General features: G+C 26.4%; 58 protein-coding genes (1 of these 58 running past the window's edge). 7 read left to right on the top strand and 51 right to left on the bottom strand.

The features are described 5' to 3' along the window. From dnaE to NY022_RS08205, 15 genes are all read right to left on the bottom strand, one after another. Positions 1-2,828 carry the 5' portion of a DNA polymerase III subunit alpha gene (gene dnaE / locus NY022_RS08275; RefSeq protein ID WP_267525200.1) on the bottom strand. The gene continues 934 nt to the left of window position 1, outside the view, so only the first 2,828 of its 3,762 coding nucleotides appear in the window; the start codon lies at positions 2,826-2,828; its stop codon lies beyond the left edge, outside the window. 108 nt (positions 2,829-2,936) lie between these two features. Beyond that, positions 2,937-4,451: a DUF262 domain-containing protein gene (locus NY022_RS08270; RefSeq protein ID WP_267525196.1), complete on the bottom strand. Its 1,515-nt coding sequence runs from the start codon at positions 4,449-4,451 to the stop codon at positions 2,937-2,939. Continuing rightward, positions 4,444-5,406, bottom strand: coding sequence for a hypothetical protein (locus NY022_RS08265; protein WP_267525194.1), 963 nt, complete (start codon positions 5,404-5,406; stop codon positions 4,444-4,446). The genes NY022_RS08270 and NY022_RS08265 overlap by 8 nt, the downstream gene beginning before the upstream one ends. Beyond that, a complete protein-coding gene (locus NY022_RS08260; protein WP_267525192.1) occupies positions 5,309-5,680 on the bottom strand; it encodes a DUF262 domain-containing protein in 372 nt (123 codons plus the stop codon). The genes NY022_RS08265 and NY022_RS08260 overlap by 98 nt, the downstream gene beginning before the upstream one ends. Before the next feature lie 87 nt (positions 5,681-5,767). Continuing rightward, positions 5,768-6,745 carry a BspA family leucine-rich repeat surface protein gene (locus NY022_RS08255; protein WP_267525190.1) on the bottom strand — a complete coding sequence of 326 codons (978 nt, stop codon included), beginning with the start codon at positions 6,743-6,745 and terminating at the stop codon, positions 5,768-5,770. Between the two features lie 48 nt (positions 6,746-6,793). Beyond that, a complete protein-coding gene (locus tag NY022_RS08250) occupies positions 6,794-7,978 on the bottom strand; it encodes a BspA family leucine-rich repeat surface protein (protein ID WP_267525188.1) in 1,185 nt (394 codons plus the stop codon). Then, the gene (locus tag NY022_RS08245; protein ID WP_267525186.1) at positions 7,975-9,753 is read right to left on the bottom strand and encodes a hypothetical protein; all 1,779 of its coding nucleotides are present in this window, start codon (positions 9,751-9,753) and stop codon (positions 7,975-7,977) included. Before NY022_RS08245 ends, NY022_RS08250 begins: the two co-directional genes overlap by 4 nt. Next, positions 9,750-11,099 (bottom strand): AAA family ATPase, encoded by a 1,350-nt coding sequence (locus NY022_RS08240; protein ID WP_267525184.1) that lies wholly within the window; start codon positions 11,097-11,099, stop codon positions 9,750-9,752. The genes NY022_RS08245 and NY022_RS08240 overlap by 4 nt, the downstream gene beginning before the upstream one ends. Before the next feature lie 212 nt (positions 11,100-11,311). Next, the gene (locus tag NY022_RS08235) at positions 11,312-13,348 is read right to left on the bottom strand and encodes a DUF262 domain-containing protein (RefSeq protein WP_267525182.1); all 2,037 of its coding nucleotides are present in this window, start codon (positions 13,346-13,348) and stop codon (positions 11,312-11,314) included. Further along, entirely contained in the window at positions 13,335-14,666 is a 1,332-nt protein-coding gene (locus NY022_RS08230; protein WP_267525180.1) for a DUF262 domain-containing protein, read from the bottom strand. The genes NY022_RS08235 and NY022_RS08230 overlap by 14 nt, the downstream gene beginning before the upstream one ends. Positions 14,667-14,668: 2 nt before the next feature. Beyond that, on the bottom strand, positions 14,669-15,067 hold the full coding sequence (locus tag NY022_RS08225; protein ID WP_267525179.1) for a hypothetical protein: 399 nt from the start codon (positions 15,065-15,067) through the stop codon (positions 14,669-14,671). Next, positions 15,064-16,065: a hypothetical protein gene (locus tag NY022_RS08220; RefSeq protein WP_267525177.1), complete on the bottom strand. Its 1,002-nt coding sequence runs from the start codon at positions 16,063-16,065 to the stop codon at positions 15,064-15,066. The genes NY022_RS08225 and NY022_RS08220 overlap by 4 nt, the downstream gene beginning before the upstream one ends. Positions 16,066-16,118: 53 nt before the next feature. Next, positions 16,119-16,820, bottom strand: a complete 702-nt coding sequence (locus NY022_RS08215) for a BspA family leucine-rich repeat surface protein (RefSeq protein ID WP_267525174.1) — start codon at positions 16,818-16,820, stop codon at positions 16,119-16,121. A 112-nt stretch (positions 16,821-16,932) separates the two neighbouring features. Continuing rightward, positions 16,933-17,784: a signal peptidase I gene (gene lepB / locus NY022_RS08210; protein WP_267525172.1), complete on the bottom strand. Its 852-nt coding sequence runs from the start codon at positions 17,782-17,784 to the stop codon at positions 16,933-16,935. Then, positions 17,771-18,613, bottom strand: a complete 843-nt coding sequence (locus tag NY022_RS08205) for a bifunctional 5,10-methylenetetrahydrofolate dehydrogenase/5,10-methenyltetrahydrofolate cyclohydrolase (protein WP_267525170.1) — start codon at positions 18,611-18,613, stop codon at positions 17,771-17,773. The genes lepB and NY022_RS08205 overlap by 14 nt, the downstream gene beginning before the upstream one ends. Before the next feature lie 63 nt (positions 18,614-18,676). On the opposite strand from NY022_RS08205, the gene NY022_RS08200 reads away from it, so the two are divergent. From NY022_RS08200 to NY022_RS08190, 3 genes are read left to right on the top strand one after another with little or no spacing between them, the layout of a single operon-like run. Beyond that, positions 18,677-19,030 carry a hypothetical protein gene (locus tag NY022_RS08200; protein ID WP_214120453.1) on the top strand — a complete coding sequence of 118 codons (354 nt, stop codon included), beginning with the start codon at positions 18,677-18,679 and terminating at the stop codon, positions 19,028-19,030. Beyond that, the gene (hemL, locus tag NY022_RS08195) at positions 19,020-20,297 is read left to right on the top strand and encodes a glutamate-1-semialdehyde 2,1-aminomutase (RefSeq protein WP_214117917.1); all 1,278 of its coding nucleotides are present in this window, start codon (positions 19,020-19,022) and stop codon (positions 20,295-20,297) included. The genes NY022_RS08200 and hemL overlap by 11 nt, the downstream gene beginning before the upstream one ends. After that, positions 20,290-20,559 (top strand): AtpZ/AtpI family protein, encoded by a 270-nt coding sequence (locus NY022_RS08190; protein ID WP_267525167.1) that lies wholly within the window; start codon positions 20,290-20,292, stop codon positions 20,557-20,559. The genes hemL and NY022_RS08190 overlap by 8 nt, the downstream gene beginning before the upstream one ends. A 2-nt stretch (positions 20,560-20,561) precedes the next feature. On the opposite strand, the gene NY022_RS08185 is transcribed toward NY022_RS08190, so the two are convergent. The 11 genes from NY022_RS08185 to NY022_RS08135 form a co-directional block, all read right to left on the bottom strand. Then, positions 20,562-21,029, bottom strand: a complete 468-nt coding sequence (locus NY022_RS08185; protein ID WP_267525165.1) for a TrmH family RNA methyltransferase — start codon at positions 21,027-21,029, stop codon at positions 20,562-20,564. Next, the gene (locus tag NY022_RS08180) at positions 21,022-22,038 is read right to left on the bottom strand and encodes a CCA tRNA nucleotidyltransferase (RefSeq protein WP_267525163.1); all 1,017 of its coding nucleotides are present in this window, start codon (positions 22,036-22,038) and stop codon (positions 21,022-21,024) included. The genes NY022_RS08185 and NY022_RS08180 overlap by 8 nt, the downstream gene beginning before the upstream one ends. Positions 22,039-22,082: 44 nt before the next feature. Then, complete coding sequence (locus NY022_RS08175) at positions 22,083-22,397, bottom strand: CiaD-like domain-containing protein (protein ID WP_267525162.1); 315 nt, start codon at positions 22,395-22,397, stop codon at positions 22,083-22,085. Continuing rightward, positions 22,394-22,636, bottom strand: coding sequence for a hypothetical protein (locus NY022_RS08170; protein ID WP_267525160.1), 243 nt, complete (start codon positions 22,634-22,636; stop codon positions 22,394-22,396). Before NY022_RS08170 ends, NY022_RS08175 begins: the two co-directional genes overlap by 4 nt. Beyond that, entirely contained in the window at positions 22,636-23,673 is a 1,038-nt protein-coding gene (gene leuB, locus NY022_RS08165; protein WP_214117844.1) for a 3-isopropylmalate dehydrogenase, read from the bottom strand. The genes NY022_RS08170 and leuB overlap by 1 nt, the downstream gene beginning before the upstream one ends. Then, positions 23,670-24,146 carry a 3-isopropylmalate dehydratase small subunit gene (locus NY022_RS08160; protein ID WP_214117845.1) on the bottom strand — a complete coding sequence of 159 codons (477 nt, stop codon included), beginning with the start codon at positions 24,144-24,146 and terminating at the stop codon, positions 23,670-23,672. The genes leuB and NY022_RS08160 overlap by 4 nt, the downstream gene beginning before the upstream one ends. Positions 24,147-24,183: 37 nt before the next feature. Beyond that, positions 24,184-24,513 (bottom strand): AzlD domain-containing protein, encoded by a 330-nt coding sequence (locus NY022_RS08155; RefSeq protein ID WP_267525156.1) that lies wholly within the window; start codon positions 24,511-24,513, stop codon positions 24,184-24,186. Then, positions 24,498-25,154, bottom strand: a complete 657-nt coding sequence (locus tag NY022_RS08150) for an AzlC family ABC transporter permease (RefSeq protein WP_267525154.1) — start codon at positions 25,152-25,154, stop codon at positions 24,498-24,500. Before NY022_RS08150 ends, NY022_RS08155 begins: the two co-directional genes overlap by 16 nt. Beyond that, positions 25,147-25,305 carry a hypothetical protein gene (locus NY022_RS08145; RefSeq protein WP_267525152.1) on the bottom strand — a complete coding sequence of 53 codons (159 nt, stop codon included), beginning with the start codon at positions 25,303-25,305 and terminating at the stop codon, positions 25,147-25,149. Before NY022_RS08145 ends, NY022_RS08150 begins: the two co-directional genes overlap by 8 nt. Positions 25,306-25,483: 178 nt before the next feature. Further along, positions 25,484-26,527: an AI-2E family transporter gene (locus NY022_RS08140; RefSeq protein ID WP_267525198.1), complete on the bottom strand. Its 1,044-nt coding sequence runs from the start codon at positions 26,525-26,527 to the stop codon at positions 25,484-25,486. After that, positions 26,524-26,943 (bottom strand): hypothetical protein, encoded by a 420-nt coding sequence (locus tag NY022_RS08135; protein WP_267525150.1) that lies wholly within the window; start codon positions 26,941-26,943, stop codon positions 26,524-26,526. Before NY022_RS08135 ends, NY022_RS08140 begins: the two co-directional genes overlap by 4 nt. Positions 26,944-27,009: 66 nt before the next feature. Here NY022_RS08135 and ruvB point away from each other — a divergent pair, with 66 nt between their 5' ends. After that, positions 27,010-28,011, top strand: coding sequence for a Holliday junction branch migration DNA helicase RuvB (gene ruvB / locus NY022_RS08130; protein ID WP_267525148.1), 1,002 nt, complete (start codon positions 27,010-27,012; stop codon positions 28,009-28,011). A 743-nt stretch (positions 28,012-28,754) separates the two neighbouring features. Here the strand turns inward: ruvB and NY022_RS08125 are convergent. From NY022_RS08125 to NY022_RS08110, 4 genes are all read right to left on the bottom strand, one after another. After that, entirely contained in the window at positions 28,755-29,342 is a 588-nt protein-coding gene (locus NY022_RS08125; protein ID WP_267525146.1) for a zeta toxin family protein, read from the bottom strand. Positions 29,343-29,539: 197 nt separating this feature from the next. Then, entirely contained in the window at positions 29,540-29,995 is a 456-nt protein-coding gene (locus NY022_RS08120; RefSeq protein ID WP_267525144.1) for a DUF3972 domain-containing protein, read from the bottom strand. Positions 29,996-30,003: 8 nt separating this feature from the next. Beyond that, positions 30,004-31,251 (bottom strand): peptidase U32 family protein, encoded by a 1,248-nt coding sequence (locus NY022_RS08115; protein WP_267525142.1) that lies wholly within the window; start codon positions 31,249-31,251, stop codon positions 30,004-30,006. A 3-nt stretch (positions 31,252-31,254) separates the two neighbouring features. Then, entirely contained in the window at positions 31,255-31,668 is a 414-nt protein-coding gene (locus NY022_RS08110; protein ID WP_267525140.1) for a hypothetical protein, read from the bottom strand. 88 nt (positions 31,669-31,756) lie between these two features. Between NY022_RS08110 and glnA the strand changes: the two genes are divergently transcribed. Further along, positions 31,757-33,187 (top strand): type I glutamate--ammonia ligase, encoded by a 1,431-nt coding sequence (gene glnA / locus NY022_RS08105; RefSeq protein ID WP_267525138.1) that lies wholly within the window; start codon positions 31,757-31,759, stop codon positions 33,185-33,187. Positions 33,188-33,402: 215 nt separating this feature from the next. Here glnA and NY022_RS08100 read toward each other — a convergent pair whose 3' ends face one another. The 6 genes from NY022_RS08100 to NY022_RS08075 all read right to left on the bottom strand — a co-directional run bounded on the left by NY022_RS08100 (position 33,403) and on the right by NY022_RS08075 (position 39,593). Then, a complete protein-coding gene (locus NY022_RS08100; protein ID WP_267525136.1) occupies positions 33,403-34,575 on the bottom strand; it encodes a type II toxin-antitoxin system HipA family toxin in 1,173 nt (390 codons plus the stop codon). Between the two features lie 303 nt (positions 34,576-34,878). Then, a complete protein-coding gene (locus tag NY022_RS08095) occupies positions 34,879-35,649 on the bottom strand; it encodes a TIGR02757 family protein (protein ID WP_267525134.1) in 771 nt (256 codons plus the stop codon). Continuing rightward, positions 35,646-36,623, bottom strand: a complete 978-nt coding sequence (locus NY022_RS08090) for a glycoside hydrolase family 3 N-terminal domain-containing protein (RefSeq protein ID WP_267525132.1) — start codon at positions 36,621-36,623, stop codon at positions 35,646-35,648. The genes NY022_RS08095 and NY022_RS08090 overlap by 4 nt, the downstream gene beginning before the upstream one ends. Beyond that, the gene (locus NY022_RS08085) at positions 36,620-37,498 is read right to left on the bottom strand and encodes an NAD(P)H-dependent glycerol-3-phosphate dehydrogenase (protein ID WP_267525130.1); all 879 of its coding nucleotides are present in this window, start codon (positions 37,496-37,498) and stop codon (positions 36,620-36,622) included. Before NY022_RS08085 ends, NY022_RS08090 begins: the two co-directional genes overlap by 4 nt. Continuing rightward, entirely contained in the window at positions 37,495-38,913 is a 1,419-nt protein-coding gene (gene gatB / locus NY022_RS08080; protein ID WP_267525128.1) for an Asp-tRNA(Asn)/Glu-tRNA(Gln) amidotransferase subunit GatB, read from the bottom strand. Before gatB ends, NY022_RS08085 begins: the two co-directional genes overlap by 4 nt. Beyond that, positions 38,913-39,593, bottom strand: a complete 681-nt coding sequence (locus tag NY022_RS08075) for a F0F1 ATP synthase subunit A (RefSeq protein ID WP_267525126.1) — start codon at positions 39,591-39,593, stop codon at positions 38,913-38,915. Before NY022_RS08075 ends, gatB begins: the two co-directional genes overlap by 1 nt. A 186-nt stretch (positions 39,594-39,779) precedes the next feature. Between NY022_RS08075 and NY022_RS08070 the strand changes: the two genes are divergently transcribed. Continuing rightward, entirely contained in the window at positions 39,780-40,832 is a 1,053-nt protein-coding gene (locus NY022_RS08070) for a tetratricopeptide repeat protein (protein ID WP_267525124.1), read from the top strand. Between the two features lie 31 nt (positions 40,833-40,863). Here the strand turns inward: NY022_RS08070 and NY022_RS08065 are convergent, their stop codons facing one another. The 14 genes from NY022_RS08065 to aroQ form a co-directional block, all read right to left on the bottom strand. Further along, a complete protein-coding gene (locus tag NY022_RS08065; RefSeq protein ID WP_420707989.1) occupies positions 40,864-42,948 on the bottom strand; it encodes an RNA degradosome polyphosphate kinase in 2,085 nt (694 codons plus the stop codon). 6 nt (positions 42,949-42,954) lie between these two features. Beyond that, the gene (gene mnmA / locus NY022_RS08060; RefSeq protein ID WP_267525121.1) at positions 42,955-43,959 is read right to left on the bottom strand and encodes a tRNA 2-thiouridine(34) synthase MnmA; all 1,005 of its coding nucleotides are present in this window, start codon (positions 43,957-43,959) and stop codon (positions 42,955-42,957) included. Next, complete coding sequence (gene mqnF, locus NY022_RS08055; protein ID WP_267525120.1) at positions 43,956-45,137, bottom strand: aminofutalosine deaminase family hydrolase; 1,182 nt, start codon at positions 45,135-45,137, stop codon at positions 43,956-43,958. Before mqnF ends, mnmA begins: the two co-directional genes overlap by 4 nt. Before the next feature lie 84 nt (positions 45,138-45,221). Continuing rightward, positions 45,222-46,463: an OmpA family protein gene (locus tag NY022_RS08050; protein ID WP_267525118.1), complete on the bottom strand. Its 1,242-nt coding sequence runs from the start codon at positions 46,461-46,463 to the stop codon at positions 45,222-45,224. Between the two features lie 74 nt (positions 46,464-46,537). Further along, positions 46,538-47,884 (bottom strand): branched-chain amino acid transport system II carrier protein, encoded by a 1,347-nt coding sequence (brnQ, locus tag NY022_RS08045; RefSeq protein WP_267525116.1) that lies wholly within the window; start codon positions 47,882-47,884, stop codon positions 46,538-46,540. A 21-nt stretch (positions 47,885-47,905) separates the two neighbouring features. Further along, on the bottom strand, positions 47,906-50,125 hold the full coding sequence (locus NY022_RS08040; protein WP_267525113.1) for a DNA translocase FtsK: 2,220 nt from the start codon (positions 50,123-50,125) through the stop codon (positions 47,906-47,908). A gap of 117 nt (positions 50,126-50,242) precedes the next feature. Then, entirely contained in the window at positions 50,243-50,776 is a 534-nt protein-coding gene (locus NY022_RS08035; RefSeq protein WP_267525111.1) for a TIGR00730 family Rossman fold protein, read from the bottom strand. Beyond that, positions 50,773-51,552 (bottom strand): FliM/FliN family flagellar motor switch protein, encoded by a 780-nt coding sequence (locus tag NY022_RS08030; protein WP_267525109.1) that lies wholly within the window; start codon positions 51,550-51,552, stop codon positions 50,773-50,775. The genes NY022_RS08035 and NY022_RS08030 overlap by 4 nt, the downstream gene beginning before the upstream one ends. Next, a complete protein-coding gene (locus NY022_RS08025; RefSeq protein ID WP_267525107.1) occupies positions 51,542-52,489 on the bottom strand; it encodes a hypothetical protein in 948 nt (315 codons plus the stop codon). The genes NY022_RS08030 and NY022_RS08025 overlap by 11 nt, the downstream gene beginning before the upstream one ends. 33 nt (positions 52,490-52,522) lie before the next feature. Then, positions 52,523-52,840, bottom strand: a complete 318-nt coding sequence (locus NY022_RS08020; RefSeq protein ID WP_267525106.1) for a hypothetical protein — start codon at positions 52,838-52,840, stop codon at positions 52,523-52,525. Beyond that, positions 52,837-53,703, bottom strand: a complete 867-nt coding sequence (locus tag NY022_RS08015) for a P-loop NTPase (RefSeq protein ID WP_267525104.1) — start codon at positions 53,701-53,703, stop codon at positions 52,837-52,839. Before NY022_RS08015 ends, NY022_RS08020 begins: the two co-directional genes overlap by 4 nt. 2 nt (positions 53,704-53,705) lie before the next feature. After that, positions 53,706-54,806, bottom strand: coding sequence for a DEAD/DEAH box helicase family protein (locus NY022_RS08010; protein ID WP_267525102.1), 1,101 nt, complete (start codon positions 54,804-54,806; stop codon positions 53,706-53,708). An 8-nt stretch (positions 54,807-54,814) separates the two neighbouring features. After that, positions 54,815-55,294 carry a 2-amino-4-hydroxy-6-hydroxymethyldihydropteridine diphosphokinase gene (gene folK, locus NY022_RS08005; protein WP_267525100.1) on the bottom strand — a complete coding sequence of 160 codons (480 nt, stop codon included), beginning with the start codon at positions 55,292-55,294 and terminating at the stop codon, positions 54,815-54,817. Next, complete coding sequence (aroQ, locus tag NY022_RS08000; RefSeq protein ID WP_267525099.1) at positions 55,294-55,785, bottom strand: type II 3-dehydroquinate dehydratase; 492 nt, start codon at positions 55,783-55,785, stop codon at positions 55,294-55,296. The genes folK and aroQ overlap by 1 nt, the downstream gene beginning before the upstream one ends. A gap of 235 nt (positions 55,786-56,020) precedes the next feature. Between aroQ and NY022_RS07995 the strand changes: the two genes are divergently transcribed. After that, the gene (locus NY022_RS07995; protein WP_267525097.1) at positions 56,021-56,458 is read left to right on the top strand and encodes a PH domain-containing protein; all 438 of its coding nucleotides are present in this window, start codon (positions 56,021-56,023) and stop codon (positions 56,456-56,458) included. 530 nt (positions 56,459-56,988) lie between these two features. Here the strand turns inward: NY022_RS07995 and NY022_RS07990 are convergent. Next, positions 56,989-57,369, bottom strand: a complete 381-nt coding sequence (locus tag NY022_RS07990; protein ID WP_267525095.1) for a hypothetical protein — start codon at positions 57,367-57,369, stop codon at positions 56,989-56,991. Between the last annotated feature and the right edge of the window lie 302 nt (positions 57,370-57,671).

Below are 57,671 nucleotides of genomic sequence, written 5' to 3'. Positions count from 1 at the left end.
CCAATACATTCAAAACAACCCGTTTTAGCTAAAGATTCTAAACCTTTTTTATTCATATAAGCAGCATCAGCTCTTGCAATAAAATCTTTCATATCACTAAATGGCTTATTACCCCTAACTTTTGCAAGTCCTTCAGCACTAGGAATTCCAAAGCTTTTAATAGAACCAAGCCCATAGACAATAGCTGCTTTTCCGTTTTTATCAATAACGTTAAATTCCCTTGTGCCGTCATTTATATTAGGTGGTAAAAGTTCAATTCCTAATCTATCCAACTCATCTTTATATTTTTCAATTTTTGTAGTGTTACCTTCCTCACTAGTTAGTAAAGCTGCCATAAATTCTGTTTCATAATATTTTTTAAGATAAGCCGTCTGAAAGGCTACTAGAGCATAGGCTGCTGAGTGAGATTTGTTAAAGCCATATTCAGCAAATTTTAAGATAAGCTCCCATAAATCATCAGCCTTTTTCTCATCAAAACCTTGTTTTCTAGCACCATCTAAATATTGTCCTTTTAATTTCACCATTTCTTCAAGCTTTTTCTTACCCATAGCACGGCGAACTAAATCAGCTCCACCTAAGCTAAACCCACCAATGGTTTGAACTACTTGCATAACTTGTTCTTGATATACAATAACCCCATAAGTTGGCTCTAAAATAGGCTTTAATTCAGGGAAAGCATATACAGCTGGTTTTCTTCCGTGCTTAATATCTATAAAATCATCAACCATTCCACTATCAAGTGGGCCTGGACGAAATAGAGCCAAAACAGCGATTAAGTCTTCAAAGCAAGTTGGCTTAAGCCTTGAATTTAAATCCTGCATTCCAGAGCTTTCTATTTGAAAAATCCCAAGAGTGTTTCCAGTTTGAATTAAATCATAAACACCTTTATCATTTACATCAATTTTATTCCAATCTATATCAACATTATGACGTTTTTTTATAAGTTTTATAGCATTATCAATAACAGTTAAAGTCTTTAAACCTAAGAAGTCAAATTTAATTAAATCCACATCTTCAAGATAATCTTTAGTATATTGAGTTACAAGTGCATCTGATTTTGTTTGCTTAAATAGTGGAGTTTTTTTCCATAATTCTTCATTTGAGATAACTACTCCAGCTGCGTGCATTCCTGCGTTTCTATTAAGTCCTTCAAGTGCTAATGAATATTCCCAAATCCTACTTCCAATATTGCTTTGACCTCTTATATCATTTGGGTGACAAACAATATTTTTATATTCAGCTCTATTATTTAAATCTTCAATAAAAGCTTTTATATCTGGATTTTTTTCATATGCTTCTTTTAGAGTAATTTTTAACTCATCAGGCACTAATTTTGCTAAGGTATCAGCATCTTTTATTCTTAAACTACAAACTCTTGCAACATCACGAATAACACCTTTTGCGAGTAATTTACCAAAGGTAATTACCTGCGCTACATTATAACGACCATATTTTTCAACAACATAATTTATAACTTCACCACGCCTATTTTGACAAAAATCCACATCAATATCAGGCATAGATACACGCTCAGGATTTAAAAAACGCTCAAAAAGTAGATTGTAAGGAAGTGGGTCAAGGTCTGTTATTTCTAAACAAAATGATACCAATGAACCAGCGGCTGAACCTCTACCTGGTCCAACAGGAATATCCATATCTTTAGCAGCCTTAATAAAATCATGAACGATTAGCATATAACCACTAAAATGCATGTTTTTAATAATATCCATTTCAGTTATAAGTCTTTGTTTGTAAATTTCATGTTTGTCTTTATCTATATGAATTAGTCTTTTATCAAGTCCATTCCAACATAATTTTTCAAATAAAATATCATCATTATCAAAACTAAATTGTTTATTACTAGGTAATTCTAAGCCAATTTTTTTGGCATATTCAAGTGCAAATTTAAAATTTGGTGGAGTAGGGTTTCCTAAGTTTAATTCTAAATTACACTTATCAACTATTTCTTGAGTATTACTTATAACTTCAGGCACATCAAGGAATAATTCATGCATTTGCTCAGGGCTTTTTACATAAATTTCACTCATAGTATGGCGTAATTTACTATCTTGTTTTGCTTCCTCGCTAGTAGGATCAACACCAATAATAGCACCTGTATTAATTGCCATTAAGATATTTAAAGCTTGTGCCTTATCCTTATATAAATAATGTGTATCGTTAGTAGCTATTACTTTTATATTTAATTCTCGTCCCAATCTTAAAATATCTGTATCTATGTTAAATTGTGCATTTATACCCATTCTCATAATTTCAAGATAAAAGTCATCTTTAAAAACTTCTTTATACCATAATGCTGCTTCTTTTGCACCTTCGTAGCCTTTAGCACCAAAATCAGCATTAGTTTTTCCATTTTTACGTTCTTCATAAGCATTTAAATGCCAATTTACTTCTCCACCTAAACAAGCCGAACTACAAACTAAGCCCTCACTATGCTCTTTTAACAATTTTTTATTTATTCTAGGATAATAATAAAAACCTTTCAAATAAGCCATAGAACTAAGATACATTAAATTTTCATATCCTTTTTGATTTTTAGCAAATAAACATATATGCCACCTTTGTCTAGTGCTAGTATCAGCTATGTCATCTTCAGCATGTAAATATCCTTCCATACCTATAATCGGCTTTATGCCTTCTTTTTTCATAGTTTTATAAAAATCAATAGCTCCAAACATATTGCCATGATCTGTAATAGCACAAGATTTAAAATTTAATTCTTTTAATCTTTTAGCTAATTCTTTTATCTTATTTGCGCCATCTAAAAGCGAATATTCTGTATGTAAATGTAAATGTGTAAAATCCATAATTTATCCTTTAGGGCTATTTTAGTCGTTTTATCTAAAGACTTTTTAAACACAAAATCTATTTTAAATTCTTTGAATTTTTATAGAATTTAAAATAATTTTGTATTTAGCTTAAAAGGAATTATTTAAAATATCTAGCATTTTTTTATGATAGGCATTAATTTCTTCTAAATCCCAGCTATTTTTAGAATAGACTTCTAATAATTTTAGACTAATTATTATTTTTTCATTTATGAAATTTTGAAAAATATTTTTCTTTTTATTAAAATCTTTATCGCTAAATTGTGAGTTTTCACTATCGCTTATTACGGCTAAATTGCCTAAGTCATCAATTTTGCTTTTGCTTTGTGGGTAAATATGCTCAATTGAATTAATATCTCTAAAGCGATAATTTGCAATGTAATTTTTATAGTTGTTTTTAAAATCAACATCTTGCATTAGATAGTATTCATAGCGTTGTAACCAATAAACAATATTTGGATGATTATAATTTAAATCATCAAGATTGTCGTTTTTTGCTAGATTATCATCTAGGTTTTTTAGCTCTTTAAATAAATCTTCATCACTTTTACAAGTTAGTAAAGTTTCTAAATATTCACTAGGATTTCTAGCTACTCTTAAATAATTTAAAAACAATTCAAGCTTAGCATCCTTTAAATCTCCTAAAAGCTTATAATCTTCGTGAGTTTTTCTAACACTTCTTCTATCAAAAATAATTCTATATTCTTTTAAAGCATTTATTATTTTTATAGCATTTTCTTTAGAATGTTCTAATTTATTCCAAGTATTTTCTAAGAATTTGTTTTTGTTAATTTCTATATTATTTGGAAATAAAATCTTAAAAACATATAAAACAAAAGTAGGGTAATCAATAAGGCTTTCGTATATTTTTATATTATTTTCATGATTTTTGGTATTTAAAATATCATCTATACTAAGAGCTTTGTATTCTGTATTAAAATCAGCTATTTTATCCATTTGCATACATTCATTTAAAATATTTGAATAATAAAAATATTTATCATCATCTTTTAAGAGATTTAGTAAATATGATTTTAAAATATCGCTTTCATCAAGGGCTTGAGAGTTGCTATTCATATTTATAAAATAATTGCCACAATTAATACCATTTAAAATCACAAGATTTATTCTGATATTTTTAAAAAGGTTTTCGTTTAATTTTGACTTATCATTGTCTTTAAAATACTCTTCAAAAGTATTAAAAGCATTGTCTATATTCTCGCCTAAATTATTAAAATCATAATCCCAAATAGCATCTGTTATATCTTCTCTTAAAGGCATTTTAAATCTACATTCATTTTCTAAATACGCAAAATTAAAAGCATTTGCAAATTCCCCTTCAGCTTTTTGCATTTTGTTATTTTCATAGCACATATAAGCACATAAGAAAAATATAGTGCTAAGCCTTTGTTGCCCATCAATTATTATTAATTCATTATTTCTTAAGCTAGTTGTAATTGTACCTATGAAATATTCTTCGTTTGCATTTAAAATATCATCTAAAAGTATTCTTATTTGCTCTTTATCCCATTCATATAACCTTTGATAAATCGGTATTACAAGGCTTTGATTTATTTCGCTTATTTTAATGATTTTGCTATTCATAAGAAGCTCCTAAAATACCATAATTTTTAAATTCTTGCTCTAAAAATTTAAGCCTTTGAAATGAACTAATTTGATATTCCTCTAATCTTATTAAATTATCTAATCTTTTTATAAAATCATTTTCACAATTTGAGTTTATTACCATTTTAGTAATTCTTCTAAGGTCTGCAACAAGCGAAATATAATCAGTCCTTCCACCTGTAATAACCTTATAATACATTATCCTTACAATCATCCTTGCCACCCTATCAAAATCCCCATCAAGAAATTTATCAAGATATACGATAAGTGCAAATTGTGTATATATATAAGAATAATCATAATATTTGCTTTTTGGATAATTGCTTTTAACAAGTTTATTTAAAAAGCTACTTTTAGCTATCACATCTTTATTTTCATAATGTTTTTTAACCCAAGAAAAAAAGCTAATTCCATTAGCAAAACTTGCATTTATATTGTTTAGATTTAAACCTGTGCTAAAAGGTGTAATTTTGCAATATTCATCAATAATATCAATAGCCCAAGAATAATAATAAAAATCAAATTTATGCTCATCATCAAATTTTCTAATCATTGCTAAATTTTCTAAGAAAAATTGAAAATAGTTTTTAACCACTTCGTTACTTTCATATATTTTATTGCTTTTACCATTTTCAATAAATTCATTATATTTTTTCACATAGTAATTAATTAAATCATTATTGGTATTTAATACCCAATATGCTTTGATTAAATCATAATTTTCTAGCTTTTTACCTTTGGTATTAATATTATCAAAAAACACAAAAGCTCTTTTTATATCATTCGTGCTAATATAAATAAAATTAATCTTTTCTAGCTTTCCGTAAAAATTTGTTTTATTTTTTAGATATTCTTTTAAAAAATCGTAATTTTTCTTTATATTTATATGCGATATTTGATGATGATATTTGGCGTTTTTTAAAAAAACTCTCATTATCTTTACCTAAAGCTATCAAAATAAGCTTTATAGTGGTTAGCCTTTGCTGTCCATCTATTACCTCGTAAATTGTTTCATTATCTTCTGTTACTTTGTTAGTTTTGTATAAAACGATAGAACCTAGCAATGTTATATTTTTGTTACTTTCAATATCTTTTAAAAGCGTTTTTATATGATTTTCATTCCAAACATAAGGGCGTTGATAGTCTGGTATAATTAAGTTTTTACCTAAAAGTCCTGTAAAATCAATAATTTTTGAATTTATACTCATTTTCTCTCCTTAGCTTAAAAAGTATTTTGTAAATATTTTAAATAAAACTTAGGCAAAGTTTTTAAACTTGGGCAATTATCAAACATATTACTTAATTGAAAAAAAATTTTCTATCTTACTAGTATTGAACTCAAGCTTTTGATTAAAACTTTTACAATAATAAAACATATTTTCCATATTTTCTACATTTTTTGTATCAAATTCAAGCCCTTGATTAAAATCTTCGCACCAAGCAAACATCCTACTCATACTAACAACATTGCTAGTATCCCACTCGCCTACCCCTTCATAATCAGCCCTACCACCAAATAAATCGCTCATATCGGTAATTAACCCTGTATCTATCTCATTAAGCTTGATAGCTGGATTTGCGATTAAAGTTTGTAGTTCTTTTTTATTTTTTGGAAAGTATTTAAAAGTTTTTTTTAATGGGTCTAAAAAAGCACTCACATCTATTTTATCGCTATAAAAATTACTTTTATAAAACATTGATTTAAAAGCTTTATTTTTAAGCTTGCTTAATCCATCATAATTTTGTCTAGTTGAATACGCAAAAAGATTTCTAAAATCATAAATATTTGCAGTATCAATCATAGCTAAAGGCAAACTTTCATCACATACAAGTAGCATTAATTCGGCTTTATTTTTAGGACTTACTATGGCGTTTTTAATATTTAATTTTAAATTACTAAACAAAAACTCACTCTTATTAGCACATCCATCTATCATAGAATAGCATTCAAAAACTTTTAAAATATCAAAGTTAATTAAGCTAATGTTTTTTAAATCAAGATTATTACAAGCATAAAACATCTTATTTGCATATCTTAAAGAACTTACATCAATTTCAAGCTTTTCGTTTAGATTTACGCAGTTTTCAAACATAGAGCTCATATCATTTACATTGCTAGTATCCCAATGGTTTATAAAGCTAAAATCACTCCTAAGGCTATCCTTAAAAAGCTCACTCATATCGTTTATTAAACTCGTATCAATATCTTGCAAATTAGCATTCAAATCATCACAAAGTGCTTTTAGCTCAGCTTTTGTTTTTACTTTTATCATTCTAATTCCTGTTTTAAATTCCTCTTTTTTTTAGTTTTATTAAATACATTAATTTTCTGAAACAATTTGTAAAATTCTTGCAGAAGTATTTTCAAAAGTAAAATAAACCCCATTAACACACCTAGATAAATCTATAATACTATTACAATTAAATTCATAAACTTGAGTACAACTACTACAGTTATCAAACATACTAGAAAAATATTTCACTTTTTTAGTATCAAAATCAAGTTTTTGATTAAACTTACTACATCCACAAAACATAGTTTTCATACTCTCTACATTAGAAGTATTAAAATAAAGTTTTTGATTAAAACTTTCGCAACCATAAAACATACCCACCATATTAGTAACATTTCTCGTATCAAGACTAAGACTTTCATTAAAATAAATACAACCATAAAACATACCTGCCATATTTGTAACATTGCTTGTATTCCATTTATTAATTCCTGAAAAATTCCTACGATTAATTCTGTAAAACAAATAACTCATATCAGTTATTAGGCTCGTATCAATATCTCCTAGATAAATATTTTCATCTTTTATAAGTTCTATTAATTCATCTTTTGTTGTAGGTCTATATTTAAAATTTACAATAATGGCTTTTATATTTAAAGTTTTTAAAAGTTCATCACTTGCCTTAGAATTAGCAAAAGTATAAGAATTTACATTACTCCAGCTCTCAACCCCTTTAAAATCAGTCCTATCGCTGTGTTTAAAAACAAAATCAGTATTAGTTAATCTGCTTATATCAATAAGATTTAGCGGTATGGTGTTATCGTTTAGGATAAACTCTAATTCAGAAGTATTATTAGGAAGCAAAAGACCATTTAGAAAATTAAGCTTAAGATATCTTGTAATAAATTCAGCTCTATTTATGCAACCAACTAGCATTCCAGCTAATGAATTAAGATTTGAAACATCAAAATTCTTAAAACTTATATTTCTTAAATCCAAATTAGTGCAGTTATAAAACATCTTATCCGCATATTTTAAAAATCTCACATCAATTTCAAGCTTTTCGTTTAGATTTATGCAGTTTTCAAACATAGAGCTCATATTAACAACATTGCTAGTATCCCAAGTATTTATAAAGCTAAAATCACTCCTAGAACTATCTTTAAAAAGCTCGCTCATATCAGTAATTAAACTCGTATCAATATCATGCAAATTAGTATTCAAATCATCACAAAGTGCTTTTAATTCAATTGCTGTTTTTACTTTTTTCATCTTATTTTCCTTTTTAGCTTTTCTTCTCTATCTTTACGCTCTAAAACATTTATAGTATGATTATAATTATCATATAAAAAATACTTATGAAAGCCCACTACATCAAACCTATTCCCACCAAAAAACGATATAAAAAGTGCATAGCTTTTCACAGCATTTAACTCATCTTGAATATCTCTTAAAAATACATCTCCTATACAAAAATCACTTATAGCTAATAGGTTTGCTTTATTGTTGTATTCTCTTGCCTTTTTTAAACTTGCCTTTAAAACCCAATCTATATCATAACCCCCACTAGCTTTGTATTTTGATAGGGCATAAAGCAATTCATCATAGCCGTGCTTTTTAGATGTTTTTATATTCTCTCCACTTCCAGCTAGAATTAAAATACACTCTTTTTTGTGTTGTTTGCATTCATTTATTAGATAATACCCTACCGTTTTAGCCACCATTTCAGGAGCTCCACTCATACTGCCACTATTATCAATAGCTATTATTAGTGGGCTGATTTTGCCTTTATCACTTGATTTATTTAGCCAAGTGCTAAGGGATTTTTCACAAAACTTAGCAAAAAATAGATTTTCGGCTAAGCTATCATTTAGCAAGGCAAACTCACTTGGCAAGGCGTTTTTAAGTATATCAGAGCTTGTAATTCCATCTAATTCATAACCTAAATTATGCTTATCGTTTTTACTTACTCCTATGCCAAAACCTTCGCAAATCATCTTGCAAAGCCTTTTTATTTCACTTTTTTTGATATTGTCATTTCTATATGAATGTGAGGCTTTTACTATGTCTTTTTCGCCACCTACGCCTCTATCGCTAAAAAAATCCTGCATTCGTTTTTTAAAATTTTTTAAATCTCGTTTTTTAGGATTTATTTGTGGTGTTTGAGTGCTTGAACTTTGCTGATTTTTAGTATTTTCTTGATTACTATTATTATCTACATCGCTTTCATCATTTAAAAACTCTAAAACTTTTAAAATCTCATTTAGTTCTTGCTCTAACTCATCTAATTCATCATCACTTAAAATCTCTTCTTGATTTTGCTCTTCGTTTTGTTCTTTAGAAATTTCTTGATTTTTGCTTTTATTTTTTCTTGGATTTTTATTTTTACTTTTATTATTTAATTCTTCGCTATTTTTAGTGCTTTGATTTTCTTCATTTTGCTCTTGTAAATCATCTTTTACTTCTTCAAGGTTTTCTTCTTTATTTTCTTGATTTAGACAATCATATTCTTTAGATAAATTATTTTCTTCATTTTTAAAATTTTCTAAATTTTCATTTTCTTGATTTTGTTTGTCTTTTTGATTTTTGTTTTTAGTTTTTATTGGTTTTTTCTTTTTATTTTGGTTGCTTGTAGCTTCATTATATTCTTCTTTGTTTTCGGCGTATTGATTTTCTTCTTCATTTTGCTCTTGTAAATCATCTTTTGTTTGTTTAAGGTTATCTATTTGCTCATATTCATTTAAAAAAGCATTATTTTCTTTAATATTATCTTGCAAGTGCTTTTTATAATTTTGATAAGCATTTTTAGCAAAATGTACTAATTCTAATAGATTTTGCCTTTTTAATTCACTATCAAAAAGGCATTCTATATCGCTTAAAATCTGCTTAATATTTTCAGTATCGCCGTATTTTATAAAACCAAAATCCTTGCTAAATTTTGCAAAAACATCCAAACAAGCATTAAAATATTCATCATTTATATTTTTAGCCAATATATTTTCACTACTAAAAATAGCGGTTCTATAATTTCTAATATCTTCTATCATAGATTATCTCTCATAGTTTTTGCAATGCTTAAAAGCTCTTCTTTATTATCCATACCAAGCTTTATGCTAAACCCTAAGAAAATATTTTCATAAGTTCCGCTGTTTAATTCTACACTTTCAAGCTTGTCGCATACAGCATTAAAGCCCATTTTTATAAATCTTATATCGTTTGATTTAAGTGGGATTTTTTCTATAATTTTATTATCTTTAGCCAAAAAAACACTATTCATATCTAATTTAAAATTAATATCACCTAACTCATTTACGCTAAAAGCATTACTAGGATTAAAGATTAAATCAAGCTTTTTATTAAGCACATCTGAATGCACTGCTAGATAAAAAGTGCTTAAACCACTATCATTTGGGATACTTTTAATATCAGGAAATTTACTAACTAGCATTGAGTTTATGTATTTATAAAATTCACTATTTAGCTCTATGTTCTTATTTGCGTTTTTCAAAAACTCACTTTTAGTGTATTTATCAATAATATCACTGACTGATTTTATATCATCTAAATTAGTCCAAAAACAATGCTTCAAAAGCTCTAAATCCTCGCAAATCATCTCATCTCTACCGCTTAAATAAACGCTAGTTTTTATTATCTTAATAGCCTTTAAAAGCCTTCTTTCGCTTACATCTATTTCAATCTTTGCTAATTCTTTTTTAATATCAATTATCGCGTCTATTACTTCTTTACCAAGCCTTACTTTAAGAGAATATTCTTTTATCATTTTTAATTCATCTAGGCTAAAAGCATTTGTAATATCTACATTTGCACCTTGTTCATTACCATTTAAAAGCTTTGTTAAATCTCTTTTTTGAGTAAGTCTTGGCACTACAAGTCTCATTAAAAACCTGTCATATAATGCTTCTAATCCTTCTCCTTCATCAGGGAATTCATTACTTGCAGCAATAAGTCCAAGCAAAGGCACATCTATTATATCTTTGCCATTTTTATAGATTTTTTCGTTAATTATCGTTAAAAGCGTGTTGAGTATTGCAGGTGAGCTTTTCCAAATCTCATCTAAAAACACCACATTAGAAGTTGGCAAAAAACCTTCAATTTGGCGTTTTAGCTCATCGTTTTTAAGTGAAGTAAGCGATAATGGTCCAAAGACTTCTTCAGGAGTGCTAAATCTATTCATAAGATATTCAAAATAATTTGCGTCTTTAAAAATATTGCTAATTCTTCTAGCTACCAAGCTTTTTGCAGTTCCAGGAGGTCCATAGTAAAACACACTCTCACCTGCTAAAAAGCACAAAATACTAAGATTTATAATCTCATCTTTACCAACAAGCCCAAGGCTTAAATCCTTTTTCATTTTTAAAATGCGTTCTTTCATTTTTTATCCTTTTTTATAAGATGTAAAAGGATTGTAGCAAATGGGTAGTCCTGATTATGTCCATATGTGATTTTTTAAAAATTTTTTTTAGAATTTGAATTAGGAATTTCATTTTAATTTTATATTTGGTTTAAGAACTTCACTCTCGTAAAATTATTTAAATTAGATTAAAAATACACGAAATAAATTCATCTCGTGTATTTGAATTTATTTTATGTATTTTCAAATGATTTTTGTAAGACTTTTAGCATTGCATTTTGGTGGTCTTTAATTTGCTTTGATAACCATTTACCTTCTTTATATTTTTCATTTTTAAATACATCAAATAGTTTTAAACTTATAATTTTATTATTGTTAAAATCTATTCTTTTCTTTTCATATCCTTGGTTGCTTAGGCTAGAGTTCTCGCTAGAGCTAATAAGGGCTAAATTGCCAAACGAATGCAAAACATTTTTATCTATTTTATTATTAGTTTGTTCTTCTTCATGCTGGGCTAAGATATGCTCTACCGAATTAATATTTCTAAAATAATAGCCACTTTTATATTTTTCAAACTTCTCTTTAAAATCTGCTCCTAATTCTTGATTTGTATAATAATTACCAATTAATAAATAATATTCCAAACGGTGAAACCAATAAGTAAGATTTATTTTATAATTTCCACGATTATTGTAGTTTAAAAAATCAAAATTTATATTTTGTTTTTCACAAGGTTTATTTTCAAAATCTTTTAAAGTATAAATTAAATTTGAACCATCTTCAATCATTTTGCAAGCCAAGAAATCATCAATGTTTTTTAGATATTTTCTAAGATTATCTGCATTATCATTATCTTTTAACTTATCCAAACAATTTTCATTAGTTATTTCTTTTTGCTTTTCTACGATTTCGTTTTTACAAAATTCTAAATAATGCGTTAAAAAGTGGTGGTAGTTGGCATTATCTCCACGCCTTGCTACTCTTAGATAGTTTTGAATAATTGCTAAATTTTTTAAATCATCTTTTTTATCATCTTTCACTTCATCCCAAATATTTTTATCATTCTTTTTAAATCTATTCCATAACTTATACACATTTTCATCATCATCAGATTTTCTTTTTATCACAAAGGTATCAAAGATGATTCTATAATCTTTTAATGCACTTATTATTTTTATCGCTATTTTTGCTCCACAATTATTATTAAATTCTAAACAATCCCAAGTATTTTCAAGGAATTTATCTTTTTTTATTGATATTTGTGTTCCTATTTTGAAAATCTTTTTATCAGATCCTTCTTTTAATTCTTGCCTTGATAAAATCTTAAAAACATGCAAAACAAAAGTAGGAAAATCAATTATACTCTCAAACTCGGCTCGTTCTTTTTTCTTATCTTCTTTTTTACTTATTTTATGCCATTGAATTATTTTTTCAATTTTTTGGCTCTCACCTATCATGTTATTGTTCTCACTATTATTTACAAAACCAAAATCTGAAAAATAATTCATCTGCGAACATTCATCAAATATCCTAGCGTATTTTGTAACTTCATTTTGTGTATTCTCATCACTATGTATTTTTTCTAATAATCTTGCCTTTAAAATATCTGTGCCATCAAGCTGAACGCCTGTGTTATTCATTCTTACAAAGTATTTATTTAGCTCTACTTGGTCACTTAAAATAACTAAATTAAACTTAACTTCTTTTTTTATAAAATTAATAAATTCTTTTTTTAAATCTTTACCATCTTTACTAAAATATGCTTCAAAAAATTTAAAAGCATTTTTAAAACCTGCGTTAGTGTTATTTGCGTCATTAAAACACTCATCTAAATCTTTATTATTACTACCGCAATATTCATTTATCGCTTGAATATCTTCTTCTCTAATAGGCATTTCTATATCAAAATAATCTTCTGCCTTAAAATCTTTTTTTAACAAATACCTTAAAACTAGCCAAATAGTAGTCAGTCTTTGCTGTCCATCTATAAGCTCATTTTTCTCTTCTTTTTTAGCTACTACAACATTACCTATAAAATGAGATTTTTCATTACTTTCATCTTCTTGCTTGTTATTATGCTCAATACAATTTCTAAAATCATCTAAAAGAGCTTTTATTTGCTCATCTTTCCAAGCATAAAGCCTTTGATAAGGAGGGATTGTAAAAGTTTTCTTAAATTGTATATTATTGTTTTTTTCATTTAGTTTATTGATAGTGCAAATTACTGATATTGCTTTTTTAACTTGTTTGTATTTTTTATTTTGCTCCATTTTGCTCTCCTAAGTAATGACCTAAAATTCCATATTTTTCGTATTTTTCACGTATTTCTTCTAAATATTTTTTACTTTCGTTTCTTTCTGCACCTTTATGCTCGTTTTTTTCTTCTTGATAGCACTTTTCTATAAAAAGCTCTAACTGATTAGCCAAATCACTTTCATAGGTGCTAAAATGAATGATTTTTAAAATATCTAAAGCATTTTTTGAGCAACTAATACTACCTTCAACTATCCTTTGCGAATAAACAGCTCTAGTAATTAGCAAGGCTACATAATCAAAATTAGCACAATTAAACTTATCTATATAAGCCACCAAGCACATTCTAACGCCTGTTAAAATATTTACCTTACTTTTAATATCTGGATTATTTAAATCTTTTAAAAAATCTAAGCTTTTTACATACTCAAGTATTTTTGCGTATTTTCTAAAATATTCAAAAAACTCACTACCTATCGCAAAATCCCTCATAATACCATTGTCATATTTTGATATATTGTCTAAATCTTCTTTGCAAAACTCAGCAAAACTTAGTTTATTAAAGCCTTTGTATATTTTTTTACCTCTAGTCCATAATCTAATCGGAGTTAGAATACTATTTATAAAATAAGAAATATCAAGAGAATTAGGATAATCTTGCTGTTTTATTAGCTTTTCAAAATACCTAGCTTCATTATTTTCTAAAAATGTGCTTTTTTGGCTTAAACTTTGTAAATGAAAAGCTTTGATTAAATCATAACTTTCTAGCTTTTTGCCTTTTGAGTTGGTATTGTCAAAAAATATAAAAGCATCATCGGCATTTGTTGTAGCTACTATTATAAATTGAGTTTTTTCTAGATTTTCTAAAAAATCTTTAGCCTTATCTTCATTACTCAAATAGTTTTTAATATACTCGTAATTAGTCTTGATATTATCTTGAGAAATTTTATGAAAAAAGCTTACATCTTTTAAATAGTTATTATATTTTTCTAAAAGTTCTTTTAAATTATTATGGTTGTTTAAAGAAGCCATTAAAATAAGCTTAATTGTAGTTAGTCTTTGCTGTCCGTCTATTACTTCATAAATTGTTTTGCCATCATCTGCTTTATTTTCAGTTTTATGCAAAATAATAGAGCCCAGCAAGGCTCCATCTTTAGTATTTTCAATATCTTTTAAAAGCATTCTTGTTTGCTTTATCTCCCATACATAAGGGCGTTGATAATCAGGTATGCTAAGTTCTAATTCACTTGCCAAAGCACTAAAACTTGAGACATTAGAACCTACTGGATTTTCATCGCTTAGATTAAATTTAATCTCACTTTTAGTCTCATTCATCTTTACTCCTTGCTAATCGCTATTATCTTTAAATCGCTTTTAGGATCATAATGGGTATTGTAATATATTTCATCATCTTGCAACCTTTCTTGGAATTCTAAGAGTTCAAACATTCCTAAATCATCATTATGTATGATATGTAATATCGTTGGGGTGTTAAAGCCTTGTATTTCATCAAAACTCTTATATATCCTAACATTTCCACCATCTTTACATACCATACAAATCTCATCTAAGAGGCTTATGATTTCGTTTGTTGGTTGGTATTCTTCTTCAGTAGCCATTTCATCTTTTATACTTTCTACTAGCTCTCGTGCTGTTTCATAACCTATGCCTAATTCTCTTTGCACATAGGCTATGCTTGGGTTTTTTGCATAAAGTTCTTTTACCTGTTCTATCATTTCAACTCCTTAAAAACTATCATTTCATCTTTTGCTCTTGGATCTTCATAAATCTTAAAAGTTAATTTTGATGGGATGCTATCTCCCACATAATAGCCTAAAAATTCCCTATATTCATCACTGCTAAAATCCCTGTGAAGCCTTACCGCTACGACATCTTTAGGCTCAAACTTATAAAACATTTTATACTCAACTATCTTTAAAGCCTTGTATTTACAAATTTGCTTATAAAACTCATCACAATATTCATCATTATAAAAAATCTCTTCAAGCACCCTACTATCACCCTTACAAACAAAATCATATTTATTAGCACTTATGATATGCAAAATCCCATCACCCCTTGGGCTAAGATTTGTTATCTTTTTTAGTATTTTTCTAGCCTTTATATCTAAAAAGTTTTTATACTCTAAATGATGAAGAATGGTATTTGCTCTAGTCGTATCAATGCCAAGTTTAAGGCTTAGATACATTGCGTCTACCAAGCCACCTTTATGTAAAAGCTTCTTTGCCTTGTTATAAAGTTCATCTTTAAATAATGTATCCTTACCATATCTTATAAAACTTCTAGCGTTCCAACGATTTACCACCCAAGTTCTATAAATCTTATCATTTGTATCGCATAACTCTTCATAAACATCAAAAATCCCCCTATCATAAACCATATCTATAAACTTATAAGAACTAGTTTTTGCGACCTTGCATTCTGCGTTAAGCCTTATTAAAAGTTCATTAAAAACTACGCTTGAGTTTGTATGAATATCTCTTAAAGAATATAAATCACTAGAAAATATAACTCTAGGATGTTTTAGACTAAGACAACCCATAAACATTTCATCAGCATTCTCAACGCCTTTTAAATCAAGCTTATTTATATACCTTAAATTAGTGCAGTTTTTAAACATTCTTTTAGTGTTTCTTAGATAATTTGAAAAACTGTGTGGCTTTTTTGTGATATGCATATCAAGGCTTATAAGGTTTTTGCATCCGTGAAACATACCTTCAGCACTTTTAAGCTTATTAAATACTAGCTTAGGAAGGCTTTTTAGATTTATGGCGTTTTAAACATATATGAAGTATCTCTAACTTGCCCAAGCTCCCACGATTTTAAGCCACTAAAATCACTCCTAGTGCTACCATCAAAAACAAAACTCAAATTAATTATCCTAGAAGTATCAATAAGGCTTAAATCATCTATGCAAAATACCAAAAGTTTTAGCTCAAATCTGTTTTTGGGCTGATATTTTTCGCCGTTTTTTCTAATGTTTGCGTGACGGAGTAAAAAATCTTTGTATGATTTATGACTATGGCGATAAATATCAAAAAATGGGCTTTCACTAAGCTTTTTTAGATTTAGGTTTTTAAGCTCTAAATTATCATAATCCATATCCACCCCAACCATAAAAAACCTAAACTCTTCACAACTTTTCATATCAAGGCTGATTTTAGTGGTGATTTTACCCATACCATCTAAAGCTAGATTTGTTTGATTGAAAATATAAGAAAAATCCTTGCATTTATTAGTGTTTAGGCAATTTTCCTTTGTTAGTATGGCGTTTTCAAACATAGCTTTAACGCTTAAAACATTGCTAAAATCCCAGTGGTTTATATCAGCTAAATCAGCTCTTAAACTATTCTTAAAAAGATAGCTCATATCAGTAATTACGCTTGTATCAATTAGCTTTAAATCTATTTTTGGATTTTTAACTAGTCTTGATAATTCAGCCTTGTCCTTTGGAAAATACTTTTTCATACAAACTCCTTAAATATTTTATGAAGTTATACTATAAAAGTAGTCCTGATTATGTCCATATAAAATATACTAAAAAATATTATAAATTTAAAGCTAGGATAGTTCCTAGCTATTAATCAAGAGAATTAATATCGCTTATTTCGTGATGGATATATCTTTCATCGTTTTCTAAGATATCAACGCTTTTAAACATTCTTTCCCAGCGGATATTATAATCATCATCCCAGCTTAGATAAACAAACCAAGGCTTACCTTCAATATATTTATAATCTACACTTCCCCAAAAGCGGCTATCATTTGAGTGGTCGCGATTATCACCCATCATAAAGTATTCATTGCTAGGCACCTTATAATAATACGCTTTAATATCACTTCTTAATTCACTAACATAAATTGGCTTCATTACAAACTCACCCTTAGCCATAAAGTATTCTATGACCTTATCAAAATCCACTCTTTCATCATAATGAATACCCTTTTTAGTATAAGGCTCTTTTATGTATAATTTGCCTTGCAAAATCACTTGTTTATTAGCAGGATAATTTGCTCTCATGTATTCATCTCCTTCGTGCATTCTCACATAAAGGGTCTTATTTGCAAATATTATCTCATCATCTCCTAAAGCAACGCAGCGTTTAACATAATGTAGCTTTGTATTGTGCGGATACAAAAACACCACTATATCATCTCTTTTAGGCTTAGCATAGCTTAATAAATGCCCATCGCCTTTAAAATCAGGCAACACAGGAACTTCTAGGAATGGAATTCTAGGAGTTGGTATCCCGTAGGCGAATTTTTTTACAAATAAATGGTCCCCTACTAAAAGTGTGTTTTTCATAGAGCCACTTGGTATTGTAAAAGCTTGAGCTACGAAAAATATAAAAACAAGAACAAATACAATAGTCCCCGTCCATGAATTCCAAAAATCAACTAATTTTTGCCATTTTGTTTTATTTTCTTGCATTTTCTTCCTTTTTTAATCTTGCTTCATATGTGTTTTGCATTAGTGCATAAATAGTCATAGGTCCTACTCCGCCAGGAACTGGAGTAATCATACTAGCTTTATTACTTGTCTTAAGATAATCTCCTGATAGTTTTTTGCCATCAATTTCTTTGCAAATCCCAACATCAATTAAAATAGCTCCATCTTTTATAAAATCATCATTTATTAGATGAATTACACCTGTAGCACTTATTAAAATATCAGCGTTTAAAGTATACTCTTTTAAATCTTTTGTATATTTGTGGCATACGCTAACACTTGCACCTTCATTAATCATCATAGCAGCAAGTGGGCGACCTACTATGATACTATCGTTTATTATGCAAATATTTTTGCCTTTTACACTGATACCATAATGCTTCATTAAAATATCAATTCCAAGCGGGGTGCAAGCATAAAAATGTGGTTTTAAATTCGCTAAAACTAAACCTAAATTAAGTGGAGTAAAACCATCTACATCTTTAATAGGATTTATAGCGTTTATGATATTGTCTTTATTAATATGATTTGGTAAAGGTAGTTGCACTAAGATAGCATCTACACTATCATCATCATTTAAATCTCTTATGATTTTTAATAATTCTTTTTCGCTAATACTACTATCTAGCTTATAATCTTTACTAATTATTCCTAATTCATTACAAGCTTTTAATTTACTTCTTACATAAACCCCACTAGCATAATCATCTCCTACTAAAATTACAGCTAAGCAAGGTTTGGTTTTTAGCTCATTAATTTTGAGTTTTAATTGTGCGTATAATTCTTTGCTTAATTTTTTTCCATCTAGCATCAATTTGTAACCTTTATAAAAATAAAGATTGTATTATAACCCTTAAAAACAACGGATTATAAAATGAAATCAAAATTAATATTATTAGTTTTTAGCGTATTTGTTTATGCTAATAGTGATTTTTTAAGCAAAGATGAATATCAATTAAGCTTGTATCAAAACCCAAGGGGAATTGGTTGTGATAAATGTCACGGGCTTGATGGAAGTGAGCAAATATTTGCTACTTATAAAGAAAATGGAAAAACCATTCAAGTAATAATCCCTAGTATTAAAAATATTAGTTATGAGAATTTTTATAAAGCCTTAGTTAGTAAAACAAGTTCAAAAAATATAATGCCAAATTATTATTTAACAAATGAAGAAATAAAAAATTTATACTTATATATCAAGAAAAAAGGAGAAAAAAATGACAAATAAAGAAGCTTTCGCACAAGCACAAACATTAATAGCAGGTGGGGTTAATTCTCCTGTAAGAGCGTTTAAAAGTGTAGGTAGTGAGCCTGTATTTATAAAAAAGGGCGATGGTGCTTATATAATTGATATTGAAGATAAAAAATACCTTGATTTAGTTCAAAGCTATGGACCTTGCATTTTAGGACACGCTGATATAAATGTAACAAATGCTATTATTAATGCAGCAAAAGATGGCACAAGTTATGGTGCTCCTACATTAGCTGAAAGCAAATTAGCACAAAAAGTTATATCGTTATATCCTGCAATAGAGCAAATTAGATTTGTAAATAGTGGGACAGAAGCTACTATGAGTGCAATTCGCTTAGCAAGAGCTTATTCTAATCGTGATGGGCTTATTAAATTTGATGGTTGTTATCACGGACACGCTGATATGCTTTTAGTAAATGCAGGAAGTGGTTTAGCTACTTTTAATACTCCAAGTTCAAGTGGAGTTAGTAAAAACGCTGTAAAAGATACTTATACAGCTAAATACAATGATATAGAAAGCGTAAAAGAGCAAATTGCTATAGCAAAGAGTAATGGTAGTGAAATAGGTGTGATTATTATTGAACCAATTGCAGGAAATATGGGTTTTGTCCCTGCTAAAAAAGAGTTTTTAGAAGACCTTAGAAAGCTTTGCGATGAATTAAAAATCGTTTTGATTTTTGATGAAGTTATGAGTGGTTTTAGAGCTGCTTTAGGTGGGGCTTTAGAGATTTATAAAGTTGTGCCTGATATGGTTTGTTTTGGCAAGGTTATTGGTGGGGGACTTCCTGTTGGAGCTTACGCTGCAAAAAAAGAAATTATGCAACTTCTAAGCCCACTAGGCGGAGTATATCAAGCAGGAACGCTAAGCGGAAATCCACTTGCAATGGCAGCAGGTATTGCAAATCTTGAGCAATTAAACGATGATATTTATAAAAAATGTGATAAATGGGCAAAAAATGCAATTAATGCTATGTTAGATGAGAGTAAAAGTGCAGGAGTGCCTTTTGTAGCTAAAAATATAGGTTCAATGTTAGGATTTTTCTTTAATGAAAAATACCCATTAAATTATGATGACGCTAAGACAAGTGATACAGCTAAGTTTTCAAGATTTCATAAAATTATGCTAGAAAATGGAGTAAATCTTGCACCATCAACCTATGAAACTGCATTTATTTGCTCTAAGTTTGAAGATAAAGAATTTGAAATATTTATAAATGCGTTCAAAAAGGCTATTCGTGCATAATAATGAACCTAGCAAAAAATCTAAACAATTAAAAACTATAATTGAGGCGGCTAATCACCTAAGCTTAGGGATTAGCATTGTTGTAGCTATTTTAATAGGCATTGGAATAGGAGTATTACTTGCTAAAATTTATAAGCCACTTTTCTTTTTTGGCTTACTTTTAGGAGTATCAGCTGCTATTTTAAATGTTTATAAAGCATATAAATTAATAATAAAAATCAATAGCGTTGATGATAAAAAAAATGATGAAAAATCTAATTAAAACTAGACTATAAAATGATTGAAATTTTGCCTTAGTGCTTCACTACTTAAAAACGCTGTACTTAAGGCAAGATTTAGCGACCTACCACATTTTTTCATTGGGATTAAAAATGTATTTTGATTAGTTAATATCGCTTTAATTTCTGGCTGTGGAAGTCCAAAACTCTCACTTCCAAAAACTATAAAATCTCCTATTTTAAATTCAGCGTTAAAATATGGATTATTTGATTTTGTACTAGCGAATTTCATTTTAGCAATATCATTATTAGCTAAAAAATGTTTTGCATTATCCCAAAAAATTGGCTCTAATTTTTCCCAATAATCAAGTCCTGCATGCATTATTTTTTTACTTGAAAAGTCTAAAAAATGAGGTCCAACAAGATGCAATTTAAAGCCTAAGTTATAGCACATTCTACCTATTGTACCTACATTTCCTGCAATTCTTGGCTCAACTAAAACTATATTAAACATTTTCTAAATACTCCTTAATAGCTATTTCTTCACATTTTTTTGCATCATTTTTACTTTTTATATTTTCATAATTTACTTTTATTTTTTTATCATAAATTTTTAATTCTTTTGCCCTTTTTTTTATATTTTTATCTAGTCCAAGCCATTCTTTTAAAGGCATTGTAATAGCAATTTTACATAAATTATAATCATTTATTTCTCTTAAACAAGGTTCATTTTTTAAAATAGATAACTTTTTTTTAAAAAGTAATTTTTTATAATATATATTAAAATAATCAATAAAATAAAAAAACATTAAAACAAATCTTTTGTCTTTAAAAACTAAATTTTTATTACTTTTTATTTTGTGTAATACTTGAAAAAATCTTTTTTTTTCAACACTAAAGCCAAAACACTGCTCAAATAAATTTATTTTATATAAATAATACAAGCCTAATTCTGGATATTTTGCGTTAAATAATTTTATTAATTCAGCGTTTATTCTTTCATTAGATAAATTTGATATATCAATTTTTTTTAAGTATTTTAAATCCTTTTTTTTAGGTTTTAGTCTAAATCTTGCAATAAATTGAATAAACCTTAAAACTCTTAAAGAATCTTCTTTAAAAGTAGAATAATTTACTATCCTAATTAACTTTTGCTTACAATCTCTTATGCCTTTATGTAAATCTATTACTTCCTGTGTAAAAATATTTATCATAATAGTATTCATACGAAAATCTCTTCTAAGTGAGCCTTTGTATATGCTTTTTTCAACTTTCACACTAAAATCGGTATGTAAATTACCTATTTTTTTCTCTGTTCTTGCAAGTGCTAAATCATAATTAAATTTTTTATATACAAAAAAAGCCTTCCCAACACCTAAAGCATTTAATTCCTTAGCTATTTCCTCCATTTTACTAGGACTTACATCATAAATTTCTATATCGTAATCATTTGTTTTATTGCATAGATAAATATCTCTAACACAACCGCCAACAAAATAAGCCCTTTTTGTATATTTTGACAAAATTGATTGTATTTGTAAAAAAGTTTTTTTATTCCAGGGAAGCATTAATTTTTTAAACGTTCTTCAATACTTGCTAACAAAAACTCAATAAAAGTTATTGTAATCTCTAATCTTTTTTGCAAATCTTCTTCGTTTTGCTTTGTATTTAAAGCTTCAAAAAGAACTAAAATTCTTTCTCTAACTTTATTTAAGTATTTTTTTTCAAAATCGCTTAAAATATAGCTTTCTTGACTATTTTTTTGTCTAGTTAATTCTTCTAATCTAGCAATCATAATATCTTCATTAATATCACTATCTTTGTTTTTAAATTCTTTTTCAACATGTGCTACGGCTAATTTAGATAATTCATCTATATTCATATATCTACCAACCATCTTTTAAATTCATTATATTCTTGTTCACTTTTTGCATTCATAAAAAAATCATACATTTTATGATTTAACTCTACTTTATAACTTCTAACCCCGCTTAATCTATAAATACCTTCTTTAGCTGCTTGATTGTTTTTATCACGCTTTAAAATATTTTTATATATTTCAAGGGCTTCTTCTCTTAGCCCTTGTTCTTCATAAATCTTTGCTGCAGTTATTGTTTGCATTAGCAATACTTCGCTACTAATTCGCCCATTTCTTGGGTATTTAATTTAATTTTTGCATTAGCTAAATCAGCACATCCATAGCCTTCGCTTATTACTCTTTTTACTGCGTTTTCTATTTTTGATGCTGATACTTCATCGTTTAATGCAAATCTTAGCATCATAGCAGCACTCAAAATTGTAGCAATTGGATTTGCTATGCCTTGACCAGCAATATCAGGAGCGCTTCCGTGAATTGGCTCATAAAGTCCAACTTTTCCACCTATACTAGCACTTGCAAGTAATCCGATTGAGCCAACTACCATACTAGCTTCATCACTTAAAATATCTCCAAATAAATTCTCTGTTAAAATCACATCAAATTGCTTTGGATTTTTAATAAGTTGCATAGCAGCATTATCTACATACATATAGCTTAATTCAACTTCAGGATAATTTACAGCCAACTCATCGCAAACTTCTCTCCATAAAGCCGAAGTTTCAAGCACATTAGCTTTATCTACCATACATAATTTTTTGCGGCGTTTCATTGCACTTTCAAAACCAATTTTTGCAATTCTAATTATCTCATCACGAGTATAAACCATTGTATTATAAGCTCTATCTTCTAGTTTTTCTCTAGGTTGTCCAAAATAAATTCCACCCGTTAATTCTCTTACTACAAGTAAATCAACGCCTTTTACAACACTAGCTTTAATAGTGCTAAGCTCTTCAAGTCCATCATATACAAAAGCAGGACGAAGATTTGCAAATACTCCTAAAGCTTTTCTAAGTGCTAATAATCCACTCTCAGGTCTTAAATGGCGTTCTAGCTTATCCCATTTTTCTCCACCAATTGCACCAAATAAAACTGCATTAGAATTTAGTGCTACATCAATAGTTTCTTGCGGTAAAGGAACTCCAACAGCATCAATCGCAGCCCCACCCATTAAGCATTCAGTATATTCTAAATCAGGGCGAACTACTTTTAAAACTCTTATAGCTTCATTGATTATTTCAGGACCTATTCCATCACCTTTAATTACACAAATTTTATTCATTTTGCAACCTTACTAGCGTATTCAATCAAACCACCCGCGTTTAATAATTCTTGCATAAATACAGGGATTGGATTTATTTTATAGCTTTCGTTTTTTGTGATATTTTTAATAATTCCATTTGTAATATCTATATCTAATTCATCATTTTCTGCAATTTTATCAGTATCGTTGCACTCTAATATTAAAAGCCCAGTATTATATGCGTTTCTATAAAAAATTCTCGCATAAGTTTTTGCGATTACACATTTAATATTTGCAGCTTTAATAGCAATTGGTGCGTGCTCACGACTAGAACCACAACCAAAATTCTCTCCTGCAACTATGCAATCATTTTCTTTAATTTCTTTAAAAAATCCAGGTCTAGCATCTTCCATAACATAACTAGCTAATACTTTTTCATCACTTGTATTTAAATATCTTGCGGCTATGATTAAATCTGTATCTATATTATCGCCAAATTTAAAAACTCTCATTAAAGCTCCTTTTTATATGTATTCTAAATTAAGACAGTTAAGTAACATTAATAAAAATAATATCATGTAAAATATAAAAAATTAATGTAGCTAGTATTATAGCTATATAAGTTTTCTTAAAAACTATATAAAAAATTAAAGAAAAAAAGCCAGATATTATATAATCCATAGAATAAGGTAAATTCTTATAATCTAAATCTTTATATAAAAAACATACTAGAATAATCATTATAAGCATAGGCATAAAATTTTCTAAAAAATTTAAAATTTCATTAGGTTTTTTAGTCCCAAATAAAAAATAACCTAATTCTTTGATAATTATTCCATTAATTGCTACTAAAATTATTACAATCATCGTATTAGACATAATTTTTTTCCTATTAGTAAAATACAAATTCCACATGTCATACAAATTAATAGCATAAATTCTTTTGGTACGAAAAATAATCCGATAATTCCTATAACAAAAGCTATACTTATCGCAAATTTATTTTTTGATTTTAAACATAATTCATAGGCTAATATGATAAATAAAGCATATTGTGAAAAACTCAAAGAACTATAATCAACACTACTAAAACTAGCTATACAAAAACCTAAAACACAACCTAATACCCAATAAAAATGGTTTAAAAACAATATAAAAATCGCTGTTTTATTATCATAATTATTAGCACTAAGCAATGCAAAACTTTCATCAGTAAGAGCAAAAACAGCGTAATATTTTATAAATTTCATAGTTCTAAAATATCTCATGCAACTCATAATATAAAAAATATGCCTAAGATTAAGTAAACTAGCAGCTATTAAAATACCAAATAAACTTGTATTTTCGGCTAATAATGTAAGTAATAAGAATTGTAAAGAACCAGAAAAAACAAAAATAGCGCAACACAAAATTTCAAAAAAATTAAAATTTTGAAAAAAAGCAAGTATTCCAAATGCAACCCCCATAACTATATAAGCAATAGCTATAGCAAAAGTATCTATGAAAGCTACTTTAATCATTTGTTATCTTTTTTATATACTCATTTACATCTTTTTTTGATATTTCTTTAATATTTTTTTCAACTTTAGTAATATCAACCCTATCAAAATACATATAATCAATCCCAAATAACACACCGATAATAATAAAAACAGGTATTAAAAAAATCATATAAAACTCCTTTAATTTGTTTTAATTATAAAATAAGTAATGTTAAATTTAATAAAATTTTCGCATTAATATTGCTATACTGTTTCAAAAAGGAACAAAAATAATAAAAATATATCAGAGCAAAAAATATACAATTTACTTTTATAAAAAATAATTATAAGTAAAATTTAACTTATAATTATTTTTTTAAATCATACTCACTTACTAAAATATACAATTTAACTACAGATAAAAATAAAGCTAAAATAGCAGGTCCTAGTATTACTCCCCAAAAGCCAAATGTAGAAATACCAGCTATCATAGAAAAGAATATTAATAATTCATTAATTTTTGCTGGAGTTTTTAAAAATTTATTATTAATATACTTAATAATTAATGGTTTAATAAAAGTGTCAGCTATAATTGATATAACAATAATAGAATATAAAGCTATTATAATAGCATTTGTATGATTACCCAAAGAATACTCATAAAGTCCTACAGGCAACCATAATAAAGCTCCGCCGATTAATGGAATTAACGATGATACAGCATACAAAATACCCATTAAAAGCCCATCATATCCAAAAAATATTAAGCAAAAAGCAAACAAAATTCCTTCAAAAATAGCTGTAATAATAACAGAATAAAAAACAACACTCATTACATTAGACACTTCACTTAAAATATTCTCAAATTCATCCTTTTTAAGCGGTAGCAATTTTCTAAAAAAATTAACAAGTTCTATTCCGTAATAATTAACAAAAAAATAAAAAATTACTATTACTACTAATTCAGTAAAAAATTTAGCACCTGATTTTGTAAAATTTGATGCATAATTTAATGCATTTTTACCTAAGCTATTAAAATCTATATTATTCAAAATTTCTTTTACCTTAGGTTCTATATAATTTAAATTTTCAGGCAAATCAAATTCCATAGTTTTTATTTTTTGAAAAGCATCTTGCAAAATAGTTATATCAATATTTTTTACTAAAATTGCAAAAGAAAAACCTGCATAAGCCATAGGAGCGAAAAATAATAATGACATCAAAACTGTCAAAACAATTGGTGCTATAATTTTTCTTTTATATCTTATAAAAATTTTATGATGTAAATTTGCTGTAGCAACTGCCATCAAAATAGCAATAGCAATGGTTAGTAAAAATGGACGAAATAAATATAAAACACAAAAAAACACAAACAAAACAAGTGATATTAAAAAATATCTTCCATTCATTATTTATTAAGCCTTTCTGGAATATTAATAATTTTTGGATTTAAAGCCGATAAAAATATTTTACCATTATCTAAATCATTTTTATGCAAAATTAATTGATCTTGAACTAATAATAACCAATCTATCAAATCATCACTAGCAGGGCCTATCAATTCAATAGCATCACGCAAAACATCTTCTACAACATTACAAATGTTAACAAGTTGATAAATTTTTAATTTTTCACTTTCATATTTTATATTATTAAATATAATATAAATCTTATTAATATTTTCATAATAATTATAAGGATTTGATAAAGATATTATTAATGGTTCTAAATTATCACATAATTTATTTAAATTATCCATAAATTTATTAACAAAATATAAATTATTATCTAATTCTAACTGTTCTAAAATATTAAAAATTTTACTCATATATCCACTCGTTTTTATTTTTCGCTAGTATTATACAAATATTTTACAATAAATTTAAGGTAAATTATGGAAAGAATAGTTGAAATTGAACAATTTAAAGATGATAGCAAATATGAAATTAGCTTAAGACCAAGCACTTTTGATGAATATGTAGGTCAAAACAAAACTAAAGAGAATTTAAAAGTATTTATAAAATCAGCAAAGTTAAGAAATGCTCCGCTTGATCATACTTTATTTTTTGGCCCTGCAGGTCTTGGAAAAACCACTTTAGCAAATATAATTGCAAATGAAATGGGAGTAAATATTAAAACAACAGCAGCCCCTATGATAGAAAAAAGCGGAGATTTAGCTGCAATTCTTACAAATCTTGAAGATGGAGATATATTATTTATTGATGAAATTCATCGCTTAAGCCCTGCTATTGAAGAAGTTTTATATCCAGCGATGGAGGACTTTCGTCTTGATATTATAATAGGAAGTGGTCCTGCAGCTCAAACCGTTAAAATTGATTTAGCTAAGTTTTGCTTAATTGCTGCTACTACTAAAAGCGGTGGAATTTCAACTCCGCTTAGGGATAGATTTGGGATTAATTGTAGGCTAGAGTTTTATACCCCTGATGAACTTGCCTTAATTATTAGCAAAGCTGCTTTAAAGCTTGATATTACCTGCGATAACGACGCTAGTAAAGAAATAGCTAAAAGATGCAGAAGCACACCAAGAATTGCCCTTAGACTTCTTAAAAGAGTTAGGGATTTTGCCATAGTAAATAATGAAACAAAAATCACTTTAAAAAGAGCTAAATTAGCGCTTGAGAGTTTAGGTGTAAATGAATTAGGTCTTGATGAGTGCGATTTAAATTATCTTGAGTTTTTATGCAAGGCTAAAAAAGCAGTGGGCTTAAATACTATTGCAGCAGCTTTAAGCGAAGATGAAAGAACTATTGAAGATGTAATCGAGCCTTATTTGATAGCAAATAATTACATAGAAAAAAGTGCAAAAGGAAGAGTAGCAACCACTAAAGCTTATAGTTTATTAAAATTAGGAGGTGGTACTTTATTTGATATATAAATTTAATTTATAAAATATTAATTACAAAATAAATATTTATAAAAACTAGTATATATAAATTTATAATTAAATATGTAATAATAAATTACTTAAATTATTTTTCATTTTAAATTTAATCACATACCTATAATGAATATAAATATAATTACACAATAATACTTGTTAAAACACTAGAAATTTATAACCTTGCATATTTTTATTTTACTAATTTATACTTTATTAAGAACATGTGTTATGCGATAAAATTGTATAAATATTCAAAATAATCATTACATTATTTTAAAAAACCTTTCCTTTTAGTTTTGATAACAAAAATATATTATTATAAAATCAAATATTGCTAATTAATTTATATAATTTTTTAATTTCATTATTCACTTTACAATCTAATATTTTTACATCATACTAACTATTTAAATCCAAATTCAATCAGTATATTAAATAAACCAGCTTTTTTATCCACACCCTATTTATAAAATTTCTGGATTAAAATTCAAATTATTCTTTAAGTAAATTCTTATTAGACAAGCTTTTATTCAACTATTGCAAAAATGTGTTATATTTATAATTATTTGTTATTTTTTCCATTTTATTTTACATACTTTTAATTTTTATTCCACAAAAACTTTATTTGTCCTATTGCTTTGATATTTACATTATATAATTTTAAGATATCACATAAAATTATTCATTATAATTTAAGCCTGTTATAAAAAATCAAATTCATATCATTATAATAATTCTTATATTATATTTTCTTGTATTAAGTTATCAAACCAAGCAACATTTTTATATTTTTGCATTATATTATTAGTAATTTTTGCAATTAATTCAAAATCATAAGTATTATCATAAAATAAAATTTCATAACACAATGGTATAACTTTTAAAAGATTTTGCATACTTTCATAATATCGTCTATTTATTACAGATGACTCTATATCATGTCCGCCTTTAGCTACTCTTATTTTTACTCGCTCTTTTGCAGTTTTTGGACTATCTACATTTAAAAAATATAATTTTATAATAAAACCTCTCTCTTTTAATTCATCAAAAAGTTTTAGAATACTCTTACCACAAAGTGTAGTTTCTTGCATAAAATTTTTTTGATTTTTTATATAGGCATTTCTTATCTCAATCGCTTTTTTAGAAGCTTTTATTTGAATTTCTTTATCTTTCCAATTTCCTATTGAACGAGCGATTTCATCAATATCAATTCTATAACCAAATTCAATTTGCTTTTGTGTATCAAATTGAGTATTGTAATAAAAACTTGTTTTGCCTGCACCATTCACACCTGCAAAAATAGTAGCTACTGGTTGATTTATCATAATAATCCCTTATATAAATTTAAAATAATTATATTAAAAACAAACAGCTTTACTAATATAGAAACTAAAAATATTTTATATTGAAACTTTTTATAAATTTATAAATGTAACACATATAAAAACCTAACTATTTTTAGTTAATTAATAATTACTAATTCTTTTAAATATAATTTAAATTTATAAAATTATTATATATCTTAATTTGCTTTATGTTTTTCTATAGTTTTTTCCCACATAAGCTTATATTTACGCTTAAAATTTACTAGCTCTTCTCTAGCTAATTCTAATTCCTGAGTTAATGATTTTATTATATTTCTATTTTCTTCATTTAATTCTTGCATAGAATAAAGTGCTTCTTTTAAAAAGACATTTTCATCTCTTAAGGCTTCTAATGTTTCATCCTTAGCATTTAATATGCTTTCATGTAAATTTAAAATTGTTCCTATTGTTTTTTCTACAAAATCACCCTTTATACTACTAACTTTATTATCATCTACAGCAATCAAGCTAAAAGCTCCAGAATTTGCTTCTATTAACAATTTATTATCATCATACTTATGCTTTAACTTACCTTGATTTACCATATTTAAAACAACTTCTTCATTCAAATGAACTAATTTGCAAAATTCACTAAGTTCAAGATATGTTTGCATAAAAACTCCTATGCTCTTAAAAAGCTAAATTCTGGCAATAAAGATGGGCTTAAAATCTCATTTATATTGCCACTATGTAATTCGCCAAATTCTTTGTTATTCTCATTTATAAGCTTTTTAAATTTGCAAAAATATTTATCATCACGCTTATAAATTTCGCCTATTTCATTATTTACTAATTCAATATTTGCATTTAATGGAGCAAATATTTCGTATTCATAATCTTTTTTAATAATTCCCTTACTAGCTATGCTTTTACCATTTTCGCTAAACCCATGCACTTGCATTGTGCCTTGCATTATTGAAGTTTCGTGATTTTGAGTATCATCTTTTTCATAAGGCCTAGCCATTAAATACCCATCAGTAAATCCACGAGATTTTAAAGTATTTAACTCATCATCATATTTTTTTGCATCAAATTGATTGTTTAAAGTATCAATTACAGCTTGTTTGTAAGTTCTAGTTGCACAAGCTACATAATATTCACTCTTAGTTCTTCCTTCTATTTTAAAGGCATTTATGGCATTTTTTTCCATAATTTTGTCTATATAATTAGCAAGCTTTAAATCTTTAGAATTAAAAATATGTGTTCCTAAATCATCTTCTACTATTCTAAATAAAGCATTATTTTCTGGATTTTTCGCATATAATTCATAAGGAAATCTACAATCATTAGCACATGCACCAAGATTTGAGCGCCTTCCACTCTGAACTGCTGATATTAAACACCTTCCACTATAAGCAAAACACATTGAGCCATGCACAAATGCTTCTATTTCAATATCTGCATTTTTTGCTATATCACAAGCATCTTTTAAGCCTAATTCTCTAGCAATTACAACTCTTTTTGCACCTAAATCCTTATAAACTAAAGCATCTTCATAATTTAAAATATTTGCTTGAGTGCTAACATGGATAGGAATATTAGGAGCTATTTGTTTTGCTAATCTCATAGCACCTATACTAGCGATTATTAAAGCATCAGGTTTTAGCTCGGCAAGTAAGGCTAAATGTCTTTTAAGACCTTCTAGTTGAGCACTCACATGAAAACCATTAACCGTTGCATAAACTTGCACACCTTTGCTATGAGCATATTTTATACCTTCTGCAAAGCTAGTTTCATCAAATTCTTTAGCAGCACGAGAGCGTAAAGAAAACGATGAAAGTCCTGCATAAACAGCATCAGCACCATAATTTACAGCAATTTTTAATTTTTTTAAATTACCTGCTGGAGCAATTATTTGTGGAGTTAGCATTATTTATCCCTTGTTATTTTCTATATTGCATTCTAATAAATTTATAGAATGTTGTGTTAAAATCGAGATTTTATTAATAGTTGATTTTAATTTTTCAATATCCTCATCTTGTTTTATTAATAAATCTTTAATATCACTATTTTCATTATTAACTAATTCTACAATATCTTTTGCAGTTTTAATTTGTTCTAATTGCGTATATAACATATTTTTTGAACTTTTAAATTTATCTACATTTGGAAATTTATCACACAAAATTGCAAAAAAATCTAACTGTGATTTTAAACTACTATCTAAACCATTTAATATATTCTCTAAATTAAAAAAATAATCATTAAGAATATCGGTCTTATTATAAATCAAACTAGAAAAAATCCCATCTTTACTATTTTCTAAAACACTTTCATTATTATTCATTAATATTCCTTGTAAAAACCAATATTCTAAACTATTAAACAAAATCAGCTAAAATCATAGCTTATTAAATCCAACTTAAGGTTAAAACATGGCTAAATTTGTAAATAATATAAGCGAGTTTTATGATTTTTGTATTAAGAATGAAGTTTTATTTGTAGATTTTAGATTTACAAGTTTAGATGGAACTTGGAATCATTTAACATATACTTTAAAATCAGTTGATGAGGGAGTTTTAAAAGCTGGAATTCCTTTTGATGCAAGCTCATATAAGGGTTGGCAACCGATTGATAAAAGTGATATGATATTAATCCCTGATGTTACTACGGCTTTTCTAGATCCATTTGCCACAGATAATACCGTAATTGTAATATGTGACATTTTTGATATATATAAAAACGATTTTTATGAAAAATGTCCAAGGACAATAGCTAAAAAAACTATGAAAATGTTAGATAATAATGAAATAGCTGATACCGCTTATTTTGGAGCTGAAAATGAATTTTTCATATTTGATGATGTTAAAATAATAGATACTATGAATTGTGCTATGTATCAAATAGATACTGAAGAAGGCGAATGGAATGATAACAAAAATTATGAAGACGCTTACAATACCGGTCATCGTCCAAGAAGAAAAGGTGGTTATACTCCGGTTCCTCCAATCGATAGTATGCAAGATTTAAGAGCTGAAATGGTTCAGGTTTTAGAGCGTGTTGGTATTGAATGCTTTGTTCATCATCATGAATGTGCACAAGGTCAAGGAGAAATCGGGGTTAAGTTTAATACTTTAGTAGAAGCTGCTGATAATGTTCAAATATATAAATATGTAGTAAAAATGGTAGCTCATCTAAATGGTAAAACTGCTACATTTATGCCAAAACCACTTCATCTTGATAATGGTAGCGGAATGCACGTTCACATGAGCTTATTTAAAAATGGCAAAAACCTATTCTATGATAAAAGTGGCTATGCAGGACTTAGTAAGACTGCAATTCATTATATAGGTGGGGTTTTAAGACACGCAAGAAGTGTAACAGCATTTACAAATCCAACTACTAATTCTTATAAAAGATTAATCCCAGGGTTTGAAGCTCCATCAATTCTAACTTACTCTTGTCAAAATCGTTCAGCTAGTTGTAGAGTGCCTTATGGAATTAACGAAAAAAGTGCTAGAGTTGAAATGCGTTTTCCTGATAGTTCTAGTAATGTGTATTTGGCATTTTCATCTATGCTTTTAGCAGGACTTGATGGAATTAAAAATGAGCTTACTGCAGCTGGACCTATGGATGAGAATTTATTTAAATTAAGCCTTGATGAAATTAGAGAAAAAGGAATAGAGCAATTACCACATACTCTAAGGGGTGCTTTAGAGAGCTTAATCCGTGATAATGCTTATCTAAAACCTATTTTTACTGATACTTGTATACAAGATTATCAACATATGAAGTTTAAAAATCAAGTTTGGCCAGTAGAACAACGCCCAACTGCATATGAATTTAAAACTACATATTCTTGCTAGATTTTGCCACAGTTTATTGTGGCAAAAATTCATAAAACATATATTAATTAACACTATAAAATATATTGCTATGAAAAAATAGACTTATTGTTTTTAAATACAGCGTAAGTTATAATATTATGTTTATATGAAATTTTACTATAATTAATAAAATATTAATATAAATAATTTTCAATAATAAAAAATCATACTAAACATAAATAAAAGAATTAAATTTATCTTATATTTTTAATATTATCAAAATCCTTATGTTGGTAATTATTTTTTAAAGCTTTTAGATTATCCTTATTCACGCCATTTAAAATTGCTACTTCTTCAAATTTATCTCTAGCATTTTTCATATCTTTTAAAATTTCTTTAAATTCATTTTCATTAATTTCAAAAAATTCTTTAATTTCATCAAATAATTTAAGCGATGGCAAGTTTTCATAATCTATAAAATTTAAAGCGTGATTTTGTTTTGAATAATCTATTGTTTCTGGTGTTATATCAAATGCAGGAGATAAATTCCAAGTTTTAGTATCTTTATCATATAAAACGCCGTGATTTCTTAAATGGTCGTCCGTATTGCCAAATAAACCATTAAAAACCATTCTTCTAAACAATTGCTTTTTATTTTTAGTATCCAAGCAATATGCTAAATCACAATAAGATTTTTCAAAACTTGTTTCCCCTTCTTTAACACCTAATAAAGTCATAGCTGATTTATAAGGAATTCTTGTATTATCTATTCTATCAAACCTTTTTACAAGTAATGCTGTTCCTTTATAGGTTTCAAATAACTTTACTTCACAAGTATTAATTTTTGCTATTTTAGCAATATCAAGCATAGTTTTTTCACAATTTGATATTTGTCTATATTCATCTTTAATAGATGGAAATTTTACTATATAAAGCTCATTATTGTTTATAATACTTGCTTTTGGTCTTGCACCACCTATACTACCACTCGGTGCTAAAAGATTTTTAATATCACTTTCTAAGCTTTCACCTAATTCAATTCTTTGAGATGAAATACATAATTCATTTATATTATTAAGAATATAATCTGTTGGTGATATAAAATTATTATTTTCTCTAACTCTAAGAGAACCCATCCTAAAATAATCACTAACTCCTGCTAAATATTCACTAGGCGTTAAATCACTACCAGCTTTTCGTTTTTGAATTAATTGACCCCATCTATCAGGACTAATATCACTAAAAGCTCCCCATAATTCCTTGCTTACAAATTCAGTTTCAACTAAAGGCAAGTTTGGGTCAAGTTCAAATCCATTAATAAGCCATTCTTTATTATAAGTAAAAAAATATGTTTCATTTTTACCATAGGCTGATATTTTTAAATCTCCCACATAATCATCATTGCTATAAATTTGCAAAACTCTCATTTTTATCCAATTTATTTAATTCAATCATTATAATAATCTTAATTTAAGACTATGTGGTAATAAATATACTTATACTAAACAATATAACTACATGAAAATAAATTTATATTTTTTAAATAGCAAACAATTAATTTAAATATAAACTTATATTTAATATTTATAAAAATAGAATAATTATTTATATTTATTATTTTTATAAAGAACATAGCAAAATAACTTAATTTATAATAATTTATCTTATCCAAATTAATAAAATTAAAATATTTTGTTTTGCAAACAAAAAATAAATATTTATAAATTTATTTAAACATAAATTTGTAATAATTTATTTAAACTTTCTTCATCATTAGTCTGTGATATTCTATATAAAGCAAAATCGTATTTTAAAGGGTCTTCATTACAAAAATTTTTTAAAGCCTTACTAAGCTCTAGCATACATTTTTGATCGGCTTGTTTTCTTTTAATAAGTCCTAACATAAGCCCCATTTTATGTGTATGTGTATCAAGTGGCATTAATAAATCAGCAGGACTAATTTCATTAAACAAACCTAAATCTAAATTATCATTTCTTACCATCCAGCGATAATACATACAATATCTTTTATACGCACTTGTATTATTAACTTTACTAAAAAAGAATTCATACCCATCACTTCTATAATCATTCAATGAATAAATCTCAGTAATTAAAGCTTGAATAACTTCTAATATTTTATTATTTTTGCTTGTTTTATAAATTTTATGACTAAAATCTTTTATACTTGATTTTTTTTTAAATCTTTTTAGACTAATAAAAATTTCTGCTACATCTTTTTCGTTTTGAAATCTATATTTGTGATTTATTTGCCTTATTTCTTCATCACTTTTATTAAGTAAAGTAAAATCAAGTTTTTTTAAAAATTTTACTATAGCACCAGCATTTCCATACGCAAATAAAGCGCATATTAAAGCAATAAACTCTATATATTCGCTATTAATATTATCATATACTACTTGCAATGGGTCAGGGTGCGAATATAAATTATCAATTGTATTTTTAATACCACTTTGTTCATCTAATAATTTTTTTATCATATTCTCTCTTTTAAAGAAGTAATTTTTATATAAGATTCTTCTAATCTACTTCTACTTATTTTACCATCATCTACTGCTTGACTTATAATATCAACAACATAGCTTGCTGTATCTCCATACTTTATCCTAGATAATCCAAAATACAATATATCAACTCCAGCATTTATACTATCAATTATCCTATCTTTAAAATCTATGCCATCTAAATCACCACCTAAGATATCATCACTTACTATTACCCCATTAAATGATAAATCATTTTTTAACATATTAATGATTTTCTTAGACATATTTGCTGGTTTTTTATCTAGTATAGGATAAATTTTATTTGAAACCATTATCATATCAGCTTTATTAGTTTGTATAAAATCATAAAATGGTCTTAAATTTTTAAAATTATAATCACCTATAACACCATCTTTAGCATTCATATCTCCAGGAAAACTTTTAATACTAACTAAAAGATTATTCTTTCTGAAAATATCAGCATACTCCCTTGCATATATACTCATTTTATTAAATTCTTTACTAGAATTAACATTTAAAGTTAAATTTAAATTAATACCTAATTCATTAATACCGAAAGCTATATCAAAATAATCTGTTCTAATATCATTTAAATTTTTATTAAAATCAACAAAATTTGGTATATAAAAATCACTAAAATTAGAACTATTCATATCTGAATAATCAATACCTAAAAATAATGGATTTACAATTGCTATATTTTTAAATCTACTAACTAATTTTTTTGCCTGTTCAATATTTGTAAAATTATTTGCACTAAAAACTATACCACCAACTTTTCCAAGACTAGCTTCTTGACCTAATTTTCTTATATTGTATTCTTTAATATCTTTTCCATTAAAACCTATCATAATCATCTGACCAGCTAGTCTTTGGGTGCTTATATTTGATAAATTTTGAGAATACAATACAATATTTATAAATAATATAATTAAAATTTTTTTCATTTTTTTAATAAATCTTGTAAGCTAGTTTTTACATTCTTGCCATTTAAAATTAATAAAATTTCATTAGCAATAGGACAATATATATTATGTGTTTTTGCAATTTTACAAACTGATTTAGTAGTATCAATTCCTTCAGCAACTTCATTTAATTCTTGCTTAATTTCATCTTGATTATAGCCCTTTGCAAGCATTAATCCCACTCTGTAATTTCTTGATAATGTTGAGCTAGCAGTTAAAAATAAATCACCTGCCCCACTTAAACCTAGAAAAGTATTATCTTTAGCACCAAAAAACTTACCAAATCTAGTAATTTCTATAAGACCACGAGAAATAAGAGCAGCTCTTGCATTATTACCTAATTCTAATCCATCACAAATTCCACTAGCAATAGCAATAATATTTTTATATGCGCCACAAATCTCAGCACCAACGACATCATTATCGGTGTATGTCTTTATAAAACTAGGAAAAAAATTAGCAAATTCTTGATTTAACTTATCATTAATACCACTAATTACAAGTGCTGTTGGTAAATTTTTACTAACTTCTGCTGCAAAAGATGGGCCAGTTAAAACACTAATATTTTCTATTGGAAAAAACTTAGAAAATACATCGTGTAAAAACAAGTCTTGATAAATACCTTTTGAAGCGATTAATACATAATTATCATTTAAATTACTAAAGTTAGCTCTAAGATAATCATAGGTTCCTTGAGCACTTAATGCAAATATTAAATATTTACTTTTTTTAGCTTCGTTTATATCAATATATTCACCTGATTTTTTACTAAAAGAACAAATATTTACCTTGTTATTAAGTGAGATAGCATGAGCTATTGCACTACCCCACTTACCAGAACCAATTACGCTAATCATCCAAGCTTAGCCTTTAAAAGCTCATTTACTTTATTTGGATTAAAAGCTCCTTTGCCTTCTTTCATAGTCTGTCCTACAAAAAATCCAAACAATTTATCTTTACCCGACTTATATTCAGCTACTTTATCTGCATTTTTAGATAATATTTCATCTATTATTGCATTAATAGCACCATCATCACTAACTTGTTTTAATCCTAGTTTATCAATAGCATCGCTTACACTTATATCGTTTTCAAACAAATAAGCTAAAACATCTTTGCCTGCTTTATTTGATATTTCACTATTTTCAATAGCTTTTATCAAATCTGCTAATTTTTCTTTTCCCACAGGAGAATTTGTTATATTTAATTCACCTTTTAATAAACCCATTAATTCTACACTTAACCAAGTTGTACTAAGTTTTGGAGAACAACCTGATTTTATTAAATATTCAAAAAACATAGCCATTTCTAGTGAGCTTACTAAAACCTTAGCATCATCTTCTTTTAGCCCATACTCGCTAACATAACGAGATATTTTCTCATCTGCAAGTTCAGGAATTGCAACATTAATCATATCAGCACTAGCAAATACAGGTAATAAATCAGGGTCTGCAAAATATCTATATTCAGCAGCTTCTTCTTTGCTTCTCATAGGTTTTGTAACAAGTCTTGTAGTATCAAATAATCTTGTTTCTTGAACTACTTCACTATCATACTTACCATCCATCCAAGCAGCTATTTGGCGTTCTTTCTCATACTCTATTGCTTTTTGAATAAATTTAAAACTATTTAAATTCTTAATTTCTACTCTTGTATAAAATTTATTATCGCCTTTAGGTCTAATAGATATATTAACATCACATCTAAAAGAGCCTTCTTGCATATTAGCATCACTAATATCTAAAAATCTTATAATAGAATGAAGTTTTTTAAGATAAGCTACAGCTTCATCAGCACTTCTAATATCTGGCTCACTTACAATCTCAAGTAGTGGAGTTCCTGCACGATTTAAATCCACTAAAGAATTATCGTTTTCGTGAATATTTTTACCTGCATCTTCTTCAAGGTGAGCTCTAGTAATTCCTACTATTTTTTTACCAAAATCACCTTCAATTTCTAATTTTCCACCTTCAACTATTGCCACATCAAATTGTGATATTTGATAAGCTTTAGGTAAATCAGGATAAAAATAGTTTTTTCTATTAAAAATACTTACTTCATTAATTTTTGCATTAATTGCTTTACCAAAATATATAGCCTTTTGTAAAGCTTCTTTATTTAATACAGGTAAAGCTCCAGGCAATGCCAAACATACAGGGCAAACATTAGTATTAGCAACTTCACCAAAACTTGTCGCACAAGAACAAAAAATCTTAGTTTTTGTATTAAGCTGAGTATGAACTTCTAAACCAATAACTACTTCAAATTCCATTAATGTTCCTCTTCAACTACTATTGCACTAGCAATGTAAACATATGTTAATATCATAAATACAAAAGTTTGTAAAAATGCCATGAATGTTAAAAGAAAATATGGTGGTAAAGGTGCTATATAAGGAACTAATGCCAAAATAACAGCTAAGAATAAATCATCGCCTTTAATATTTCCAAACAAACGGAAAGATAATGAAATAATTCTTGAAAAATGAGAAATTACCTCTACTAAAAACATAAACGGCGCTATAAATTTAACTGTTCCAAAAAAATGAGAAAAATATTTTACAACACCTTGCTCTCTTATACCTTCAAAGTTATAATAAACAAACACTATCACAGCTAAAACTAATGTTAAATTTAAACTACCACTTGGTGCTTCAAATCCCGGGATAATACCTATTATATTACTAACAAAGACAATTAATCCTATTGTGGCTACTAATGGTAAATATTTTCTAGCTAATTCTTCGCTACCTAATGTATCTTTACCCATACTAAGAACACCTGATAAAAACATTTCCATTAAATTTTGAACACCTCTTGGAACTAATTGCATTTTAGAAGTCGCCATTTTAGCTAACAATAAAACAATAAGTACAACTAAAATTAGATGAACTAAATAAGCAATTTTAATATCATGCGTAATAAAATCACTGAATAAAAACAAATTGTGCATCTTAATGCTCCTTAAGCTTAAAGTTTGTGTCAATTCTACATCGTAAGACTTAGTAATTGGTTAATATTTCTAAAAGGATAATAATAAAATTTTACTATTTTAATTAACTTGGTTAAGCATTTTAATACCAAAATTTAATAATCTACGTAATTAATTTAACAAATTATCTGCGTTGAAAGGATCATTATGAAAAAAATTTTACTAACTTTACCTTTAGCATTTACAATACTATATGCTTATGATATTAAAACATTAGAGCAATCTTGCAATAATTTAGATTATAATGCTTGTAATGACTTAGGTGCTCAATATTATAATCAAAATAATATTACTGAAGCGGAGAAATTTTATAAACTAGCTTGTGACAATAATAATGCTATAGCTTGTTCTAATCTTTCTTATATAAATCAAAACAAATCAAATTTAAAATTAGCGTATGAGTACGCTGAAAAATCTTGCGACAATTTAAATGCTATATCGTGTGCTAGAAGTGGATACTTTTTAGAAAATGGTATAGGTGTTACAAAAAATATTTCAAAAGCTAATGAAAAATATAAAAAAGGATGTGAACTTCAAAATGGGTGGGCTTGTAGAAATTTAGGCTTGTCATATGAATATGCTAAAGGCTTTAAACAAAACTACTCAAATGCTTTAAATTATTATGAATTAGGTTGCAAATATAATGATAAATCAGCTTGTTTAAACGCAGGATATATATACGAAAATTTTAATAATATTGATATGATAAAGACACTAGGATTTTACCTAAAATCTTGTGAATTAGGTGAACCAATAGCATGTCATAACTTAAGCTTAATGCATACTAATAACAAAATACTACCTATAAACCACTCTTCAGCAATATCATTACAATTAAAATCTTGTCAAGCAAATTACGCTCCAGCTTGTAATGAACTAGCAAAGGCTTATGAATTTGGACTTGGTGTTAATATTGATTACAAACTTGCTGTTAATTACTACACAAAAGCTTGTGATGCAAATAATGCTGCTGCGTGTAATAATTTAGGTGTATTAAATACAAAAGGAATAGGGACAAATAAGGACTATGCAAAAGCGATTAAGTTATATACAAAATCTTGTGAATTAAATAATGCATTGGCTTGTAATAACTTAGGTGATTTTTTCTCAAATGGTAAAATTAAAAAGAATCCTAAACAATCAAAAAAATATTATAAAAAATCGTGTAATCTAGGATATAAAGCTGCTTGCAAAAAATAATACATTAGATAGGAATTTCCTATCTAAAAATTTAATTTTCTCTAAAAAATTTCTGAGCTAGTTGATTTGCTTTTTCTTTATCTCGTCCCTTTTTAAAGCTTTTATAAATACCGCTTATATAACTTTCTAAAATAGCTTGAGAATCTATAGGATTTTCATTATTTTCTACTCTTTTATAAATTCCATTTTCATCTAATTCGTAAGCTAACTGATTATCACTTAATTGCAACCTTAAAATTTCAGCAAGTTTTGCATGTAAACTTTCATTTAAAATAGGGGTCATTATTTCTAAACGACGCTCTAAATTTCTTGGCATCATATCAGCACTACTTATATAATATTGAGGTGTAGCATGTTTAAAATAGAAAATTCTAGCATGTTCAAGATATTTTCCAACGATACTAATTACTCTAATATTTTCACTATGACCTTTCATTTTTGGTATAAGACAACAAATTCCACGAACAATTAATTTTATATTAACTCCTTTATTAGATGCTTCATAAAGTGCTTTGATAATATCATCATCTACCAAAGAGTTCATTTTCATAATTATCTCACCGTTTTTTCCAGCTAAACTTTCAGTTTTTATCATTCTTAAAACCTTTTCTTTTATCTGAAAAGGACTCATAGATAAAACTCTTAATTGCTTGTTTTTACAATACCCAGTTAAAATCGTAAAAAATGCTGTAATATCAGTATTTGCTATATCAAAATTTGATGTAAAAAAACTAACATCTGTATATACTTTAGCAGTATTACCATTATAATTTCCTGTCCCTAAATGCGCATAAAATTTAAGACTACCATCATCCATTTGTCTTATAACTTGAGCAATTTTTGCATGAACTTTAAAACCTGCTATTCCATAAACTACATGAGCTCCAGCATTTTCTAATTCCTTAGCCCAATAAAGGTTATTTTCTTCATCAAAACGAGCTTTAAGTTCAACCATAACAGTAACTTGTTTGCCATCATTTGCAGCATCCATTAAGGCTCTAATAATTTGTGAATTTTTTTCAACCCTATAAAGCGTCATTCTAATTGATATTGTACGAGGGTCCTTACTAGCATCTTTAATAAATGATGCTACAGGGTCAAAACTTTCATAAGGCTGATAACATAAAACATCTTGTTTTTCTATTACATCAAAAATACTCATATTTTCATCAAATGGTGGCAAAATTTTAGGTATATAAGATATATGACACAAATGACTTAATTCTTTATTATTTACAATTTGAAGCATTGAGCTGAGTGCTAATGGAGTCCTGTATTCATAAATATCCTTATTAAATACTTTAAGATGTGAGCTTAAAAAATTTTTTAATTCATCACTTGCACCCTGCTCTATTTGAATCCTAACATAAGCACCTTTTCTTCTTAATTTTAAACCTTGTTCAAGTAACATCATAAAATCATCTGCTTCTTCTTCCTCTATGACAATATCAGCATTTCTAGTTACCCTAAAAGCAGCACTTTGTTCAAGCTTATAACCTGGGAATATTTCTTCAATGTGTTCTTTTACAATACTTTCAATAGGGACAAAAAGCCCTGTATCTGCCTCATAAAATCTAGGTAAAACTCTAGGGATTCTAATCATTGCAAATTTATGATGTTTATCAGTATCGCTACTAAGTTTTAAAACTAATGAAAATGAAAGATTATTAAGAGGTGGAAAAGGGTGTGTAGAATCTACTGCTATAGGAACAATCACAGGAACTATGGTACTAAAAAAATATTCCTTTGCCTTGCCCCTTTGATTTCTAGTTAATTCATTATAATTTTTTAAATACACTTTAGCATTTTCTAATTCTTTCATTATAGAAAAATAATAATTTTCCAATGTTTCTTTTTCATGATGTAAATACTCACGAATAGCATTTAACTGCTCTAGTGGTGATATTTCATTAGCTGGGACAACACCAGCTGCAAAAAGTTGCTTTAACCCTGCAACTCTAATCATATAAAACTCATCTAAATTTGTACAATAAATTACAACAAATCTTAATTTTTCTAACAATGGTATATTTTTACTACATTGATTTAATACCCTTGTATTAAATTTAAGCCAAGAAAGTTCCCTATTAAAAAGCAAATCCCTTCTCATTTTAATCTCCACCTATTTTATAAAACCACTCGCTACAACAAAATCATCTTTATAAAAAACTGCTAATTGTCCACTTGCTAATGCAAAAACGCTTTCATCTAAAATTACCTTTTTATTAAATGCATTTAAGGTACAAGATACTTCGGTGGTATTGTAGCGAATTTTTACTTTACATTTTATATTATCAAAATCGCAAAATGAATTTAAATTTGCTAATTCAAACTCATTTACATAAAGCTCATCCTTACTACCTACAATTATTTCATTTTCATTTGGATTTATCTTTATAACATAATGTGGTGTTAATGCACCTTTTACACTAAAGCCTCTCCTTTTACCGATGGTATAATGCATATATCCATCATGCTCTCCTACAATTTCTCCTTTAGTATTTTTTACTAGCCCTTTATTATCAACATTAATATGTTCTCTTAAAACATCAGTGTATGTATTACTAACAAAACAAATCTCACTACTTTCTTTTTGCTCACTAATTGATTTTAAAATTGGTATTTTTAATGCGTTTTCTTTTATGTCTTTTTTAAATTTATCCCCCAAGAAAAACATAACATCTTTTAGACTGTCTTTATCAACATTAGCTAAAAAATATGTTTGGTCTTTACTTAAATCTACAGCCTTTTTTAGCATATTATTTACAATTTGTGCATAATGTCCAGTAGCTAAAATAGCATTTTTACTCTTAGCTAAATCTAATAATGCCCCTAATTTTATAAAACGATTGCATAACGCACATGGATTTGGGGTTTTTCCATCTTTATAAATATTTAAAAATGGTGTAAAAACAAATTCATTAAAACGCTCTTCTAAATTTAAAACTTCATAATCAATACCTAAAAATTCACTGACTTTTCTAACATTTTCAATATTTTTTTCGTGATAATTTGCCTTATTATGAAGTTTCATATAAATCCCATAAACTTCGTGTCCTTGCTCTTTTAGTTTTAACGCAGTATATGAACTATCAACTCCACCACTCATTGCTAAAACTATTTTCATAAAATTTCCTTTCCATCTAAAAACATTTGTTTTACTTCCTTGTTTCTTAAAATTGTCTGTATTAAAATCTGACTTTTATCATATCCAAAATCATCTAATAACATAAAATCAGCACAGGCTCCATATTCTAACGGATTAAATCCATTTAAAAATAAATGTGCATTATCATATGTAGCTGTTTTAAATAAAATATAAGCTATTTTTTCTAAATCAAACTCATTATGTAAAATAATATTAGCCCTTAATTCATCAAAAAAATTAAGACTATCATTAGAGCTAAGCCCATCTGTTCCTAATGATAATTTAATATTGTTTTTCAAAACATTTTTTAAATTTATTTTTTTAGAACCTAAATAACGATTTGACCTAGCACATGTAGTAATAATATGATTATTATTAAAAATACTAAAATCATCTACATAATTACAATGTGTAAAAATAGCTTTTAAATCATAAAAATCTCTTAAAAAATTTCTAGTCAACCTACTAGGGTTAAAGCTTTTTAAATAATTGCTAAATTTATTTTTTTTACCATTTAAATAATTTTTTTCATCAATACTTTCCATAAAATGAGTTGATATTAATAAATCATTGTTTTTGGCATAATTTATAGCAAAATCATAAACCTCATCACATATAGAATATGGGCTATGTAATGATATATTATTTTTTAAATTTGAATAACGATTAAACCTATCACAAAAAAAGTCTATATTTTTTTGTGCCACACTTTTATTAGCACCTAAAATTTCATGAAATATTATGCTTTTGATCTTACTTTTTGAAAGAATTTCAAGCTCTCCTCCAAAACTCGATATCTCACCTAAGTATCCAACCCCACTATGTAACATAATATTTATATTTTTATCAATTTCTTTTTCTAATATTTCTTTATTTATATTCTCACGATTTTTAATAATACTCTCAAGCCATAAAGTAAAATTACCATAATCAAGTCTTGAAGTACAAAATTCTAAATGCGAATGAATATTACAAAAAACCGGACTTAAAATATAATTACCATAGTCTAAAATATTAGCATTTTTATAAATTTTAATAGCTTCATCAAAATCCATTATTCCTATGATTTTATCATCAAAAACTATGACTTTATTATATAAAATATAATCTTTTTTACTAAAATCTAAAATGGCTTTAACTTTAATAATATTAATCATTTTAATCCTTTTTCATATTATTACAAAAAAGGATTAAGTAGTAGTTTTATAAAATAAGTTAATTTAAATTTATAAATTAAATAATCATTGTGCTATTAATTCAACCCTACGATTACGATATCTACCATCTTCAGTATTGTTTGTATCGATAGGTTTTGTATCAGAATAACTTTCAACTTTTATATTATTATTATCTACACCTAGCTTTATTAATTCTTTTTTTACCTCATAAGCTCTTTGTTTTGATATTTGTTTATTTATAGCACTAGAACCAACACTATCAGCATGACCTCTTATAATCGCCTTTAAATCATTACTTATAACATAGTCAGCAAAATCTTCTATACTGTCTTTAAACTCTGGTTTAATAACTATGCTATTATTATCAAATTGTATGCTATATTGATAATTATTAGAAATATTTAGCTCATTTGTAATTTTTTCTAAGGCTTTAATTAATTCACTTTGATTTTTTACATCATAATATTTTCCATTGCCTACAACTAATTGCTCTAATTGTCTTTTAGTACTTTCATCAACAGAATAACCAACTATATAAATGCTAATTGTAGAATTAGGATTATCCCTTACAAATGTTTTGACTGCTTCTAAAGGATTGCCATTACAAGTTTCTTCACCATCACTTAATAAAATCACATTAATATTTGTATCATCATTTGCAACTATATTTGAAGCTTCTAAAATAGCCTTCGCTAAAGGAGTTGAACCACTAGCTCTTATTGAATTTAGTGAATTTATAAGTTTGTTTTTATCAGTTGTAAAATCATTTACAACACTAGTTTGACAAGAATTGCCAAATTTAATTAAAGATGCACTTGTTTTATCAGCCGATAAATTACTAATAATATCTCTTATAACTTCTTTTGCTGAATCAATTCTTGTATTGTTATTATTGCCATAGTCAATAAGATCCATACTGCCAGATGCATCTAACAAAAATAAAGTTTTTTGAAATTTACTTTGTGTAGAATAACTTTTTTGTGTGAAGTTATCGTTTTGCATGTCATTATCGTCTAATCCGTCATCTTGCTGATTTTGTCCTTGCTGTTGTCTTAATTTAGCGTTATTTGGCGTATTATTAGGTGCATCGTAAGTATTAGGTACAGTATAATTATTTTGTTGATAATTAGAATTTAAAGAATTATTATTGCTATTTTGAATAGGTTTTTCTATTATTTTTGGGTCAACTAAAAGCTGTCTTGCCACATCATTTTGTGTAAAATTATAACTACCATAATTTTGGCTACAAGCACTAAGACCAACTAATAATGTTGATAAAAAACATAATTTAATTTTAGTTTTCATAATTTCTCCTTATATTGAAAGGAGAAATTATATAAACAAATATTAAATAAAAGTAAAAAATAATTATAAATTTATTAATAATTATCTTTCTTCTTTATAGAATAAATTATAAATGATATTGCAAACATAACTATAACAGGCACAACCCAGCCTAACATTGCATCATAGAAAGGTAGTTTTAATAAAATAGGACTAACTCCAATTAAATCTAAAATCTTTGTTTCACCAATTGTAAAACCTGATAAATCAAGTGCGTTTAAAATTCCTATAAGAGCTGCTGTATAAACTGTAGCACAATAAACAATTTTGCTACTATCAATTAGATTATTAATTAAAGATAAAATAATTAAAACAATAGCTATTGGATATATTGCAATTAAAACTGGGACACTAAATTTAAGAATTTGAGTTAAGCCATAATTTGCAATAATTAAACTAATTACAACCCATAATATTACCCAAGTTTTATATTTAATTTTAGTAACACTTGAAAAATACACACTTGTTGAATTTATTAGTCCTATTGTAGTCGTAATACAAGCAAGTAATGCAGTAAATCCTAAAATAATCCTTCCAAAATGTCCGAATAAATCATTACTAATACTAGATAACAAAACAGCACCATTTTCAGCTGAAAATGTATTTCCGTAGATATAACCTAAATAACCTAATAAAATATAAACAATCATTAAAATAACACCAGCAAATAATCCAGCCTTAACAGTAATTACTGATAATTTCTTTTCATCATTAATTCCATAAGTTTTAAGTGCTGCAACAACACTAATACCAAAAACTAAAGCCGCTAAAGCATCCATTGTTTGATAGCCTTCTACGAATGCGGTTGCAACTGCATGTTTTGTATATCTTTCACTAGCACTTGCTATGTTTACATCTGTAACAAATAAAGCTGTGATAAAAAATACTGCAATTAAAGTTAATAAAATAGGTGTTAAATATCTTCCTAATGTATTTAAAACCTTACTAGGGTTTATACAAACATAATAATTTAATGCAAAATAAATACAACTATAAATAAACAATTTTCCATCAATTACGCCAAATTTAAAATCTAAATTTTCTACATAAGGTGCAATCATAATCTCATAAGGCATATTACTTGCTCTAGGGATTGCAAGTGCTGGTCCTATTGATATATAAATCGCTGCGACAAAAATTAAAGCAAATAATGGCGATACCCTGCTTGATAAATCTTTTAATGTTCCAGCTCTAGCAACTGCTGCAACTCCTAAAACCGGTAAAACAACGCCAGTAGCACAAAAAAATAAAATAGCTACATAAAAATTTTCACCAGCTTCCTTTCCTAACATTGGTGGCAAAATAAAGTTACCTGCACCAAAAAACATAGCAAATAGCATTAAAGCTACAACAAAAAATTCTTTTCTAGTAAAATTACTCATATTTCTCCTTTAAAATAAATTTCATAATAATGTTCTTACTCCTTTTGTATTTGGCTCACTCAAAATCCCTTGTTTTTCACATTGCTCTATAATATTAGCTGCTCTGTTATATCCTATATTCAGCTGCCTTTGTATGTATGAGATACTTGTTTTATTGCTCTCTCTCATAATTCTTACTGCTTCTTCAAATTTTTCATCTAAAGCATCATTATTATCAACCACATAAGTATTAGTTATACTACTATCTTGTAAAATACTTTCATCATAAGATACTTTTTCTTGGCTTTTTAAATGTTCTACTACTTTAATAATTTCATCTTCACTAGCAAATGGTGCGTGAAGTCTTACGATTGAACTTACTCCAGGGGGTGTAAATAAACTATCACCACGCCCAAGCAAACTCTCAGCACCTTTAGTGTCTAAAATAACCTTACTATCAGTTTGAGTACTAACTTTATAGCTCAGGCGACTTGGTAAATTTGCTTTAATTAAACCTGTAATTACATCAACACTTGGGCGTTGCGTTGCTACTATTAGATGAATTCCAGCTGCTCTTGCCATTTGTGCAAGTCTTGCTATATAAACTTCAACTTCTTTTCCACCAGTCATCATCAAATCAGCTAACTCATCAATAATAATAACAATATAAGCTAGTGGTTCTAATCCTAATTTAGGTGCTTTTTCATTAAAATTATCTATATTTTTTGTATGAACATTTGACATTAATTCATAACGCCTTTCCATCTCTAAAACCATATTTTTTAAAGCTATAGTTGCTTTTTCTGGTCTTGTTATAACTGGGGTTAATAAATGTGGAATTTCATTATACATTGAAAATTCAAGCATCTTAGGGTCTATCATTAACAACCTTAAAGTTCTTGGCGTATTTTTATATAGCAAACTTAAAATCATAGCATTTATTCCAACGCTCTTTCCACTTCCTGTGGTTCCTGCTATTAGTAAATGCGGTAACTTTTTTAAATCCGTAATAAATGTATTACCAACTATATCTTTACCTAATGCTATCGTTAACTTGCTTTTACTTTTAATAAATAAATTATCTTCAAACATAGTTCTTATATTTATTGTTTGAGATGTTTTATTTGGAATTTCAATTCCTACTACATCCTTTCCTGGAATTGGTGCTTGGATTCTAATACTTGTAGCTTTAAGTGCCATAGCTAAGTCATCTGAAAGACTTGAAATTTTACTAAGCTTAACATCAGCTGCTGGTTTAAACTCAAATGTAGTAACAACCGGACCCCAATAAGTTTTAACAACATCTCCATCTATTTTAAAATGTTTTAGTTTTGCTAAAAGTTCATTAATCTTTTCATCTAATTCATCTTCATCAATTATAATCTCTTTATTTTCAGGTATATCTAATAATTCTACATTAGGTAATTCAAAATCTTTTGGAATTTCAACAGTTCCTAACTCTAATTCGCTTAAAATTGCCTTGTTTTCTTCAAGTTCGCTTAAAATTTCAATTTTTTTACCTGCCTTAGGGACAAAACTTTGATGCTCTAATTCTTCTATAATCACGCTTTCTTCATTATTGTCTATTTCAGCATTTAAATTTATTATATCTTCATCTTGATTTGTATTTTCAACATTATAATTTATAGTTTCCTTTTCTAAAAATAAAGGCTCTAATTCCTTTTCTATTGTTTCAACATCATTAATATTATTTACTCTAACAAATTGTATATCACCTAAATCTTTTAATATTTCCTTATCATTATCAATATTTATAGTTTTTTTTGTTTCGTATACAACATCATCTTTTATATCAATTTTTTTATTAAATTTAATATTTTTTTCATTATTTAAAATAGTATTTTTATTATTAAATTTGATATTCTTAATATTACATATATAAGAAAAATTTAAATATAACAAAACACAAAGTATTAAAACTATAAAAAATAACTTTAATATTCCTAATAAATTTAAAATACCTAAATCTATAATTGAACTTAATAAAATACCAAATAAAAAACATACTAAAAACATATTGATTGAAAATTTATAAACATATCTAAAATCATTTTTTAAATATAAAAAATTAGCTAAAAATAATAATAAAAATAAATAAGATAAATCACCTATCATATATTTTAAAAACTTAGCAAAATAAAAACTAAGCAATAAAAATCCGGTAGATTCCTTTAAAAATAATCCTATAGAAAAATAAAAAATTAAAAATGAACTAAATATAAATATAATCTCTTTTTTCATCTCTTAGTCTTTAATCCTATGTAAAATATTTAATAATACCTTTATTATAAAAAAATAATATATTTTTTTTAATTTTTTTATAGTTTTTTCAAAAAAATGTAACTTTTTGTATTTAAATTATTCTTTAATAAATTCTAAAATTTCATCAATCGTATTCGCAATTTTAAATATATCCAAAGAATCGCTTGATATAGCTTTATGTTCTAATAATACATTTTTAAAAAAATCTACTAAAGAAGAATAAAATTTTTCATCAAATAAGATTATTTTATATTTTTTTAAATTTGTTTGTGTTAGTGTTAATACTTCAAAAAATTCATCAAGTGTACCGTAACCACCTGGAAAAATCACAATTATTTCACTTTCCATAAGAGCTTTTTTTCTAAGAGACAAATCATCATAAATATATGTTTTAGTACAAAATTTATTAGGCACTTGTTCAAATGGCAACTTTATATTAATCCCTATACTTTCAACACCACCAATCTCATAAGCACCTTTATTAGCTGCCATCATAATCCCAGGGCCACCTCCTGTTACGATAGAATATCCATTTTTAGCTAAAATTTTCCCTAATTCATAAGCTTTTTTACAATAAATATTGTCATCTTCAAATCTTGCCGAACCAAAAATAGTAATATTTTTTTTCATTTAATATAATCTAACCTCTCTTTTTTATTGATAATTTCTATAATTTTTATACCAAATACTCCATTAACCACAACAAATTTTCCCTTAGCAAAAAGTTTGTCATGTACAAAAATTTCTAATGGTTCATCAACTTTTTGTTCTAATTGCATTATATAACCTAAATTTAGATTAAATACTTCTTTTAATGGTATTTTGCAACCCCCAACCTTAACTCTTAATGGCAACTTCATATTCATAAATGTATCTAAAGTTTTATTATTATAAGTATCAATTTTTTCATTTTGTATCATACTATCATTTATAGAATATAAATTTTTATATGCTTCAAAATCAATAGCTAAATCAATTTTATCAACTAATTTATTACAATAAACATAATAAGAAAACAACAAGTAGAATTTATTAAAATCAGGATAAGTATTTAAAATTTCAAAGGAATTTAAATTATAATCATTGTATTTATTATTATTTAAAATATTTAAAAATTTTCTAAAAATATCATTTAATATATCTTTACCAGTTAATAAATCAATATTATTTAATTCACTTATATTTTCTTTATCATATATTAAATAATTTAAAACCAAAGATATTATTTTTGAACCTATTAAAATAGAAAAATTCATATTTTTATAGCTAAAATTAGCCATAAGAAATGAATTATTTAAAATATTTTTATCTTTTTCTGATTTTTTAATTGATAATTCTTTATCACTTAATTGCTTTAATACAATTTCACAAGCTTTTAAAAAAGAATCTAAAAAACTATTTGTCATATATACCCTTGTGTTTTAATATTTTTAAATTTATGTCTTGTTTGATAATATTATCATATACATTATTTATTTTTACTTTTTTAAAACCATTATCCTCAAAAGTATTACCATTAAAAATATTTTTATTTTCTAGACTAACAACAACTTCATCAGTATTTTTAAAAAAAACAATATCATCGCATTCTAATTCTAAAAAATCACAAATAGATATTTTTTGTGGTTGTAAATTAACTTCACAATTTAAATTTAAATTAAATGCTATATTTTTATCAATATTATTATTTAATACATTTTTTATAATATCACATGGATAACATAAATTAATCATATTTGTAAAATTATTACCACAAACTTGCATTGACACAACTAAAAATTCTTTATCATCATCTATGTCTTTAATATTTTTAGTAGAATTTTGTGTATCACATACAACAATACTTTGTAAATTTAAAATATATTTTAAATTTTCTAAAATAATTTTTAATATTAAATTTAACAAATTTAATTCAATTTGAGTAAAATTCTTATTATTACCCAAATTTATACTATTTCCACCCATCATTTTATCAATAAAATTAAAAATTAAATTAGAATTAATTTCTAAAATACATTTTTCATTAAATGAATTTATCAAAAATGTATTATAACTAGTAGGATTAAAAACACTTGAAACAAAATTATCATATTGAGATATTTCTATATTAATTAAATTTATTGTTATTTTATCATCAAGCAATAATGATAATTCTTTACTAATATTTTTAATAAATTTATTATGGGTATTATATAAAATATTTATTTGCGATTTATCTAAAACTTTAATATTATCTAAATGATATTTAAATATTTCATACTCATCACTAATCTCATCAATATTTGAAAAAGTATCAAAGTTTAACAAAGCATTTATTTCATCAGTACTCAATAAATTATTCATATATTGCCTTAAAAAACAATTTAAAATATGATATTAAATGTTTTCATATTTATTTAATAACTCTTCTTTAATATCTTTTATTGTTAATTTTATTTTTTCTTCCTTAATTTTAAATTCATTAAAAATATTTTCATCTAATATTTTATTAGATTTTATTTTTTTAGTTTCCTGCTTATCAAAATAAATAAAAATTATTATCATAATATAACTAAAAATATAAAAAATATACATAAACAATAAAGTAAAAATTAATATTAAAATAATATTGTTAAATTTCACAATACCAGCAACTAATCCTATGAAAAAACCACATAATATAGCTATCAATACTATAAATTTATCATTTTTCATATCTTATCCATCATTTTTATAAAAAAACTTTTAATAGTTTTAGATTTAGATTCTTTTAATTTTTCTTTTTCTAATTTTGCTAATAAATTATTAACTGCCTTTTTTAAATTATTTGTATCCTTAGAATATGCTTGTGAAAATAATTTTCTATTTTTAATATAATCAACAACATTTAAAGAGCTATCTATATGTCCTAAAAATGTTAAATTTATATCAGGTGATATATTTGCTTTTGCTACTTTATTTATATTATTAAATAAATTTAAAGCCTCTCTTTCATTTTTTACCATATTAAATATCATCAAAAATGACTTACTTATACTAAAACTAGCTTTTATAGTAGCATAAGCATCAGTAATAGCAGCTGGATCTGCCGTAGTTACAACTATTATTTCATCACATAATGATAAAAAATGAAGTGTGGTGCCACCTATACCAGCTCCTGTATCAATAATTAAAAAATCTAAATCATCAAGCAAATTAGAATCATCTAAAAATGCATCAAAATAATTAGACTTATTATATTCAAATATCTCTTCACCACTATCACCTGGGATTAGTTTTAAATTCGGTTTTATTTCCACAATAATATCTGCTAATTTACATTCACCTTTTAATACATGTAATAAATTTTTTTCAACATTAACACCCAAAATAACATCTAAATTCGCTAATCCTATATCAGCATCAAATAATCCGACTTTATATCCACTACAAGATAACAAATTTGCCATATTTGCACTTATTGTGCTTTTTCCAACACCACCCTTTCCACTAGTAACCGCAATAAACTTAGTATTTTTACGATTTTTTATACTTTCATTTTTCATTAATTCTTTTAATTTATCAGCTTGAGTTTGCATTATTATCCTTTAAACCCATTTAAAATACAATCTGTTAAATAATCACTATTAGCAATCACTATATCATCTGGGACATTTTGCCCAATAGAAAAAAAAGACAATGGTTTTTTAGTATTAAATACCAACGAAAAAACATTGCCAAAAGTTTTTGTTTCATCAAATTTTGTAAAAATAAAATTATCTATATTTAAAACATCAAATGCTTTAAAAATTTCATACAAGTCATCATACTTCATACCAGCACTTAAAACTAAACTAACATTAATATTAAATTTAGTATTTAGTAAATAACTTTCTAGCTTTTCTAATTTAATTTTATCGTTTTGTGAGTTACCTGTAGAATCTATTAAAATAATGTCATATTCGCTTAAAATTTCAATACTATTTTGCAATTCATTACTATTATTAGCATATCTTATAGGTAATTTCATTATATTTACATATTCATCTAATTGACTTCTAGCACCTAATCTAAAATTATCAAGATTTATAACAGCTGTTTTATATCTATTATTATAAGCATATCTATGTGCTAATTTAGCTAATGTGGTAGTTTTACCAACTCCAGTTGGACCTACTAGCATTATTATTTTTTGACTTTTAGACTCCAAAATATCTTTACAAGTTATCATATTTTTAAGTAGAGTTTTAAAATATACACTAATAGCTTCTTTGTTATTTAAAAATTCTTTAGGCATATTTTTAAAAGTTGAAACCATTATTTCCTCTAAATGACTTTGCAACATACCGCTTGTTTTAGCTTTTTCATAAATAAATGTAAATTCAGGTGGAATATCTAAATTATTTCTATAAGGTGCTAATTCTTTCCAACGCATATTCATTAAATAATCAATCTTGCTATTAATATTATTTAATAAATTATCATCATTTGCCTTAAAATTAATTTTATTATCACTTACATCGCTCTTATCTTTACAATCATCAAAACAAACAAAAATTTTAATTATACCAACACTATCGAGTGTGCGTTTTTTTACCTGCTCTATTTTTATGATTTTTGCATCTTCACCATAAATATTTCTAACATAGGCTAAATAATTTTTATTTTCCTCTACTTGAAAACTATCATATCTAATAGCCATAAATTTCCCTACATAACACCTAAAATTACATTGATACTTATTCTATCATAAGCTCCCACATGTGGTAAAATTAACCTTTTATCATTATATGTTTTTGAACTAAAAAAAACAATATCTAAATCAAGAGTTCTAGGTGCATTTTTAAAACTTCTTTTACGCTTAAAAATATTTTCATAATGCTGTAAAACTTTTAAAAGTTCTCTTACATGAACGCTAGTCTTTAAAAACATTAAAGCATTAGTAAAATCTTTTTGCTCTTTATAGCCAAAAGCTTCATTTATTAATAAAGGAGAACTTTGTGTAACAAATATTCTCCTATCACATAAAATCTTTCTAAATAATTTTACATATCGCTCACATTCAGGCTCTATATTAGAACCAAGGGATATTAAAGCTTCATATTTATATTTTCTATTTGTTTTTTTAAAATAAGGATAAAATTTAATCCTTTTAAAATATTTAGCTTCAAAAACCTTTATATTGCTCATTAAGCATTATTTTCTGCTGCTTTTCTAGCCTCTTCTTGAGCTGCTATAAATACGCGTTGTTGTTGCACCATCTGAATAGCACTAAGTAAAGCTAAATGATAACCAAATGGTCCAAAACCACTTATAGTACCAGCACACACAGGGCTTAATAAACTTTTGCGTCTATAATCTTCTCTAGCGTAAATATTGCTAATATGAATTTCAATTACAGGCATACCACAAGCAGCAATAGCATCAGCAATCGCAATAGAGGTATGAGTATACCCACCTGCATTTAATATTATTGCATCGCAAGTTCCAACACACTCTTGGATTTTATCAATTATTTCGCCTTCATAATTGCTTTGATAAAACTCTATATCAACATTACTTTCCTTAGCAGCTAAACTCATTTGTTCATGTATTTGAGCCATAGTCATAGTTCCGTAAATTCTAGGGTCTCTTTGACCAAGCATATTTAAATTTGGTCCTTGAATTACCATAATTTTCATTTTATATCCTTTAAAATAATTTTATGGTTTATTATAAGTTTTAAATTTTAATATAGGTTACTTGAGAATATTAAAGAATAAATTTAATTAAGATTTGAAATGTCATTTAAAATTATTTATAAATTATTAAAATTTAAAATAAAAAACTTAAAAATCAAATATTTTCAAAATTTAAGCTAAATTTAAAATAAGGGGGGGGTAAAATACTCTTTTTTAATTTTTTTAAGGAGTTTTTATGTCTTACGTAGAACAAGTTTTAGGCACAAATGAAAGCGTTGTTTTAAAAGCCAAAGTTAGTGTTTTTGCTTTTATAGGTGATTTATTTGCTATTTTAGTTTTAGCAATTTTAAGTATTGCTATTCATCCTTTTATTGCTATATTTATCATCTTTCTTTTACTTCGTATGTTCGTTATCATTACAACAACAGAACTTGCTTTAACAAATAGAAAAGTTATAGCTAAATTTGGCTTTATTAGAAGAGATACAATAGAGCTAAGATTAGAAAAAATAGAAAGTATCAGAGTTGGTCAAGGAATTCTTGGTAGGATTTTTAATTTTGGCACAATATTTATAAATGGTGCTGGTTCTTCTGCACCTGTTCCTTTTATTGGTGAACCAATAAAATTCAAAAAAAGTGTAGATGAATATATAGAAAATAAATTATCAAAATAAAGCAAGCTTTAAAAACTTAAATTATGATTTAAATAATAATTTAAGTTTTGTTAATTAAAAATATCTCATAAAATTACATTAACATATCAAACCTGTAAAAACACTTTAACTAAATAAAGTCCATACAATTAAAAACATAAATAATCTTTCTATAATTACAAAGATATTTTTGAAGCTATTTTTAGCGTATTATAAATTTCAATTACTACCTTCAACAGGTTTAAAAGTTTTTATCTTCGTATTTATATATAACAAAATTGTATCTATTTTTATGTTTAGTTTTAAATTTAGTGGTTTTAATATCTATTATTAGAGTTATTTTATTTTTTGAAAAATAAACAATATTAAAATATAATAACTTTTATAAAAATTATCATATTTTAATATTACTGTCACTATTAAAAAATTTATGGCAACCATCAAATAAAGTAAGGAGATTTATACCTAAAAACGCCTTTAAACTAAAACTATGTCACAATTAAAGCATTTCGTAAATTTATTAAATAGACTTATTTTTATAAGTCTATTTATTAAATATCTTCTCCATGTTTTCTTAATTCGTTTACTAATTGCTCTCTTGCTTTAGCTCTAGCATAATCAATTTGTTTTTTAGTTAGATTAGGGTTTCTTCTTAGTAGTTCAGCAACTCCTGCATCAAGTTGTTGATCTATCCATTTATTAATTGCTTTTTTACTAGCTTTTTTCTTAGTAGGTTCTTTAGGTTTATCTTCTTTTATAGGTGCATCAGGTGCATCAAAAGGTCCAAGAAATACTTCAAAAATGATCATAAGTACTAAACCTATTACTGCCGCATACAAACCCCATTTAGCTATCCAAAATGCTCCCCACATAAGTAAAATTCCAGGTAATGTTGTTATAACTGCGTATAAGGCAAAAAGTCCTGCAAACATAATATATCCTTTCTTAATTAGAAATTATAAATACAATTTTATCAAATATATCTATAATTTTATTTTTTAATTTTTATTTTTTAATTTTTCCATTTGTTAGCCCTAAAACAAGTTATCTTTTATATATTTTTTAGATAATATTGTCTAATTTATTTTAATTTGCTTTATTTCTAAGCTTTTTTATAATATATATCATAATTGATGTTGCTACAAATGTTATTGCAAAAGCAATTATGTAAGATATACAGTATTTATCCGTTGCTCCAAAAAATCTAGCTATATCATACATATCTAAACGATAA

The organism is Campylobacter sp. MG1, from assembly GCF_026616895.1.
Taxonomy (GTDB): domain Bacteria; phylum Campylobacterota; class Campylobacteria; order Campylobacterales; family Campylobacteraceae; genus Campylobacter_E.
The sequence above is the reverse complement of the archived record's forward strand: the minus strand, read 5'-3'. Positions and strand labels throughout refer to the sequence as shown.

Excerpts from the sequence above, each read along its gene's own strand:
- NY022_RS08270 (WP_267525196.1), bottom strand. The coding sequence starts at position 4,451 with ATGAATAGCAAAATCATTAAAATAAGCGAAATAAATCAAAGCCTTGTA.
- NY022_RS08265 (WP_267525194.1), bottom strand. The coding sequence starts at position 5,406 with ATGAGAGTTTTTTTAAAAAACGCCAAATATCATCATCAAATATCGCAT.
- NY022_RS08260 (WP_267525192.1), bottom strand. The coding sequence starts at position 5,680 with ATGAGTATAAATTCAAAAATTATTGATTTTACAGGACTTTTAGGTAAA.
- NY022_RS08255 (WP_267525190.1), bottom strand. The coding sequence starts at position 6,745 with ATGATAAAAGTAAAAACAAAAGCTGAGCTAAAAGCACTTTGTGATGAT.
- NY022_RS08250 (WP_267525188.1), bottom strand. The coding sequence starts at position 7,978 with ATGAAAAAAGTAAAAACAGCAATTGAATTAAAAGCACTTTGTGATGAT.
- NY022_RS08245 (WP_267525186.1), bottom strand. The coding sequence starts at position 9,753 with ATGATAGAAGATATTAGAAATTATAGAACCGCTATTTTTAGTAGTGAA.
- NY022_RS08240 (WP_267525184.1), bottom strand. The coding sequence starts at position 11,099 with ATGAAAGAACGCATTTTAAAAATGAAAAAGGATTTAAGCCTTGGGCTT.
- NY022_RS08235 (WP_267525182.1), bottom strand. The coding sequence starts at position 13,348 with ATGGAGCAAAATAAAAAATACAAACAAGTTAAAAAAGCAATATCAGTA.
- NY022_RS08230 (WP_267525180.1), bottom strand. The coding sequence starts at position 14,666 with ATGAATGAGACTAAAAGTGAGATTAAATTTAATCTAAGCGATGAAAAT.
- NY022_RS08225 (WP_267525179.1), bottom strand. The coding sequence starts at position 15,067 with ATGATAGAACAGGTAAAAGAACTTTATGCAAAAAACCCAAGCATAGCC.
- NY022_RS08220 (WP_267525177.1), bottom strand. The coding sequence starts at position 16,065 with ATGTTTCACGGATGCAAAAACCTTATAAGCCTTGATATGCATATCACA.
- NY022_RS08215 (WP_267525174.1), bottom strand. The coding sequence starts at position 16,820 with ATGAAAAAGTATTTTCCAAAGGACAAGGCTGAATTATCAAGACTAGTT.
- lepB (WP_267525172.1), bottom strand. The coding sequence starts at position 17,784 with ATGCAAGAAAATAAAACAAAATGGCAAAAATTAGTTGATTTTTGGAAT.
- NY022_RS08205 (WP_267525170.1), bottom strand. The coding sequence starts at position 18,613 with ATGCTAGATGGAAAAAAATTAAGCAAAGAATTATACGCACAATTAAAA.
- NY022_RS08200 (WP_214120453.1), top strand. The coding sequence starts at position 18,677 with ATGAAATCAAAATTAATATTATTAGTTTTTAGCGTATTTGTTTATGCT.
- hemL (WP_214117917.1), top strand. The coding sequence starts at position 19,020 with ATGACAAATAAAGAAGCTTTCGCACAAGCACAAACATTAATAGCAGGT.
- NY022_RS08185 (WP_267525165.1), bottom strand. The coding sequence starts at position 21,029 with ATGTTTAATATAGTTTTAGTTGAGCCAAGAATTGCAGGAAATGTAGGT.
- NY022_RS08175 (WP_267525162.1), bottom strand. The coding sequence starts at position 22,397 with ATGAATATAGATGAATTATCTAAATTAGCCGTAGCACATGTTGAAAAA.
- NY022_RS08170 (WP_267525160.1), bottom strand. The coding sequence starts at position 22,636 with ATGCAAACAATAACTGCAGCAAAGATTTATGAAGAACAAGGGCTAAGA.
- leuB (WP_214117844.1), bottom strand. The coding sequence starts at position 23,673 with ATGAATAAAATTTGTGTAATTAAAGGTGATGGAATAGGTCCTGAAATA.
- NY022_RS08160 (WP_214117845.1), bottom strand. The coding sequence starts at position 24,146 with ATGAGAGTTTTTAAATTTGGCGATAATATAGATACAGATTTAATCATA.
- NY022_RS08155 (WP_267525156.1), bottom strand. The coding sequence starts at position 24,513 with ATGTCTAATACGATGATTGTAATAATTTTAGTAGCAATTAATGGAATA.
- NY022_RS08150 (WP_267525154.1), bottom strand. The coding sequence starts at position 25,154 with ATGATTAAAGTAGCTTTCATAGATACTTTTGCTATAGCTATTGCTTAT.
- NY022_RS08145 (WP_267525152.1), bottom strand. The coding sequence starts at position 25,305 with ATGATTTTTTTAATACCTGTTTTTATTATTATCGGTGTGTTATTTGGG.
- NY022_RS08135 (WP_267525150.1), bottom strand. The coding sequence starts at position 26,943 with ATGAGTAAAATTTTTAATATTTTAGAACAGTTAGAATTAGATAATAAT.
- ruvB (WP_267525148.1), top strand. The coding sequence starts at position 27,010 with ATGGAAAGAATAGTTGAAATTGAACAATTTAAAGATGATAGCAAATAT.
- NY022_RS08125 (WP_267525146.1), bottom strand. The coding sequence starts at position 29,342 with ATGATAAATCAACCAGTAGCTACTATTTTTGCAGGTGTGAATGGTGCA.
- NY022_RS08120 (WP_267525144.1), bottom strand. The coding sequence starts at position 29,995 with ATGCAAACATATCTTGAACTTAGTGAATTTTGCAAATTAGTTCATTTG.
- NY022_RS08115 (WP_267525142.1), bottom strand. The coding sequence starts at position 31,251 with ATGCTAACTCCACAAATAATTGCTCCAGCAGGTAATTTAAAAAAATTA.
- NY022_RS08110 (WP_267525140.1), bottom strand. The coding sequence starts at position 31,668 with ATGAATAATAATGAAAGTGTTTTAGAAAATAGTAAAGATGGGATTTTT.
- glnA (WP_267525138.1), top strand. The coding sequence starts at position 31,757 with ATGGCTAAATTTGTAAATAATATAAGCGAGTTTTATGATTTTTGTATT.
- NY022_RS08100 (WP_267525136.1), bottom strand. The coding sequence starts at position 34,575 with ATGAGAGTTTTGCAAATTTATAGCAATGATGATTATGTGGGAGATTTA.
- NY022_RS08095 (WP_267525134.1), bottom strand. The coding sequence starts at position 35,649 with ATGATAAAAAAATTATTAGATGAACAAAGTGGTATTAAAAATACAATT.
- NY022_RS08090 (WP_267525132.1), bottom strand. The coding sequence starts at position 36,623 with ATGAAAAAAATTTTAATTATATTATTTATAAATATTGTATTGTATTCT.
- NY022_RS08085 (WP_267525130.1), bottom strand. The coding sequence starts at position 37,498 with ATGATTAGCGTAATTGGTTCTGGTAAGTGGGGTAGTGCAATAGCTCAT.
- gatB (WP_267525128.1), bottom strand. The coding sequence starts at position 38,913 with ATGGAATTTGAAGTAGTTATTGGTTTAGAAGTTCATACTCAGCTTAAT.
- NY022_RS08075 (WP_267525126.1), bottom strand. The coding sequence starts at position 39,593 with ATGCACAATTTGTTTTTATTCAGTGATTTTATTACGCATGATATTAAA.
- NY022_RS08070 (WP_267525124.1), top strand. The coding sequence starts at position 39,780 with ATGAAAAAAATTTTACTAACTTTACCTTTAGCATTTACAATACTATAT.
- mnmA (WP_267525121.1), bottom strand. The coding sequence starts at position 43,959 with ATGAAAATAGTTTTAGCAATGAGTGGTGGAGTTGATAGTTCATATACT.
- mqnF (WP_267525120.1), bottom strand. The coding sequence starts at position 45,137 with ATGATTAATATTATTAAAGTTAAAGCCATTTTAGATTTTAGTAAAAAA.
- NY022_RS08050 (WP_267525118.1), bottom strand. The coding sequence starts at position 46,463 with ATGAAAACTAAAATTAAATTATGTTTTTTATCAACATTATTAGTTGGT.
- brnQ (WP_267525116.1), bottom strand. The coding sequence starts at position 47,884 with ATGAGTAATTTTACTAGAAAAGAATTTTTTGTTGTAGCTTTAATGCTA.
- NY022_RS08040 (WP_267525113.1), bottom strand. The coding sequence starts at position 50,125 with ATGAAAAAAGAGATTATATTTATATTTAGTTCATTTTTAATTTTTTAT.
- NY022_RS08035 (WP_267525111.1), bottom strand. The coding sequence starts at position 50,776 with ATGAAAAAAAATATTACTATTTTTGGTTCGGCAAGATTTGAAGATGAC.
- NY022_RS08030 (WP_267525109.1), bottom strand. The coding sequence starts at position 51,552 with ATGACAAATAGTTTTTTAGATTCTTTTTTAAAAGCTTGTGAAATTGTA.
- NY022_RS08025 (WP_267525107.1), bottom strand. The coding sequence starts at position 52,489 with ATGAATAATTTATTGAGTACTGATGAAATAAATGCTTTGTTAAACTTT.
- NY022_RS08020 (WP_267525106.1), bottom strand. The coding sequence starts at position 52,840 with ATGAAAAATGATAAATTTATAGTATTGATAGCTATATTATGTGGTTTT.
- NY022_RS08015 (WP_267525104.1), bottom strand. The coding sequence starts at position 53,703 with ATGCAAACTCAAGCTGATAAATTAAAAGAATTAATGAAAAATGAAAGT.
- NY022_RS08010 (WP_267525102.1), bottom strand. The coding sequence starts at position 54,806 with ATGGCTATTAGATATGATAGTTTTCAAGTAGAGGAAAATAAAAATTAT.
- folK (WP_267525100.1), bottom strand. The coding sequence starts at position 55,294 with ATGAGCAATATAAAGGTTTTTGAAGCTAAATATTTTAAAAGGATTAAA.
- aroQ (WP_267525099.1), bottom strand. The coding sequence starts at position 55,785 with ATGAAAATTATGGTAATTCAAGGACCAAATTTAAATATGCTTGGTCAA.
- NY022_RS07995 (WP_267525097.1), top strand. The coding sequence starts at position 56,021 with ATGTCTTACGTAGAACAAGTTTTAGGCACAAATGAAAGCGTTGTTTTA.
- NY022_RS07990 (WP_267525095.1), bottom strand. The coding sequence starts at position 57,369 with ATGTTTGCAGGACTTTTTGCCTTATACGCAGTTATAACAACATTACCT.